Here is a 57,671-nt window from a genome sequence, read left to right on the forward strand (position 1 = left end):
TTTACACGCAAGAATCTGCAGTTCCTTCTTTTCCGTTTTGTTCATGAATTTTCCTCCTGTTATTAATGGTTGGCCAGTTTATAGATTGCATAGACATCCTCACCGTCGAGCTCTTTAAAGCCGCCGATGGTGCGTTCCCCGTGAAAAACACAGCTGTCCGCCAGCTGACGGAGGACATCGTCGCTTTGCACGCCGATTCCCAGTTCCGTAAAACAGGTCGGCATTTGGAGCGAAGCAAAATAGGAGACCGTTTGGGCAATCGCTGCTTTTACGGTTTCCTCGGTACTGCTCTTTTGGATTCCCCAGACCTTGTCCGCGAAACGCACAAAGCGTTCCGGTTTCTCGCGCCAGCAATATTCGGCCCACGAGCCCCATACGGCGGAAAGGCTTGCGCCGTGCGCCACGTCAAAACGGGCGCTCAGTTCGTGGCCGAGCTGATGGGGCGCAAAATCCGTTACGGCGCCAAGGCCGGTCAGCCCGTTGTGCGAAAGGCTTCCGCACCACATCAGTTCGCTCATCGCGTCGTAATCATGCGAATCCCTGTGTGCAATTTTTCCGTTCTTTATTACAACCCGCAGAAGGGATTCCGCGATTTCATCGGTAATCTCGTTCCCCTCCGTCAGTGTAAAATAGCGGTCGAGCGTATGCATCATGATGTCTACGATACCGCAGGAAACCTGAAAAGGAGGAAGCGAATAGGTCAGCTCCGGATTCATAATGGCAAATTTGGGGCGGTTGAACGGGGTGTTCAGCCCTCTTTTTACGCCGAGCTCCGAGTTGGTGAGCACGGCGGAATCGCTGGTTTCGCTTCCGGCTGCGGAAATTGTAAGGATTGCGCCGACGGGCATGGTTTTCGTAAGTTCCTTTTCATGCGTCCAGAAAAGCCAGAAATCCGTATCCGGGTTTGCCACGCCGTGTGCGACGGCCTTCGCCGTATCGATTACGCTTCCGCCGCCGACTCCAAGGAAAAAGTCCGCGCCGAACTCTTTGGCTTTGGCAACCGCGTCGCGTGCAAAGGATACGCGCGGATTCGGGCTGACTCCCCCAACCGTCCGAAAGGGAAGGCCCGCTTTCTGAAGCGTCTGTTCCACTCTCGCGATCAGGCCGCTTTTTACCGCGCTTCCGCCGCCGTAAAGAACCATCACACGTGTGCCGCCGTGTTTTTGAATTTCATCCGCGGCCTGAAGTTCGGCGTCTTTTCCGAAGATCACTTCCGTAGGCGAATAAAATGTAAAACTCTTCATCTGCTCCATCCTTTCATTACAATCGCTGTTATCATTTTACACGATTTTCAAAATGTGTCAAATATTTGACGCCGCTTGCGGCCGCGTTGCTTTTTCGAAAGAAATATTCTTCTGTTTACAGATTAGCATGATGCAAAAGAAGGAAATTATAACGCGGCGGCAAAGACAAATTTCGAAAGACAGCCGCCCGATAAACCTGCGTTTAAAGGGCGGCTGCAAACGATTCATTCCCTTGGATTTGTAAAGGCTTCCGTCTCTGACTGCCGATACACTGCGCACTGCCTTTTTAATGGACCCAGATAATGGATAAAACTGCAATCAGAATTCCCAGCGCCATGCCGGCTGCAACCTCAACGGGCGTGTGGCCGAGCGATTCGTTCAGTCCCGTAACCATATTTTTAAAATATTCGTCGCCGTCGGGCAGCGCACACCGGTTCTTTTTCAAATATTCCTGCATGGAATTGATGGCCTTCGCCTGTTCCCCCGCCGCGCGGCGAACGCCCATAGCGTCGTACATGACAATAACGGCAAGGGTAAACGCGAAGGAAAAATAAGGAGAGGAAAGACCGTATTTGTGGGCGGTGCCGACCGCTACGGAACAAACCAGCGCGGAGTGCGCGCTCGGCATTCCTCCCGCACCGGAGAGGGTTTTGAAATTGATCCGCTTATTGCGGAAAATAAAAATCAAGGATTTAATCGCCTGAGCGGCAATCCAAGAAGCAATGCCAATTGTGATTAAATAATTAAAAGTAAGAATTTTATAGATCATCGAATCCCATCTTTCCCCTTTTATGCCGGGCGGCGAATTCACAATTCATTCAAAAGTGTATTCCATTATACCATTTTCGCAGTTATAAAGCAAAACGATTTTGCATCTTTTCTCATTATTTATGAACAAAAGGAGCATATCAGCGATTTTGATATGCTCCCACCCTATTTATCTTCTTAATCTTCATTGTAATCCGCCGGATTAATCCCCCTGTGCGGCACGGGTGTAGAGAAAACGATCTGCGTCTGGGTATGGCCGTACTGCTGCAGCTGCCCTACAAAGGTATCCAGCTCCACCGTGCTGGGAAAGGCAACCTTAATCAGCATGGAATAGTTTCCCGTAATGCAGTTGCATTCGATTACATTGGGGCATTGCTGAATAAACGGGTTAAATACCACCTTTTCACTGGGGGCGACCTCCAGGTTAATAAAGGCAACGATATGATATCCCAGTTTCACGTAATCGACGGAAGCGGTGTATCCCGTTACAACTTTCAGCTTTTCCAGCCGTTCCAGCCGCGCCGAAACCGCCGGTGCTGATAAAAACACCTCCTGCGCCAGCTTTTTGACCGATATTCTTGCATTGGACTGCAGCAGTTCAATTAATTTTCTGTCGATTTTATCTAACATCCTCATATCCCCCCGCAGCGGTAACAGCCGTCTCTCCTCATCAGCCGGCCGAACCAAGCTTATTTAAAATGTTCCGGACGGCTGCCACTTTCTTTTCATCCGTACGGAAGACCGCATATTCGCTCATAACCGGAAGCCCCATGCTCACGTCCGGTTTCCGGTAGGTCATGGCACTGTCCAGCGTGACCTTGCCCGACATATGGAAGGCCTGCGCCCCGGTCGCTTTGGCAAGTTCTTCGACATTTTCCGCGCCGACGCCGCCGCCGACCAAAATATCGATTTTCCCGTCCGCTTCTTTCACCAGGCGGCTGAGCAAATCCCTGCCTTCATAGCTCGCGTTCTTCTGCCCGGAGGTCAGGATGGTGCGCACGCCAAGCTGTTCGGCGTCATGGAGGGCTTGGAACGGGTCATTGCAAACATCAAACGCGCGGTGGAGGGTGACGTTCTTATCCCCGGCCGCCTCCATCAGGATTTTCATCCGTTCCCTGTCCAGACTTCCGTCCGGCTTCAGAATGCCGATGACCACGCCGTCCGCTCCGTTTTCACAGAACATTCGCACGTCTTTCCGGATGATCTCAAATTCTTCGTCCGTGTAGCAGAAGTCGCCGAAGCGCGGACGTATTAAAACGTTTACCGGAATGGAGACTTTTTTCCGCACCGCTGAAAACAAATGAATATCCGGCGTGGTTCCCCCGATGATTAAATTGCCGCACAATTCCAAACGGTCGGCCCCGCCCGCCTGCGCGGCGGCCGCGGATTCCACCGAATCGACACAGCATTCCAGCAAATACTTTTTCACGGTTTTCCCCATCCCTTATTCATTTTCCCTTCGGCGTACCGATTGACATCACTCTGCCTCCCGCCGATGGCAGGAGGCAGTTTCTGTTTTCTTTGTTATGTATGCTATTTTAACCCGCAATTGTGAAATCGTCAACCCCGGATGTTCGGCTGGGTCATTGCCGCCGGATTCAGGATGCTGTCCAGATTCTGTTTTGACAGGAGACCTTTCTCCAAAACAATGTCTTCTACGTTTTTGCCGGTTTTCAGCGCAAGCTTGGCAATTTCCGCGGATTTCCGGTAACCGATGTAGGGGCACAGCGCGGTTGCAATGCCGACGCTCTGGCCGAGCAGCTCTTTGCAGCGGTTTTCGTTTGCGGTAATTCCGGACACACAGTTGTCCACAAACGTTTTCACCGCGTTTTCCAGCGTGGTCATGGATTCAAACAAATTGTAGAAAAGAACCGGCTCAAACGCATTGAGCTCCATTTGCCCGGCTTCGGCGGCCATGGTTACGGCGAGGTCGTTCCCGATAATGTTGAACGCCACCTGCGACACGACCTCGGGGATCACCGGGTTTACCTTGCCCGGCATAATGGAAGAACCGTTCTGCTTTGCCGGCAGGCTGATTTCCGCAATGCCGGTCTTCGGGCCGCTGGAAAGCAGGCGCAGGTCGTTCGCCATTTTGGAAAGGTTCACCGCGCAGGTTTTCAGCGCGTTGGAAACCGCAACGAATCCGTCCAGATTCTGCGTGGCGTCGATCAGGTCGTCCGCCTGTTTGATATCAATTTTGCTGAGCTTTCCGAGGTTTTCAACGATATGCACCAGATAGGACGGGCTGACATTGATCGCCGTACCGACGGCGGTGCCGCCCATGTTCACGGCGCGGATTTCCCCTTCGGCTTTTTCCAGCCGCTTAATGTCGCGGTCAACAACCGACGCATAAGCGTGAAACGACTGGCCGAGGCGGATGGGAACCGCGTCCTGAAGCTGGGTGCGTCCCATTTTAATAATCCCGTCGAATTCGACTCCTTTTTGCTTTAAAGCGTCGCGCAGCCGTTTCATCTGGGCGATAGTCTTCGGCATCAGCATGAGCGCCGTCAGTTTTCCGGCGGTGGGGAACACGTCGTTGGTCGACTGCGACATATTGACGTGATCATTCGGATGAACCATGGTGTAGTCGCCCTTTTTTCCGCCCAGAATCTCGATAGCGCGGTTTGCAATGACTTCGTTGGCGTTCATATTCGCCGAAGTGCCGGCGCCGCCCTGAATCGGGTCGACGATAAACTGGTCGTGCCATTTCCCCGCGAGGACTTCGTCGCAGGCCGCCACAATGGCGTCCGCTTTCGTTCTATCGAGCGTACCCGCTTCGCAGTTGGTTATTGCGGCCGCTTTTTTGATTTCCGCCAGACTGTTTATAAAATAATCGTTCATTCTTAAACCGGTAATGGGAAAATTTTGCTTTGCCCTTAACGTCTGAACGCCGTAATAGGCGTCCTCCGGTATTTCCATGCTTCCAATCGAATCGCTCTCGACTCTTGTTTTCATACTTTTTCTCCTCCAGACCCTTTCCGAAACACATCGTTTCTTTCACTCTCTAGAGAATAGCACCCGAAAATTCACACGTAAAGAGACGCCGGGAAAAGGAAAATTAAATATGAAAACAAAAGACTGAAAGTTAATAAAAATAAGTTTTGCGGGAAGATACTTATTTTTCGGCAGGATTTACTTATCCTGATATTCCTGCTCGCAGTAAATGCAGCGGTAGCGCTGCGTTCCGTCTTCGGTAAGCCGGAACACATGGTTGATTTCTTCTTCGATGCTGGTGATGCAGCGGGGATTTTTGCATTTGATCACATTGGTCAGGGTTTTGGGAAGGTAAAGCTGTTTCTTTTCAATAATCTGCCCGTTATCGATAATATTGACGGTAATATTGTGATCGATAAAGCCCAAAACGTCGAGATCAATATCGGTGGTTCCTTCGATTTTAATGATATCCTTTTTCCCGAGCTTGTTGCTCTTTGCGTTTTTAATCACCGCAACGCAGCAGTCCATTTGGGACAGTCCCAGCAAATCATAGATTTTCATACTGCTTCCGGCACGGATATGGTCCAGCACAATTCCTTTATTCAGGCTGTCAATATTAAGCATGTTCTACCTCCAAAAGCGTCATCATCAACGCCATTCTGACGTATACACCGTTTTGAACCTGGTCGAAATAGGCGGCGCGCGGGTCGTCGTCCACTTCCAGCGCGATTTCGTTTACACGCGGCAGCGGATGCAGAACCGCCATATCCGGCTTCGCATTTTGCATTTTGTCCATTGTAAGAATATAGCTGTCTTTCAGGCGGATGTAATCTTCCTCATTGAAGAAGCGTTCCTTCTGTACCCTTGTCATGTAAAGAATGTCAAGCTGCGAAATCACGTCTTCAATATTCTCGACTTCTTCGAAAGGGATATTCTTCGCCTTGAGCACATTGTCGATAATGTAGTCCGGCACCCGCAGCTCCTCCGGGGAAATCAGCACGAAGCGAACGCCCTCGTATCTTGACAATGCCGTAATTAAAGAATGAACCGTCCGGCCAAATTTTAAATCGCCGCACAGTCCAATCGTTAAATGATCCAGTCTGTGCTTCTTCACACGAATGGTCATTAAATCTGTCAATGTCTGGGTCGGATGCTGGTGCCCGCCGTCGCCGGCGTTGATGACCGGAATTTTGGAATACTGGGAAGCCCGCAGCGGAGCGCCCTCTTTGGGATGACGGATTGCGCAAATGTCGGCGTAGCAGGAAACGGCGCGAATGGTATCGGCAACGCTTTCCCCTTTTGCGGCGGAACTGCTGTTTGCAGAAGAAAAGCCTAATACACTGCCCCCCATGTTCAGCATTGCGGATTCAAAGCTTAAACGGGTGCGTGTACTAGGCTCATAAAATAAGGTTGCCAATTTTTTTCCTGAACAAACCTGTGAATACCTCTTTGGATTTCCTGCGATATCATCGGCTAAATCCAACAGCTTGTCAATCTCCTGTACGGATAGATCGAGCGGATCAATCAGATGTCTCATTTTTACCTCCATCATCATAAAAATGCATCCGGTTGCCCGAAAAGAAGCACACCCTGAAAAACTCAAAGTGTGCTGTTCGTTCGTCGTAAAGCCGGATAAATTTTTGTTTTCTAGTATACGCTTCCTGTGCCTTTCTGTCTATTGCTATAAGTCATAAAATATGATTCTTAATCAGTGGTAATGCTTGTCTAGGGTAACAGACGCCCAGCAAAGCACCGGATAACCATTGATAATATCATACTATTTCTTCCGGCATGGTTCAATACCTGACTGCTTATCGCGTATAGAGTATGCTTACTTAAGATCGTTTTTAATACATCCGGACTTTTTATTTTTTATAGAGGGCCGCGCCGGAAGATTTTATTCCTCCGGCGCGGTCAGATTGGGGTTATTGACTTCAGTGGTATGGAAACAAAATACATGGTGTTGTAAATTGTATCTAGAGATTTTCACGGCAGAAATCGCTGATGGTCTTTACATGCTGTTCTTCGTTTTTTCCGGAAACCGCCAGTTCAATGGCGTCTCCTTCTTTTACATTCAAAGCCATGATCGCAAAAAGCTTTTTTGCGTTCGCGCTCTTTCCGCCGCAGGTAATGATGACTTCGGAATCAAGCCCCTGCGCGCATTTCGCCAGAAGCCCTGCCGGCCTTGCATGCAGGCCGTCGGCAGCCGTAATCGTATATTGAAAATTTTTCATCTTATTTTCCTCTTGTCATTCTGATGAATTCTTATGCTTTTTCATATTGAATAACTACGGTTTCTCCCGCTTTTGTTCCCCCTGTCTTCGGGAACAGATTCTTCATGTTTTCCAGGTTGGTTACAATACAGGGGGAGGCTATACTGTAACCATTCCCCTTTATGAATTCAAGATCAACGTCCATCAACTTCTGCCCTGCCTGAACATGATCCCCTTGTTTTACGTGGCAGGTAAATCCTTTTCCATTCAGTTCAACGGTATTAATACCCAAATGGATTAAAATATCCGCTCCGTCATCTCCCTCAATGCATAAGGCATGGTACGAATGCGCAATGTTGACCACCGTGCCGTCCGCCGGTGCGATCACTTCCCCGCTTTCCGGCAGAATCGTCACCCCGTCTCCAAGAACTTTCCCGGAAAAGACGCTGTCGGGCGTTTCCTCAATGGGAATGGCCTTCCCGGTCAGCGGCGCCAGAATTTCGTACTTCTTTTTTTTTCTAAATAATCCCATAGGAACCTCCAGTGATAAAATTCCGCACGAATACGTTTATTCGACGGAAACTGTCGGAGGGGAGCCGTCTTCCGGCCGAAGCCGGAAGACTTTCCTCACCGTCTCAATTCAAGGGCAGCCGGAATCCTAAAACGGCCGCCAACTTATTATTTTATTAATTTCTTCATTGCGTCAACGAGAAGCTCCGCTTTCGTACCCACAATGACCTGTGTTACCTGATTTCCGGCTTTCAGAAGCCCCGAAGCGCCAAGAGACTTAAATGCGCCTTCGTCCAGCTCCTTATTGCTCTTCAGCACCAGACGGATTCTTGTAATACAGGAATCGATTTCCTTAATATTTTCGGAACCGCCGAGCGCATCCAGGTACTGTTTCGCTAAGGTATCAAAGCCCTGATCCGCAACCAGTTTGGAGAAATCAGCCGTTTCGTTGTCATCTTCGCGGCCGGGTGTCTTCAGGTTGAACTTCTTGATAAAGAAGACGAACAGGAAGAAATAGATAACCGCAAATACAAGGCCGACCGGAATAATCATCCACCCGTTATGCGCAATCTTCCAGTTGAGCAGATAGTCCGTCAAGCCTGCGGAGAAGGCAAAGCTGTCATGAATATTCAGCGCGCTGCATACAACAAGGGATACACCCATTAATACCGCATGGATTAAGTACAGAACCGGAGCAAGGAACATAAACATGAATTCGATAGGCTCTGTAATACCCGTTAAGAAAGCCGTAAAAGCAACGGAGAAAAGAGCGCCGCCGACGATTGTCCTGTTTTCCTTCTTCGCGCATACGTACATGGCTAAAGCAGCCGCGGGAAGAGCAAACATCATAATCGGGAAGAATCCTGCTGTGAAATGGCCGCCGGTTGGGTCGCCGGCAAGGAAACGGAAAATATCGCCGTGAGATACCGTACCGTCAGGGGCTGTATACGTACCGAACTGGAACCAGATCGGGGTATTGATGACGTGGTGCAGGCCCAACGGAATGAGCAGACGGTTGAGGAATCCGTAAAAGAATTCTCCGACGCCTCTGCTTGTCAGCATCCAGTTCGCCGTGGCGTCAAGGCCTCTCTGAATGGTCGGCCAAATGAGGCCCAGAACGGCGCCTGTTGCAAGGGACATGCCGCCGGAAACAATCGGAACAAATCTTCTGCCGCCGAAGAACCCTAGCCAATCCGGCAGTTTCGTATCTTTAAATCGGTTATAGAGCAGTCCGGCAATAATACCGGCAATGATGCCGCCGAAGACGGACATATTAATTTTGGCCAAGTCTTTCGGCATTCCGCCCTGCGGTACGAACATCGTATGTACTTGCAGCGCATAATTAACCGCCTGGCTGGATTCTGTAAGAACATAATAGCAGATTGCGCCGGCTAAACCCGCCGCGCCGTGATTGTCTTTTGCCAAACCGACCGCAATACCGATTGCAAACAGCATGGGCAGATTGTCGAACAGGACTCCGCCTGAATTTTGAATAAACGGAATATTGAGCAAGTCCGGCTGCCCGAATCGTAAAAGTAACCCTGCAATTGGAAGTGTCGCGATTGGTAACATCAATGATTTACCAAGCTTTTGAAATGCCGCTAAAACCTTTTGCATTGTTTTTCCCCCTAAAATATATATTTTTAATCGAGCTCCCCCGATCAGGTGACAAGTTGCCTGAGCTTCTCTATATCCTCCGCTATATAGGCAATTGCATCTTCGCAAAGACATACATTCATTTCTTTTTCAATCACCTCCGCTACTTTTGCTGCCGCCATATAGGAATCGATCATACTGAGCTTCACCTGCTGGCTTAATTTCATAACGATTGGACTTTCATTCGCGGCCGAAGTAACAAGGCAGTGGATGGAAAGCAAAAAACTTTTTGCGGGCGCGTGCGCCTTATCCAGTTTTTTCCCGATCATCACACCGACCATATCCAGAATTTCGCTGTATACCCTTGTGCTTTTCATGGCCATTCGGACATGTTTGTTTTTGCGCGCCGAGTAAAGATGAAGCGCAATAAAACCCGTTTCGCCGGTGCCGATTTCAACGCCGGTCCGCTCTTTTATGATCTCCGCGGCGATTTGCGCGATTTCGTATTCTTTACTGTAAAGGATGGAAATTTCCCCGATAAACGGATTGTCGATCGGCAAACCCATTTGCAGGCATTCAATCGCAAATGTGATATGATCCAGCAGCGCGCCGTACAAATTTTCATTTTGAATTCCAAGCTTCTTTTCCGCAATTTCGACAATCTCGCGCGTGATCTGTTCCACTTTCGCTTCTTCCAGACTTAGCTGCCTGAGCTTATTTTCATTTCCACTGCTGTCCAGTATGTAAAACATCTTCTGTTCCGCCGTATCTTCGTCAACAGCTTCTCCGGGCCTTTTTCCAAAGCCAATTCCTTTGCTCATCAGGACAATCTGGCTGCCATCCAGCTTTTGAGCAAGAACCGCATTGTTGTTCAATGCCTTAATCACTTTCAAGCACATTTCAGCCTCCGCACCTCTCAATTTTTTCTAGCTTTCAAATTTCGACGATTCGGCCTCAAATCTCCCCCCTTGAAGGCGTAAAAAAAGGCATAAGCAGTCATACCTCCCCAAACCGGGAGTTCTGAAAGCTTATGCCTGATCGAATCAGTTACATACTTTAATTTTCCTCTATTATAATATAGTTACTATGCTATTGTCAATATGATACGAAAAATTTTTCTTTTAAATATTTTTTTTATAAAAAAGAAGCTTTATTCTAAAAAAAATTCAGCTAAATGTTCCCCGGCACTCCTTGGCGCGGCAGGATTCGGCCTTCTTTGCAAATCGTTCAAAACGAATCCGGTTTGCACAGTTCCCGATAAGAATGGATATAGCAATCCGCTTCCCGCATAATCGTTTCTTTTTCGTATTCCGAATAGAAATCGTAAACCCCGCAGGCAGAAAAGCCGCCCGCTTTCGCCCCGCGGATTCCGGGGGAGATATCCTCGAACACCACGCATTCCTCCGGTTTCAGCCCGAGCCGCTGTGCCGCGAGCAGGTAGATATCCGGAAAGCCCTTTCCGCGCGTAACCTCGCTTAAATCGGCAAAGGCGTCGAATAAATCCAATACGCCGTTATTTTGGAGCGCTGGGCGGTACAGTTCCTTCGTCTGCGCGGTTGCCACCGCCAGCTTTACCCCCCGGCTTTTCAGCTGGCGAAGGTAGGTTTCGGCGTACGGTTTCAGCCGGATCTCCGACTCGTAGGCTTCTTTCGAAAGCGCAATCCAATCCCCAATCACTTCCTCCGCTGTTTCGGTCAGGGAAAAGCGGGAGATGGTATAAGCCGCCGCGGCGGGGTAGCCCATGGGGGTTACCTTCTCGACATAGTCCGCCGGAAGCGCGATTCCTCTTTTGGAAAGGAACCGCTCGTCGATTTTCGCCCAGATTCCCATGGAATCCAGCAGGGTACCGTCCAGATCAAAGATTGCGCCGTTTTTATCTCTCATTTGCTTTTCCCCTTAAATATTTTCAAAAGTTCGCGGGCGGCTTCGCGGATGTCCGGCTGGGCGATGACCGCGGAAACAACCGCCAGGCCGTCGATGCCAATCTTACAGAAAGCGGGCGCGGTTTTCCGGTTAATCCCCCCGATCACGACGATCGGCAAGCTCACCGCGTCCCGGATTTTCAAGAGTTCGTCCATGGAAACAATTTTCGCGTCCGTTTTCGTGCCCGTGGCATACATGGCGCCGACCCCGAGATAATCCGCGCCGTCTTTTTCGGCCTGAACCGCTTCCTCCAGACTGGAAGCGGAAACCCCGATGATTTTATCCCCGCCCAAAATCCCGCGCAGAACCCCGCAGGGCAGGTCGCTCTGGCCGACGTGCACGCCGTCGGCTCCGACGGCAAGCGCGATATCCGGCCGGTCGTTGATGATAAGCGGAATATCGTAGCGGTCGGTCACGGCTTTTACGGAACGGGCAGTTTCGTAAAAATCGCGCGAGGAACAATCCTTTTCCCGAAGCTGAACCAGCGTGCAGCCGCCGAGAATCGCCTGTTCCACCGCTTCCTCCACGGTCGGAACGGACATCAGGCTCCGGTCCGTGCAAAGGTACAGGGAATAATCGATTTTACGCTTCATCCAGCTTCCCCCTCGCTTTCATAACCGCAGAATCCAAATGGCTCAGCGCGTCGAGAATCGCAATATGGAAGCTGCCGGTGCCAAGCCGCCCCGCTTTTTCATAGGCGATTTCCCCCGCGATTCCCATGGAGGCAACGCCCGCAGCAGCCGCAACAAACGCGTCCCGGTTCGCACCCGCGTAAGCGCCGACCAGTGCGGTCGTCATGCAGCCTGTGCCGGTCACCTTGCTGAGCATCGGGTGTCCGTTGCGGATTTTTGCAATCCGCTTTCCGTCGGAGATTACATCCACCGCGCCGGTAATCGCGGCGGTACAGCCAAATTTTTCGGCGACCGCTTTTGCCACGGCAGCCGCATCCCGGTTTCCGTCGGCGGCAGAAGCGTCCACGCCCCTCGTGGTCACGTCCAGCCCGGCGACAAAGGAAACCTCCGAAATATTGCCGCGCAGGACGGTGATTTTCACCTGCTCAAGGATTTCCTTCACGGTATCGTTGCGCAGTTTGGAAGCGCCCGCGCCGACCGGGTCGAACACAACCGGGATACCGCATTCGTTGGCCCTTTTCCCGGCCGCGATCATGGAGGAAATCGTGCGCCGGTTCAGCGTGCCGATATTCAGGACAAGGGCGGAGGAAATGGCGGCGATATCACCCGCTTCCAAAAGATCGTCCGCCATAATCGGCGAAGCGCCGATGGCAAGCAGCGCATTCGCGCAGTCGTTTACGGTAACGTAGTTTGTAATATTATGCACCAGCGGAGCGGTTTTACGAAGTTCCGCGTTCGCCTGTGAAACCTCTTTTGTAATTGCGTTCATATTTCTCGTCCCCCTTATTTTTCAGAGCAGAACTCTACCTTTTTGCCCTCCAGAATTAAGTTTGTCGTGCGTACGGCGCACATTTTGCCGCACATGGAGCAGGTGTGCCGGTCGGCCGGGGGCGTGCTTTCAAAGTACCGTTTCGCCTTTTCGCCGTCGATCGCAAGCCGGAACATTTCGTCCCAGTCCATTTTGTGGCGGGCAAGCGCCATTTTATCGTCCAAATCGCGGGCATGGGGAATGCCCTTTGCAATATCTGCGGCGTGCGCGGCAATCTTGCTGGCGACGATGCCCTCTTTCACGTCGTCCAGGTCGGGCAGGCGCAGATGCTCCGCGGGCGTAACGTAGCAGAGAAAGTCCGCCCCGCTGGCCGCCGCGATTGCGCCTCCGATTGCGGAAGTAATGTGGTCGTAGCCGGGCGCGATATCGGTAACCAGAGGGCCGAGCACATAGAACGGGGCGTTGTGGCAGATGCGCTTTTGCAGCTTCATATTCGCCGCGATTTCATCCATTGCCATATGGCCGGGGCCTTCCACCAGAACCTGCACGTCCTTCTCCCACGCGCGCCGCGTGAGGTTCCCGATTTCGATCAGCTCGCTGATCTGGCCAGCGTCGGAGCTGTCGTTCAGGCAGCCGGGGCGCAGCGCGTCGCCAAGGCTGATGGTAACGTCGTGCTCACGCAGGATTTCCAGCACCTCGTCGTAATATTCAAAGAACGGGTTTTCGTTGCCCGTCATTTCCATCCAAGCAAACAAAAGGGAGCCGCCGCGGGAAACGATATTCATCTTGCGCCCTTCCCGGCGGAACGCTTCCACCGCGCGGCGGTTGATTCCCGCGTGAATCGTCATGAAGTCCACGCCTTCCTCGGCGTGCGCTTCCACTACCCTCAGAAAATCCTTTGCGGAGATTTCCAGCAGGTCCTTGTCCAGATAGCCGATCGCGTCGTACATGGGAACCGTTCCGATCATTGCCGGGGATTTTGCGATCAGTTCGCGGCGGAAGGTGTTGGTTTTGCCGTAATTGCTCAAATCCATGATCGCTTCTGCACCGAAGCGCAGAGCCATCTCCACCTTCCGCATTTCCACATCGTAGTTTTTGCAATCGCCGGAGATTCCGAGGTTTACGTTGATTTTCGTCTTCAGCCCCGTGCCGATTCCTTCCGCGCAAAGCGCGGTATGGTGGATATTCGCCGGAATCGCCGCCTGGCCGCAGGCGACCAATTCCCGCAGTTTTTCCGGCTCTATGTACTCCTTCTTCGCTACGGTTTCCATCTCTTTTGTTAGGATTCCCTTTTTGGCCGCTTCCATCTGCGTTTTATAATTCCGCATTGCGTAATCCTCCTTTTTGATACAGGGTATAAAAATGATTGGTGGGGCCGTGCCCTTTTCCAATGGGCAGAGCGTGGCGGATGGCGGTCGTTACATACTCCTTCGCCGCTTTTACGGCGTCAGCCGTTCCCATCCCGTTTGCCAGATTCGCCGCGATGGCGGACGACAGCGTACAGCCCGTTCCATGGGTATTTTTGGTTTGAATCCGCTCCGCTGTAAACGCAGAAAATTCCTTGCCGTCATACAGGATATCCACCGCATCACCCGAAAGATGCCCGCCTTTTATCAGCACGTTTTGCGTACCCATTTTCAACAGCAAAGCTGCGGCCTGCTTCATCTCTTCCGCAGTTTCGATTTTCATTCCGGTCAGGGCTTCGGCTTCCGGTATATTCGGCGTAATCAGAAATGCCCGCGGCAGCATTTCCTTTTTTAACGTTTCCAGCGCCTCCGGGTGCATCAGCGCGCACCCGCCTTTCGCCACCATCACCGGGTCGAGCACCACGCCGCGCGGGCGGTACTGCAAAAGCTTGTCCGCCACCGTTTTCATCTGCTCTTTATTGGACAGCATCCCGATTTTCACGCCGTCGACCCGGATATCTTCAAAGACGGCGTCGATCTGGTCGGCAATGCTCTTCGGCGGGATATCTTTAATGGAAATCACGCGGCAGGTATTTTCCGCGACAACGGATACGATCACGCTCATTCCGTAGACGCCGTGCGCGGCAAAGGTTTTTAAATCCGCCTGAATCCCCGCGCCGCCGCTGCAGTCCGAGCCTGCAATGGTTAATACATTCTTGATAGTAATTCCTCCTTAGAACAAATCATCACGGAAAGACCGGAGGAGAGAATCGTCTCGGCAAGGCTTTTGAAAATAAAAAAATGCCCGCCGTCACGGCGAGCATACGATAGCGATATCTCTAAATCAAAGCTCCCTACGACAGTGTTAACTGACAGGTTCAAAGGGTCAGGTTTTACCTTCTCAACTCGGATGAGTCCCCCCGTGTTCTTATTCAATTTACTGTTATCATATACTTTTTTTCATGCGCTGTCAATTCGCTTTGCCTGTAGATTTCTTCCGTTATATCCCTTATTCCCCCTGAGCGCATTCCATCTTCTTTTTCAGCAGCGCACACAATTTCTGCCCGCCGCCTTTGCCTCGTACATCAGGTTGTCCGCCTTTTGTATCAAGGAATCCACCGTATCCCCGGCGTTATATTCCACCACTCCGAAGCTGGCCGTAACGCTGTCCACCCCTGTAAGAATCATCTTGCTGATGCTTTCCCGCAATTCCTCCACCAAAGCCATCGCATTGTTCACCGTTGTACCCTGCATCAAGATGACGAATTCTTCCCCGCCCCAGCGCGCCAGGCAATCCGCCTTGCGAATCCTGTTTTTGATTACGTATGTCAAATTTTTAAGGACCTGATCGCCGACGTTATGCCCGTAACGGTCGTTGATGCGCTTGAAATGGTCCACATCCAGCATGGTAAGGGAAAACGTCCCCCGGTTCCGCCGCCGGATAAGCTCGATTTCTTCCTCCAGCTTCCGGATAAAAAAACGCCTGTTGTATACATTGGTGAGATAATCCGTTAAAGATAAAGAACGCAGTTCTTCTTCCATCTGCTTTTTTTCAGTGATATCGTCAATAATGACCTGAGCGCCCGTTACTTTTCCTTTGTCGCTCCTTGGTTTCACATGCAGCCTCAGGAATACTTTTTTGCCCCATTTCGATTCATAATTCATCTCGAAGATACCCAGTTCATTATTCTGCATGCATTCATCCAGTCTATTGGATAAGCCGTATTGAACCAGAAGAGGGAATGTTCTTAAATTAATCTTTTTTGTTTCCTCAATCCCCGGCGAACCCAGGATTTCCAGGGTTTTGGGATTTACATAAAGAATGTTGCATTCTTCGTCACACAATATGATTCCAATCGGCGCATTTTCCGCCAATTCAAAATATTGTTTCCGGCTGTTGATCAGTTCTTCCTGCGCCCGTTTGCGTTCACTGATGTCATGGATGATTGCGATGCAGTGCAAATCATCCATGATCTTCAGGAACGACATGGAAACCTCTATATTCAGTTCGTGCCCGTTCTTATGTTTCGCTTTTACCTCAATGGTTTTTCCTTTTGCATTTTTTGCCCCGGCCAACCGAAAGAACTCGAAACTGTTTTGAAAAGTGTGTTCATCCATCCCGACCAGCCTGTGCAGATTCTTTCCCAGGATTTCTTCCCGTGTATAACCGAAGATTTGTTCCGCCGCATGGTTCCACAGCGTTACGTTTCCCTGACTGTTCAGGATAACGATCGCATCCTGCGCCGAATTAATAATGGCGTCCAGCATGGATTCCTTTTTCGTAAGCTGGTCTTTCATCGCGCTGCGTTCCGTCAGATCAACGGCCAGCGCCAGAAATAATTTTTTCCCTCCGTAATTCAGAAGCTGCAAATTCATTTCCACCGGATAAAGGGAGCCGTTTTTTCGCCGGTATACGGCATTATGGAAAATCTGCTGCTGTTCGCCGCTGCTTAACCGATTCAGAACTTTTTGAAAACAGTCCCGATCAAATTCCGGCTTAATATCGAGGAGGGTCATCGTATGCAGCTCTTCTCTTGTATATCCGATGTTTTTCACAGCAGCACGGTTTACAGCGGAAAATTTTAAGGTTTCCGCGTCAAAAATATAAATCTCATTCACAAAATTTTCGAAAATCCGGTTAAACAGAATCGTTTGGGTATTTGCTTCGTGAAGATTTAAAGTCATTTCCACGGTGGACAGCAATAAGGCCTTGTCCATTCCCTTTATGACAAACCCGTATGCCCTGACTTCTTTCATTTTGTCAATGATGTCTTGGGACGTATTCCCTGTGAAAAAAATGACCGGTATATCCCTGTATTTTATGATTCTGCGCGCGGCTTCTATTCCGTTCATTTCGCCGGCCAATTCAATATCCATAAGAATTAAATCGATCGGCATACTGCAGGCTTTCTGCACCGCTTCTTCTCCTGCCGCAACGGTTTCTGTTTCATATCCGTTCGCATTCAGAAACTCCGACACCATCTTAGAAGTCAGAAGGCTGTCGTCCACCAGTAATATTTTTTTGCTTCTCAGTCCGTTTTCAATATGCATTTTACTACCTCCCAATCACCTGTTTTACCCCCAAAAGCCGTAAAATCCCCGATATCATCCAAATTCCCATCGAAAAAGCAGGGCAAAAACTGCCGCCGTAATCATTGTTTATAGAGATTATTGCGGTATTCGTTGGGTGACATTTGCTTGATCTTTTTAAAGACCCGTGAAAAATGATTGACATCGTTGAAGCCCAGCGCATCTGAAATTTCGTAAATCTTTAAAGAAGGGTTTTGCCGCAGCAGCTCTTCCGCTTTCTTAATCCGGGTTTCGTTCAGCAGGTCACAGAAACTTTTATTCGTATATTTGTTCAGCAGCTTGCTGAGATACCACTGGCTCACATAGGCTTTTTCCGCAAGCTCCGTAAGCGTTAATTTATCTGCATAATGAAGTTCTATGTATTTTAAAGCGCCCCGCACAATAAAGTTGTTTGCCGGGCTTGTACCCTGTAATTCTTCCGCCGGTTTCTCTCCTGATTCCGGCATCCCTTTCTGCTGCCTTCGCAGATTTTCCGTCATGACCTGGAGCGCTTCCTCCAACTCATCCATTTTTGAAGGCTTCAGCAAAAACCGCGTTACGCCGATTTGAATCGCCCGCGTCGCATATTCAAAGTCCCGGTATCCCGTGAGGACGGTAATCTGCATGTTGGGGAACTCGCCTTTCAGCCCGGCCAGCATGGTGAGCCCGTCCATATTCGGCATTTTGATATCTGTAAACAGAATATCCGGATTGTTTGCCCGAATCACTTCTGCACCGGATTTTGCTTCCGATGCGGCGGCGACGACCCGGCAGTCATATTGCGCCCAATCGACCACCTTTTTAAGCCCTTCCACAATCATTTCTTCATCATCAATAAGAATTACTTTAAACATCTTGAATGCCTCCGAATCATCATACTGGAATTATAGCACAGAACGCAGAAAAAGCGGGTATATTTTTTCATGTTTATAAAAAATACACCCGTTTTATACAAAATCTATGAATGCAAACAGGGGATATCCTTAACCCTTCACCGCCCCGTCCGTCCTCCCTTTGACCCTCCTGTTCCTAACGATTCTCCGCTTTCCTGAATGCAAAATACGGTATGCGTCCAATTCTATATTCCTTTCCTATTTTCGTCAATAATAACATTATACCTCAAAAAAGCAGCCGCAATTTGCAGCTGCCTTTTTGAGGAGTGATTATGAAAGAGAAAGGAATTGTTTTAAAACATCGCTGGTTTCCCGCGCAGCCTCGAGGGTAGGCATTTCGCAAAAAATTCGCAGCAGTGGTTCTGTACCGGAAAAGCGTGCAATAATCCAGCCTTTATTTTTAAAGTAAACCTTACAGCCGTCCATATACGATACCTTTTCGATTTCGTACGGAAATTCCGGCAGCCGTTTATCCTGGAGCAGGATTTCGGTTATTTTATCTTTTACTTCCTGTGAAAACCGGAAGTCGCATTCCTCCATTTCGCAGCTCCCGTACCGATCGGTAATTTCGCTGTAGATCTCCGACAGCCTGCGGCCTGTGGTTGCAATCATTTCCACAAGCAGCGAAGCCGCATAAATGCCGTCCTTGCCTTGAATATGCCCGCGCACGGTCAGTCCGCCGGAGGATTCCCCGCCGATAATCGCATTGGTTTCCGCCATTTTTGAAGAAACATATTTAAATCCTACCGGAACTTCATAGCAGGTTTCTCCGAAATCCTCGGCAATACGGTCGAGCAGATGGGTTGTGGCAATGTTTCGCACCGCCGCTCCGTGCCATCCTTTAAACTTCATCAGGTAATAATAGAGCATGACCAGTATTTTGTTCGGGTGCAAAAACTCTGCCCGGTCATTAATTACGCCCAGCCTGTCGGCATCGCCGTCGGTTGCGATTCCAATGTCGCAGTGATGCTCCTCCACATAATTCATCAGCCCGGCAAGTGTTTTGCTGTTCGGCGCGGGGAGCCTGCCCCCGAACAGCGCGTCGTGCCGCTCATGGATGATATCCACATTGCATCGCGCCGTAAGCAGAATGGTTTGCAGTGCCGTTTTACTGACCCCGTACATCGGGTCCAGTACAATTTTGAGGTTGCGGCTTCGAATCGCGTCCATGTTAATGGAACGGATGATACTGTCAATATATTGATTCATCGGATCAATCATCTGAATCATGCCGTTTCTTACGCCGTCTTCAAACGGTATCCGCTTTATTTCAGCCGGGTCTATATTTTTTATGTACTGTTCCAATTCCCCTGTTAACCCTTCGTCGGCGTCACGCCCGCCCTCCATAAAAACCTTAATCCCGTTGTAAATGGCAGGATTATGGCTGGCGGTTACCGCCATGCCGTAAGGCAGCCCGTAATATTGCACCGTAAACATAATTAACGGAGTAGGCGATTCCCGGTCGATCAGGCGGCAAAGGATTCCCTCCCCCGCCATAACCTCCGCGGCCCATTGGGCCGCTTCTTTTGACAGGAACCGCCGGTCATATCCGATTACGAATCCGCTTGCCGCTTTCTCTTCGTCTTTTAGCTTTCCGGCAATGGCGGCCGTTAAAAGCTGGACATTTGCTTTGGTAAATTCGTCACCGATGACTGCGCGCCATCCGCCTGTTCCAAATTGAATCATATCTTCATCCCACTTTTCTCCGTACAAAAAACCGCTCTGCACGGCGAGCGTTCTGTCCGTTTATCCCATAACCACATGAACCCGGTGCTGTGTTCCGGTTTTCTGCACCGGAATGCCGTCGGAAACGATTTTTCCGTCCAGTTCCATGGTTTTAACGCCCTTGCTGACACCGCACGGATTCTCAACATGAATCTGATAGGCGGCGCCGCGCCAGACGCGGGTAACATCAAAACTGCCCCAAGCCTTTGGAATGCACGGGTCAACGATCAGACGGTCGAAATCCGGTCTTATGCCGAGAAGGTATCTCGTTGCGGCAAAATACGCCCAGCCGCCCGAGCCCGTCATAAACGGATGCCTTGCCCGCCCGAAAGCAGTATGGTCTTTTCCCATGACAAACTGGCAGTAAGAGTAGGGTTCCGACTGCCGAACTTCGATTTCATCATTTTGGTTATAGGGCAGCAGGGCATTGTAAAATTTCATCGCCCTGTCTCCCCGCCCAAGTGCCGCCTCGGCACACCATGCCCACGGATTCGGATGACTGAAAATCGAACCGTTTTCCTTAACGCCCGGATAAACCCGCGTGACAAACCCGATTTCGTCATCATCCTTTGTATAAGACGGCGCATTGAGCATCAATCCGTATTTTGTATAGAGGTATTTGTCGACGGAATCCATCGCCTTAACCGCACGGTCCCGGTCAGCCACACCGGAAAAAACCGCCCAGGTGTTGGACTCCATATGTACCTTGCCTTCTTCATCGTTATGCGTACCGATTTTCCTGCCGCCGGCGGTAATCCCACGGATATACCACTCGCCGTCCCACAGGTTATCGTTGCAGGCCTTTTTCACCTTTGCAGCCATCTTTTCATAGGTCTCCACTTCCTCGATTTTTCCGATAAAGCGGGACAAATCAAGGAAATGCTGAATTGCCCAATAGTGCAGGAAGGAGACCATGGCGCTTTCTCCGCCGCCTAAATTCAGGCAGTCATTCCAATCGGCGCGAAGCCCTTTGCAGATTCCCGTGGCGCCAACCTGTCTGTCGGAAAAATCAAGAATCCGCATCATATGCTCATAGACCGTACCTTCTCCGCCGTCGGCATAGGTAACCGTTTCATCCAGAAGGGAAACTTCCCCTGTTTCCTTAACGTATTCGCTGATCGCGGCAACCAGCCACAGGGCGTCGTCCGAGCAGGCGTCCTTGATTCCGTGAACCTTTTCTTCCATGCTGAGCGTGGGAATCACCGTCGGGGATTTGAAGCTTTGCTGTTTTCCCTGAAGGGCGGGGTCGAACCACTCCGGCTGAAACAGGTGCAGCCCGTAGCCCTGCTGTGTGAGGCCGCGGCAAAGTTCAATAATGCGCTGCCTGCACTTTTCCGGATTGGAGGATGCAATGGTCATCGCGTCCTGGGAAGTGTCGCGGAATCCCAGGCCGGTTCTGCCGCCCACTTCAATAAACGAAGCGAACCGTGAAAATAGAATGTTTACTTCGGACTGATATAAATTCCAGATATTTAACGAAGTGTTCATTCCCGGATTCGGGGTGCTTACCTGAAGCTTGCTAAGCTTTTCATCCCAGAAAGCCGCGAGGTCGGAAAACGCTCTGTCCACATTCGCCGGATCCGAATATTTTTTTCGCACGGGGACGGCTGCTTCGCGTTTTCCGTCGCCCAAAAGAAAGGCAAGCCGAATATCCTGCCCCGGCTGCAAAACGAGTTTCTTTTGCAGGGCGGCGCAGTGGTTGCCTGTTTTTTCAAAACTGCCGCTGCATTCTCCTTTTTCCACCGCAATCGGATTCCTTTCGTCGCGGTAAGCGCCCAAAAAGCGATCGCGCAGGCAGTCGAATCCGTCGGGTGCAAAGCTCGCGGTAAACCACTGGTAGCCAAATTCTTCATAATAAAGGTCGTATTCAATGATCCCGTCGGCATAACTGGAACCGGATGCATACAGGCTCATCTGAAAATTCTGATTGTCCATATCGATTTGGTGGAACGAAAACTCAAGGTAAGAGTAAACGCTGAGACGGCGCGGCCGGGTTCCGTTGTTTTTCAGGACCACATCCCATAATTCGACCGGCTCGTTCAGGGGAATGAAAACCGTCTGGCAGGCGGAAATCTCATTATAATCACAGCTGTATTTCGAGTAGGACAGCCCATGCCTGCATTCATATTTCGCTTTGGTCAAATCCTTTGCGACAGGCTGCCACGAAATGCTCCAATACTCGCCGGTGTCGTCGTCGCGCAGATACACATAATGGCCGGGACGGCTGATCGGCGCATTCGGACGGAAGCGCGTAATGCGGTGGTACTGCGGAGATTTATAAAAGACATAACCGTCCGCGGTTTGGCTAAGAATGGCGCACATATCGTTTACACCGATATAATTTGTCCAGGGAACCGGTGTGTTTACGTGATCAATGACATATTCTCTATTTTCATCGTCAAAATAGCCGTATCTCATTCTCCCAATTCTCCTTCGGTTTCTATTCTGAATAAATTATAGAACAGATCCGAAATCGAATAAATAACAGATGTTGTACTTAATTGTATATTCTTGTGTAGCTTCATAAAGAGCCGGAACAAGTGCTTCCGTGCATGCCGATTATCCGCCGGAGCGTGCCGCCAACCGGAATGCCTTGAAGCCCAAAAAGGGTATAAAAAAACGGGGTATCTTCCTTTGAAAATACACCCGCTGTTTTTTGGGAAAACCGCTCGTAAGTTGATGACTACCGTTTCAAATTAAGGATATGAAAGAATCATCGTTTACTATATTCTTGTGCCAGCATATCCAAATCCTCCATAAAATGACGCGTCAGATTAGGACGTCTCCTTACCGCCAGCGGATGATAGGAGACAATGCATGGATATCCCAGTACTTCATGCCATGACCCTCTCAGATTCTTTACATGGGCCTCCTGATCGCCAAACATCGCCTGAACAACGGTGTCCCCCAGACAAACGATGAATTTCGGCTGCATCGTTTGTATTTGCTGAATAAGAAACGGTTTGCTGAAAGCCCTGACTTCTTCTTTGTTATACCGACTACGGGGCCTGCACTTTAAAAGATAAGTTAAATAGACATCACCCGGCGCCAAATTGACTCGATGCAAAGCGGTCTGCAACGTTTGCCTTGTTCCGCAGACATACTCTTTGCCATCCACGTCTTCGCGGGCACCGGGATTATCTAAAATGATAACAATAGGCGCATTGGGATTTCCTTCTCCCCAAATGACACGCGATTTTTCCGTGCATATTTCACATTGTTTATAACCGGCGGCTTCTTTCGGCCATTGATCTTCCGGCCAAATCACAGGTTCAAAGCTTGAGTCCATAACAACTACTCCAAATATCATAAAAATCTTTTTATCTTATAATATCCGCAGTAATCGATTGAATATTCTTTTTGTAATAATCACTCTAAGCCGATTCTCCGGCGGCTGATTGAAAAAGTCACCGTCTGCGAGGACAAATTCACGGTGGAATTCAAGTCCGGCGTGACGGTGGATGTAAATGTTTTTCTGCTCCGCATCTATTTTCCGTTTTACAGAATACTTAAAGGTATCTGCGAACTTTTTTACAATAGCTCCTATACTCTTCGCCGTAGATTTTTTTCAAAGAATCTTCTTCACGAAGAACCTGCCTATTCAATAACCATAGCCCTGCTATTAGATATAGGAACAGGATAGAATTCGGAAAGATGAAGAATATCCCGATTAATACCAATCCGAAGGCTATATAAAGTGGGTTGCGGCTAATTGCAAAAGCTCCGGAAGTTACCAACGGACCGGGATGGTCTTTATCGATACCGACTCTAAGACTCATTCCAAAGGAAATCAAAGCGGATAGGAAAAGGAATAGCCCCAATATACATAATCCTGCCCCGACCCAACGAATCATTTCATTATGAAATAGTGCAAATCCCAACTTTGGTAAATTGAAAGCATTGGCAAGTATAAGATAAAAATACAGTAACCCAAAGGGAGGAATCAGAAAATCTTTTTTATCCGTTTCCCCAAATTTCAGAGCTTTTATCCCTTTTCTACGCATGAACAAGATGCGGGATAGGACCATTATCACAAGCAAGATGATTGTTATGACTGCAAAATATCCCTGTATAATGATCCCCTCTTTATTTTATAGAATTCAGGCGTCTGCAAAACACAGCAACGCGCGTAAACACGCATTCATAGGACCCGTCCGTCAGCTTTTCGGGGCAGGCGCTTTTACGATTATTAACTCTAAAGTTTCCTCATGCAGGTTTTTCACATTCATTTTGGTTTGATAGGGGATTTTCAGCAGAGTGCCGGCCTCGTATTCATGCACCTCCTGATCATTCAAGCCGATCGAAAGCTTCCCGCGAACAACGGTCATATAAACATTCGAGTTGGCAAAGTGTTCCGGCATCCCCTCTTTTTTGTTAAACACCATGTGCAGATAGTGCAGATTATCATCGAAAATAACCTTCTCGACAGCCTTTTCATTCCCTTTTGACAATTTAAATATCTGCTCAACCATAAATGATGCCTCCTTATTTTTCAATTTACATTCATTATATATGGAATAACAGCCCCTGTATGTTGCAATTGCAACATATTAAACAGCTATTCAAGGGCTAAATATCATTTATAATTCTAATTAATATTAACATCTAACCTGAACACGCGCCAAACTATGACATCTGGTCTGCTTTGTCACGATAAAATATGGCCCTTTGGACTTATTCCCGCGAACAGTAAAAAGCATGATTTTCAAGGCACCAATTTTAACCATGAAACCTCGGAAATGGCTTATTTACTGGGCTTTTCACACACTCACTTCTCCACCCTCGACATCAATACCACTGTCTCAACGGTATTACCAAAGTCCCACAAAGCTCCAGACAGCTACATTAATATAACCGTAGACTTTGGCAATGGGGATGGAATGATACCTATCGACACTATTCATAATAGACTTACCCTTAATAATATAGCTCAAAGGGCAGAGGCATACAAGCCAAAACCACGAACTACTTACAAAATGCTTCAAGAATATATTCTCGAAAAATATAGCTTCAAAGTCCATACCGCATACATTGCTGAAGTAAAACGTGGCTTAGGTTTGCCAATGTACGATGCTCCTAATGCAGTTGAAACACTAAAACAGCCAAGGAAGCACCCCACTCCTATTCAAGTAGATGCTATCAAAGATGCACTAACTTATTTTGAAGTAATACAAAACTAAATATGGATATGAAAATTGCTTCTTAATTTTATAAGGGGCAATTTTTATATATACAAGCCAATTTTAAGTTGCCTATTTTTATGACCAAAATCGAAAGGAGGAACAGACAGTTGAACGCAAAGACAATCGCCATCACCAACCAAAAAGGCGGTGTTGGTAAAACCACCACCTGTGCAAACTTAGGTGTGGGATTGGCACTTGAGGGTATTGTCATTCCGTTTGGTGCCAAGATTGAAGGCAATACCGACATCAAGAATTATGGCGAGTATTTGTATGAAAACGCTGGTGAAAGCATTCTGGCTTGGATCATTGAAGGTGCAAAGAAAGTAATCGCACTCGACTACCAGATTCCAGTTCCCGACTGTGTGGCGAAAGCCATCAATGAATACCGCAGTCAGAATGACTGGTTCGGGCATTTTCTTGAATATAAATGTGAAGCCGGCCCTTCATTTAAGGAAAGCTCCGCGGCCCTGTACCAAGCGTACCGGAACTATTCTCTCGACTGTAACGAATATGTTCGCAGCACTGCGGATTTCTATTTTGCTCTGGAGAAGGCTGGATTTGAACGGCTGACGCTGAATCGAAAACGCTATTTTAAGGGTCTTCGCATTCGTGAGGATACCGGCGCCGAGGAGGATTTTCTGAAATGAATGGCACCGATGACAAGGTGTATCAACCTCTCTACACAGACTTTTCTATAGGCCATAAAAAATCATATAAGAAAAAGTTCGTGCAGCTACCTTGATACACCTTGTAAAAGTCCGAAAAATCAACGTTTAGAAAGGGTTTGTAGATATGCAGTTTTACACTTGGATGAAACACAATTTCTTAACTGACGATTCCCCGAAAGGCAATCTGGCACGTGACATAAAGGATGATGGTTTTTATTTTCCGAAAGCTGGCAGACATGACAAGGTAAAAAAATATCTCATTTGTAGAAATGCCAGTGACAAATGTCTGAAAACGTTCGAGGAATGTTGGAAGGAGTATACGGAATGCGAGAAAAAGATATTGAAAACAAATTAACGCTGGCAGTTAAAAAGGCAGGCGGCATCGCCCTGAAGTTCGTGTCTCCAGGTTTTGCGGGAATGCCAGACCGCATCGTCTTATTATCTGACGGCCTTATCGCCTTTGCGGAACTGAAGGCACCCGGAAAGAAGCCGCGCCCGCTCCAGTTGGCAAGGCACCGGCTGCTTCGGTCGTTGGGTTTTAAAGTATATGTGATCGACAGCGTAAAGCAGATTGGAAGGATGCTGGATGAACTTCAAGCCACATGATTATCAGAAATATGCTATAGACTATATCGAAACGCATCCTATCGCCGCAGTTCTCCTCGATATGGGCCTTGGCAAAACTGTAATCAGTCTGACGGCCATCAAAGACCTGTTGTTCGACAGTTTTGAAGTTCACCGGGTTCTCGTCGTCGCACCGCTCCGCGTCGCCCGCGATACCTGGCCTTCCGAAATCAGAAAATGGTCGCACCTCAAAGAACTGACCTATTCTGTTGCAGTAGGAAATGTAAAGGAACGCAGAATCGCCCTAATGCAGAATGCCGATATCACCATCATAAACCGTGAAAATCTCGGATGGTTGATTGACGAGTCCGGATTCCCATTTGACTTTGATATGGTCATTCTTGACGAGCTCTCTTCCTTCAAAAATCATCGGTCAAAGCGCTTCCGTTCCATGATGAAAGTAAGGCCCAATGTAAAACGTATCGTAGGACTCACCGGTACCCCTTCATCAAATGGCCTTATGGATCTCTGGGCGGAGTTCCGCCTTCTGGATATGGGCCAGCGCCTCGGACGGTTCATTACCCAGTACCGCACGAATTACTTCATGCCGGATAAGCGAAATGGTGAGATCATCTATTCCTATAAGCCGCTGCCGGGCGCGGAGGACACCATCTACCGGGAAATTTCGGATATCACGATTTCCATGAAGTCGACGGATCACCTAAAAATGCCAAAGCTCATCAGCAGCGAATATGAAGTCCGCCTGTCCGATGAGGAACAGAAACGGTACGACAGCCTAAAGAAGAATCTGGTTCTGCAGCTTCCGGCCGGCGACATCACAGCCGCCAATGCCGCGTCCCTCTCCGGAAAGCTGTGTCAGATGGCCAACGGTGCCGTTTACTCTGACACCGGAATCGTTGTTCACATTCATGACCGAAAGCTGGACGCACTGGAGGACCTGATCGAAGCGGCAAACGGGAAGCCTGTGCTGGTGGCCTACTGGTTCAAGCATGACTTCGCCAGAATATCCGAGCGGCTGCACAAACTCCACATCCCGTCCTCCTGCCTTAATACTTCCGACAGCATCCGCAGATGGAACAACGGCGAACTTCCCGTGGCCCTCGTGCATCCCGCTTCTGCCGGGCATGGGCTGAACCTGCAAAGCGGCGGCTCAACGCTCATCTGGTTCGGGCTGACATGGTCGCTGGAGCTCTACCAGCAGACAAACGCCCGTCTCTGGAGACAGGGCCAAACCGCAAGCACTGTGGTGATTCAGCACATCATCACAAAGGGAACCATTGATGGTCGCATTCTGAAAGCCCTCTCGCATAAGAACCACACACAGGCAGCCCTGATCAACGCCGTGAAGGCGGACCTGAAAATCAGAGACAACTTTTGACAATCCGTGCCAATCCGAGTGAAACTTTCAATTCATCTTTACGGAGGTACGGTTATGCAGATAGCATGGAAATACCTGAATAAAAGGGCTGCCGCCTTGGATGCCCTCAAGGACTACGGCAGCATGCAATTCATTCTGGAACACACGCCCGACAACATCCGAGCGGAGCATGAAAAGATAGAAAGCGTCCGCAGTCCCAGTTTTGATAGGATGCCGCACGCCTATAACCCGCAGGCCTGTGAGGAACGCATTTTAAACGGCATCGAGGAAATCGACGTGCTGAAAGAGCGGTACTGGCAGGCGCTGGAGTACATGGCGTGGTTCCAGCCAGCGTGGGAAAATCTGACCGAGGGTGAGCGGTATGTGCTGAAAGCGTTTTACCTTTCCAACGGAACAGATGAACCCGTTGGCACAGTCTGTGAGCACTTCAGCATAGAGCGTTCCTCCGCCTACAACAAAAAGAACCGCGCGCTGAAGCATCTGGCGCTGCTGCTGTACGGAAAGCAGTAAAGTGAGTAAAATCGTGGACGACTTTCCCGTTTGAGTGTGCTATACTAATAGCATAGAGAACTGAAAAGGTGAAAGCCATCGAGGAGAAATCCCCGGTGGCTTTTTTGATACCCGTGAGGAAGTGAATGAATGCCGTATAAACCAAAACGTCCGTGCCGTTACCCCGGGTGCCCGCGTCTAACTGACGGTACCTACTGCGAAGAACACGTGAAGCTTGTGCGGCGGCACTACGAACAGTTTACCCGAGGTTACTCCACCAGCAAGCGCTACGGCAGAGCGTGGAAGAAAATCCGTGACCGTTACGTCCGCAAGCATCCGCTCTGTGAGCAGTGTTTGAAGGAAGGACGCTAACCGAGGAACTGCTTTACGACAACGCCTTCAATCTGGAGAACTACATCATTGACCAGTTCGGCAAAGCGTTCGGCAATGCCGAAGAGGACGCTTTCCTGAACGGCAGCGGAACCGGAAAGCCGACCGGCATCTTTGCGGACAAAGGCGGCGGTGTAACGGCTGTAACCTTAAGTGGTACAAAGCTCGCGACGGATGATATTCTCACCCTGATTTATGCCTTGAAGCGCCCGTACCGCAAGAACGCCTGCTTTATTCTGAATGACTCCACCCTCGCGGCAATCCGCAAACTCAAGGACAACAACCAGGCCTACATCTGGCAGCCGTCCTATCAGGCTGGCGAACCGGACAGGCTCTGCGGATATCCGGTGCGCACTTCCGCTTATGCGCCTGCTCTTGAAGCCGGAAAAGCCGCGATCGCCTTCGGTGATTTCAGCTACTACAACATCGGTGACAGAGGAACCAGAAGTTTTCAGGAACTCCGCGAGCTCTTTGCCGGTAACGGAATGATTGGCTATGTGGCGAAGGAACGTGTCGACGGCAAGCTCGTGCTGCCGGAAGCCGTCCAGATTCTGAAAGCCGGAGCGAGCACATAAGGGCGGTAATTCATTATGCTGATTACACTGGATGAAGCAAAGCTTTATCTGCATATTGACTCTACAGATGAGGATTCCATGATAACGGGATTTATAGAAACAGCGGAGAAACTATGTATGAACATCGCACGTGTAGACGAAACGGGGCTTCTTGCTTCAAAAGAAACCGCTCGGATTGCGGAGCTTTACGCGGTGGCCTATCTGTACGAAAACCGGGAAAACGCGGATTTCAAGGAGCTGACTTCCATGCTCCGTGCCATCCTTTTTGGCATCCGCAAAGACACGTTTTAGGAGCGCCTGCCATGAGATACAAAATGCACATCAGTGAACTGCGGACCTTAATCCGCATTCAAAGGAAAGTGGTCACCGGCACAGGTATTCACAAAACGACCGACTGGATTGACCTTGGAAACCTGCTTCCCACTGACCCGCCCCGTTATCTGCGGTGCAAATGGTATCCTTTGGGCGGAACCGAAGCGTGGATTGCCCAGTCCGTCCAGGTGATTGACGCGGCGAATGTTGTTTTGCGGTATAATCCGCTGATTACCGCTTCCTGCAGGCTGATCCGTGGCAACATTGTTTACACAATCATCGACCCGATGGACCCGGACCAGCACCGCGAATGGATAGTTTTTAAAGTCAAGGCTTCTTTAAGCGTTTGATCCTTTCAGAAAGCTTTTGAGCGGTCGTCCATACGGGCGGCCGCTTTTTTCATGCACAAATTCAAGGAGGCGTGTCTTATGAAAGAATTCTGGAATTCCATACAATTTGTGTTTGCTGCCATCGGCGGGTGGCTCGGCTATTTTCTCGGTGGCTGCGACGGCCTGCTCTATGCGCTGCTCATCTTCGTCATCTGTGACTACATCACCGGCGTCCTGTGCGCAATTTCAGACAAGAAGCTCTCATCCGAGATCGGTTTCAGGGGAATCTGCCGGAAGGTGCTGATTTTTCTGCTGGTCGGAATCGGAAACGTAATTGACGTGCAAGTTCTCGGCCAGCCGGGCGTGCTCCGGACGGCAATCATCTTCTTTTATCTCTCGAACGAAGGCCTATCCCTGACAGAGAATGCGGCGCACCTCGGGCTTCCGATACCGGAAAAGCTTAAGGCCGTGCTGGAGCAGTTGCATGACCGTGATGAAAAAGGAAAGGAGGACAAGTAACGTGGCTGTCAAAGAGATTGACGGATTGGTATGGTAGGGGTCTATTGATTTCAACAAGGGTAAAGGCAAATCCCAGTAAAATAACATATTGCACAGCATTTATCTTGCCTGCGAGTGTTCCCTCATCGGAATGCCCGCAGGCTTTTTTTATTTTCTTTCGCTCAAGTCGTTCCTCCATCTCCAGTGAAAAGTGGAGGTGGATAACCGATGGCGGAAGAAGCAAAAACGAATAATACCGGATTCTTTACACCGGAAAAGCTGCAGGGTGACTTCGATTACTACCGCGCTCAGAAAATTGCAGAAGCCATGCTCGCAAACGGTCTGATTTCACAGGCTGAATTCAACAAATTAACGGACATCAATCGCAGAACTTTCTCCCCTCTGTACGTGGAAATCATGCCGAAAATTGCTTGATACTTCTGGCATTCAGAGTGATAGATAGACGTACCAAGAGGAGGTAGGTCCATGAAAAAGGTCACGAAAATTGAGGAAAACAAAAAGGCCAATTTCAATGGTAAGAAGCTTCGCGTAGCCGCTTATTGCCGTGTTTCGACCGATTCTGATGAACAGGCAGAAAGCCTGAAGGCCCAGAAGGAGCACTATGAAATTTACATCAAGTCGCGTGATGACTGGGAGTTCGCTGGGCTTTATTATGATGAAGGTATCACTGGCACAAAGAAAGAGAAGCGTCCGCAGCTACGGAAAATGATGGCCGACTGCAAAGCTGGAAAGATCAATTTCATTTTAACCAAATCCATCAGTCGTTTTTCCCGGAATACGGCTGACTGTCTTGAATTGACGCGAAAACTTCTTACACTGAATATTCCCGTTTACTTTGAAAAGGAAGACATCAACACCGGGGCAATGGAAAGCGAACTGTTCCTTTCTATCCTGTCCAGTATGGCTCAAAACGAATCTGTTTCCATTTCGCAAAATAGCAAATGGTCGGTTCAGAAACGATTTGAAAACGGGACCTTCAAAATCAGTTACCCACCCTACGGCTATGACTGGGACGGAGAAAAGATGGTTATCAATCCCGCTCAGGCCCAAGTTGTAAAACAGATTTTTTCTGAAACGCTGTCCGGAAAAAGCAGCCCTGCCATTGCAAAGAAACTCAATGTCGGGCATATTCCCAGCAGGAGAAGCGGGCATTGGACCAGTACGACTGTCCGCGACATGTTGACAAACGAAAAATACACCGGCGATTGCCTATTTCAAAAGACATATACCGATTCCCAGTTTAACCGGCGTCACAATTGCGGTGAGAAAAACCGGTACTTATTACAGAACCATCATGAGGCAATCATCAGCCATGAAGACTTCAACGCGGCGGCGGCACTCATTCGTGAACGCGCCGCTGAAAAAGGCGTAGAAAAGGGAAACCGCAAATACCAGAATCATTACCCTTTTTCCGGGAAGATTCTCTGCGGCGAATGCGGCAGCACATTTAAAAGAAGAATTCACACCTGCTGCGATTCCAAATATGCTGCATGGTGCTGCAAAACGCACATTGAGGACAAGAGCAAGTGCTCGATGAAGTTCATCAGAGAGGATGCGATTCAGCTTGCCTTTGTCACAATGATAAACAAGCTGGTCTTTGCGCACCGTTTCATTCTGAAGCCCTATGTTGATACCATCAAAAGCTCATCTGCCGACGATGCGGTTCGCCGCGTCCAGAAAATTCAGACGCTCTTGCTGCAGAATGCCGAACAGCGTGAAACGCTACAGAAACTCATGGCACAAGGATACCTCGATAAAATCCTTTACAGCAAAGAAAAGAATGAACTCCTGATGCAGGCCAATGACCTCCGGGCGGAAGCTGATTCCCTGAATAACCGAAAAAGTGAAGGCATCCACACGGTTACAGAAGCGACCGCCCTTCTCCATTTTACGGAAAAAGGCGTCATGCTGGATGATTTTGACGGGGTGCTTTTTGAAAAATTCGTTAACCGCATTCTTGTAAAATCTAGAAATGAACTCTGCTTTGAGATGAAATGCGGTCTGACGCTGACAGAAAGGATTTGAGGCCATGGGACATACACCATTCGGATACCGGATTGAAAACGGAATTGCCGTCGTTGACAAAGAGAATGCCCAGAAAATACGAAAGCTTTACGCCAGTTATCTTTCCGGACTTTCCCTTGCCGGGGCCGCCAAAGAAGCCGGTATCGAAATGTACCACTGCTCTGCAAAACGCATCCTGAGAAACCGGCATTACCTCGGCGATGACTTCTATCCGGCCATTATCGATGCAGATACATTCCGGAAAGCAGAGGAAGAGTTGGAAAGCCGTGCTGAGAAGCTCGGCCGGAAGAACAGGAGAAAGGAAACAGTTCCACAGGCACCGCCGACGAGGTTTTCCGTAAAACCTGCAGAAAAGCATTTTAACGACCCGGTTCTGCAGGCGGAATACCTCTATGGGCGGATTGAAAGCGAGGCAGATTCATGGGAAAAGTCATGCTCATTCCTGCAAAAAGGCAGGTCGGGAACAATGAGAGAAATGAAGAAAATCCAAGGCTGAAAGTTGCAGCCTACTGCCGGGTTAGTACGGACAGTGATGAACAGGCGACAAGCTACGACGCACAGGTCAAACACTACACGGAATACATTCAGAAGAATCCGGAATGGGAGTTCGCAGGCATCTACGCCGACGACGGCATCTCCGGCACGAACACCAAGAAGCGGAATGAATTCAACCGGATGATTGACGACTGCATGGCTGGAAACATCGATATGATTATCACAAAATCCATCAGCCGGTTTGCCCGAAACACGCTGGACTGCCTGAAATACATCCGGCAGCTCAAGGACAAGAACATCCCGGTCTACTTTGAAAAGGAATCCATCAATACATTGGATGCAAAAGGTGAAGTCTTGCTGACAATCATGGCCAGCCTTGCCCAGCAGGAAAGTCAGAGCCTTTCGCAAAACGTAAAGCTCGGCCTGCAGTACCGCTACCAGCAGGGAAAAGTGCAGGTCAATCACAACCGATTTCTCGGTTATACCAAAGACGAGAACGGCCATCTCATCATTGACCCGGAACAGGCAGAGATTGTAAAGAGAATTTACCGCGAATACCTCGAAGGCTCCAGCATGGACAAGATTGCTATCGGGCTTGAGGCAGATGGCATCCTCACCGGAGCCGGAAATACAAAATGGCACACCAGCACCATTAACAAGATTCTCCGCAACGAAAAGTACATGGGTGACGCCCTGCTTCAAAAGACTTATACGGTCGACTTTCTTACCAAGAAGCGAATCAAGAATAACGGCACGGTTCCGCAGTACTATGTGGAAGCCGACCATGAAGCCATTATCCCGAAGGACATTTTTATGCAGGTACAGGAAGAACTGGTCCGCCGCCGCGTGGTGTATGTCAGCCCTTCCGGCAGAAAAAGGAATTTCTCCTGCAGCCACCCGTTCGCGCAGATGATCTACTGCGGGGAATGTGGGGAGCTTTACCGCCGGATTCACTGGTGCAACCGGGGCAAAAAATCCATTGTCTGGCGCTGCATCAGCCGGTTGGAGTCCACTTCGGCAAAAGAGCCCTGCCGCAACCGCACGGTGAATGAAACCGTATTGCAGGATGCTTCCGTAAAAGCAATAAATCAGGTTCTTGAAGATAAAGACCACTTCACAAACGCCCTGCAGCAGAATATCGCCGCTGCCGTACGGCAAACAGATACCCTTTCGCCAGAGGGGATTCAGAAACGGCTGGAAGAACTGCAAATAGAGCTCATCAAAAGAGCAAACAATCAGGACGATTACAAGGCCATCACAGATGAGATATTCCGGCTCCGGGCACAGAAAAAGCAGTCTGAATCCGAAAACACGCTTCGAAATGAAACCTTAAGCCGCATCCGCGAGTTGCAGAAATTCATCGCCGCTCAGCCGACCGAACTCACTGAATTTGACGAGACTCTGGTCAAGCGGCTGATTCAGAAAATCACCGTCTACGCGGACAAGTTTACGGTGGAATTCAAGTCCGGTGTAAGCGTGAATATAAAAGAATAAGAGTAAGCTGTCTTGATAGGCAATTTACCTTACAGGTTGAACAGCTTTTTCATCTCTTCTTCAAGCGTTCCGTTCTTTGCATAATCCAGCGTGTCGCATAGCTTAATATTGTGCTTATCGATATGGATCTCATCACTGAATCCAAGAATGTACCTTAGGCAAATCCGGTAGATGATTTCTGTCGGTGCACAACCATATACCTGTTTTGCAAAGATATGATTCAATCTTTCCGCATTATCAGGATACAAAACTTTCATACGGTTGCTTTGGTATAGGCGGGTAACAATCTCTGTGATATACATACCCGATTTCATATAAAGGTCAGCAAACGTATTGTTCGGATCATCGAAGCACCCGGGATTCTCCTGCTCCAGGCGATCAACCATGTTCTTGACCACACGTTTTGGCGTGAAAATTTGGTTTGTTTTCTGTGGCGGAATATAATCAAAGATGTCACCTTTGCTGGTCTCATTAAAGTAATCGGCCAGTTTGGCGCGTTTCTTCATAAATTCCAGAACTGCATCATTAAAGACAACTTCATCAAACAGGTGGCCGTCAAAATGTTTCTTGTGTTCCTCGTCTCGAATTCCGTTTCCATTCTCATTCTTTTGGTAGTAGTCGCCGCCATCGCGAAGCATACGGAACTCATCAAGTGTCACACCTTTACCGGTCTGCGGATTAACAGTCACTTCCCAGAATACATCTGCTGGTACGAGTGAATCGAAATTTGCCAGTGTCGTATTTTCATCACCATAGGCCATAAGAAATGCAGGTATGGCACGGGAAAAACCACGCAGGTGATCCCTCACGCTGCCTTCAATAGAATCTTTCTTATTATTAAGTTTTTCCGTCTCTACTGTTTTGACGATGGTTTCCGCTGCCTTCTTGACGGTTTCATTACTGTGGAGCTTTTGGTATATGCTGTTTACCATGCTATTATATTCTTTAATGCTTCGTTTCTTATATTCTTCAGCAAGCTTTGAGATTTCCGACATGGGAGCGCCTGATTTTTGTGCATCGGCGATTTTGTCTTTACGTTCTTTGACAAGTTGGTGATTGCGGATAGCGTAATCACCGTATTCATGGTTGACTACAGTGTCCGTGGTATCCTGAATTTTCCGCTCCATCTGATTCTGTGTAGATTTTTTCAGGTCATGGCCATACTGCGTTTTTGCTGAGTCTATAAGCGTATTGGCTATAGGCTTGGAAAATTTTTCGCGAAGTTCCTTCAGTTCATCCTTCTTTGGATCCTTTGTCATCTCAACCTGTTTGGTGATGTCCTCAACTGCAGCTGCCAGCTTTTGATCGACATCCCCATATACTTTGTCTCCGAAAAGCTCGCTTGCCGTGCCGATAACCTGTTCCTTCGGGACTTCCACGTTACCTTTTTCATTAAGATTTAGCTTATCAGCTGTCCCTTCGTCAACCTCGACAGGCGCCAGCGTCTTGGGTTCCTCAATTGCCTGCATGCCATTGATAAGATCGATGATCTCTTTCGGTGCTCCGAAAATGCCGGAAATGTTGGCAAAAAGGAAGTTGGACATGAAACCGCGCTCTACGACTTCCTTAGCATGGATGTGCCGCGGAATCGTGAGAACAGACTCGGCATCCAGTTCTATCATAGATCCCTGGTCATCCTCGCCATAAACAGGGAAAAAATTTAGAAGCTCACGGACATGCTTCTTACGCTGGTCGAAGTCTCCTTTGTCGCCCGCTGTTTCAGGAATCAGGTCATTGGCGAACTTTTCAAATATCGTCAGTGTACGCGCCGGATCAAAGTCAAAGACATAAGCGTTCTGTTTTCTGTAAGAGTTGCCCTGTGCATCATGAAACAGGCACGGATTTTGAGCGCGGAAAGCGGCCTGCATGTACAGTGCCGGGCTTGCCATGTTCGAAAGCATGAGAACTGCCGTCCACTCCGGAATCGTGACACCGGTTGTGAGTTGGCCGACAGACAGAGTAATGGTCTTATCGTATTCTTTGATGGCCTTGGTAACACGGTCGAATGCCTTCTCGTTTTCATCATCGTCATCCAGCCTGCCGTCGCCCGCTGCAAGAATAATGTGATAATCCTTAAACACGGGATGAAGCTCCAGCTTCTTTGCCAAAGCCCTTGCACTTGCGACCCGATTCAGCAGCCAGAACGTATGTTTCAGCTCATTTCGCAGCTCTGGTGTGGAAAACGGGAACTTTTCCTGACGTGTCAGTGCATCGAGGAACTTGTCCACATCCGCGTCATGGATAAACTTGCCCGATTCGTTCGTTTCAAAAAAATCATTCAGCGTGAATGCATATTCCTTAACACCTTTATCTGCCAGATCAATGCCTCGTTTTACCTTGTCGCGGACGATATCCGACATCTTATATGTAAACAGGCTGAGCTGCGGAAGGTTTTCATACGGGTTCTCGATTTCGCTGGAATCATTCCAATCACGCTTCTTCTTCTGCTCGTCTGCATACGTCCAGTTAAAGATCGCATCCTCCGCAAATTTGTCGTTTGCCAATGCCTTAAACGGCGTACCGGAAAGATGCAAGGTCCATTTGCGCTTAATATGACGAAAGGCGGTATATGTCCTGTCGGTATAAACGCCTTCATGCGCCTCATCTACAATCATAATGTCCCAGTTAAGGCCTTTTTCATTTATTTCTGGCAGCTTGTCGTGATCCCCGCCTAAATAGAGGGAGCCTTTCAAGTCCTGCAGGCTCACAAATTCAATGCAGCCTTTAATTTGGCTATTTTGATCCGGCGCCTTGTCAAAATACTCCTGAGGGCTCAGCACATATTTTTTATCTTTAATGCCGTCCACCCTGCTGACAAAGAGATACCCCGACTGCGGGCCGAAAAACGTCTCATAGTCCGAATACCACGAGTTTGCAATCGCCGGGCGGTTTGTCACAATCAGAATATTCGTCGCATGAAGTCTTTTGCACAGATCATAAGCCGAAAGCGTCTTGCCAAAACGCGGTTTTGCATTCCATAAAAATTCGCCGTTGAGGTGGGACTTAAAGTAAGCAAGCGCCTTCTCGACCGCTTTGTTCTGCTCATCGCGGAGCTTATATGGAATGACTGCGTCCGCGTCATGGTCGGAAACAACGCCGTGATTCTGGGTGAAATCGACAAAATCGCCTTTTGCGGTATTTGGCGCAATGCGGAACCACTCCGTGCCTTCCTCACGATTGACGCCAAGCTTCTTCAGATAAGCGTGAAAGTCCTTATCGGTAAAGGTTCCGAATGGTTCCGTCATATATGCTGCGCGCAGGTGCCACCATGTTTTATGCGGCACGCCGACGGTATGCGTCTGCTCTTTGATGCGGGTTTCCACATCCCGCTCCGTAAAGCCGATCTTTGTCCAACCGTCATGCACAGGTACTCCCGGCGTCGTATACGCATAGCATTGGGGAACAACCGGATAAGCTGTTTTGATCTTTATGCCCGCCATCACGCCATCTCCTTGACATGTGATTCGATGAAGGCTATCTCCTTTTCATCAAGCCCATACTTGCGATACAGCTGTAAATCGATTTCATGAACGGATTTTGACCAGTCAATATCGGAATTTGAAGTGAAATCTTGAAGAGGTACATATTCCCATTTTGATGGAGTTAAATCTTGTGTAATCTTAACTATGCCCAACATCGCACGCAAAAATTTTGTTTTAATGTATTTCATCAAATTGTTTGCTTCATCCAAAGTGTCGCACAAACCGATTCCCACAAAAGACTCTGTGGCTCCAACACCGGGTTCGCATATTTCCGGTAAAGTAAGCACTTCTCCGAATTCTCCGGTGCCATTTGCTTTTGGAATGAATAACTTATATTTATCCAGATTTGGAACATTATTTACATAATCTCTTCGAATATATTTATAAGTTCTTTCGTTGTTTTGCCTTCCTAAAATGCTAACATATTCATTCTCATCCTCGGGTTTAGATGTAAAAAACACTTGGGGCAACTTATCAAATGCATTTGATTTAATATCGTAGGCATGCCCATTACTAAGCTGACTTGCAGCTTTTGGAAAATCATCATGTAGTTTTTGTGTGTAATGATAGGCAAAGCTCGTAACCACAATATTCATAATAGATTTGAATCCATTGGCTTGCCTAACTTTAGAAAGAATCATGTTTAGCTCTTTATAGGGAGTAAAATGCTCAATTGGGCCAAATTTCCGCCTTGTATCATGATAAGTAATTGCTACACCACCTTTTATATCTGTGTTTTGAAATACTTTGCTACTGTCCTCTTCATAACTTAAAACTTTAAGATTTGGATCTGACAGCATTTTTTCATTCCAAGCCTTTGGCGTTTTTCCTGCATCAAATAAAAAACGTGCGGGTGTAATTAACTCCACTGAATCCGCCACTTGATATACCGCATCCATAAAATTATTGTAGACAGGTTTATCTGATGTGTTTTGCAAAGTTTCTTGATATGGTGGATTTCCAATCACAAAATCGAAAAGTTTATGTCCCATAGAATTTCTCTCCTTTAACTTGTTAAAAAGATTGGAGTTATCTCTTCGCCAGTCGTATATTTTGCATGGTATAGCTTCTGGCTCATCATTGGCCAGATCGGCCATTCCCGGGATGAAATCTGCCAGTGTCATCTGAGGGTACTCTTCATATGGCTTTCCGAGCGGGACAGTGTCTTTCAGGCCGTCCATCTGCCAGATGTTCCATACAATTTTATTTGCCACTGTCTGAAGCAGCTTCCCGTCAGGGTTCTTGTCCCACCGTTCCTGATAGTAGTCGATAAATGTCAGGAGCAAATTGATTCGGGCTATCAAGAGATTGTCGCCCTGATACTCGTACCCGTAGGTCGCCTCGAATGCCCGGATTGCCCATTTGACCCACTCGTCGTAATCCGCAGCATTTTCATTCACAATGCGGAGCTTCCGGTCGAGCTGCCCAGTCCGACGCTTTGGCGGTACGATCAGCTGCCCGGTTGACACATCATAGCGGGATACAAGATAAGGCGCCTCTCCACAGGTAATTTCCAGTCGCCGCGAATCCACATACTGTTTCCAGTTTTTTCTTTTTGGAAACGCAATCAGTTCGTCAGCAACCGTCCATGTGTGGTCATCATTTTCTGCATTAAATATATCTTTCCTGCCGAACCATTCCTCATCACAGTAATTGTTCATCAGGTTGCATAGCCATGCCGGGGTGAAAACCTCGGCCTTTTTTCGTGTGCGTTCCTGCTGCGCTTCCTGAGATTTCTGGATGCGGGGCTTGATGATGTCCGCATGCTGCAAGAGAAGGCTGCGGCTTATCGGCTCCTTATCTGTGAAGCCATGTCCAAGTTTCTCATAGGTATCGGTTGCCCAGATAATATTTTTCTTTGTTGATTTATCCTTAAGAAGCAAATCCAAAAGAGAGGCCACCGGACCGCTCTGAATGTCTATAAGTTTTTCCACAAACGGATTTTCCCTCCTTTAAGCCTGTTCATTATCTTCCGTATTGCTTTCTTCTGATGCGCCGCCGGATCTGATCCATTTGTCAATTTCGGACAATTTGAATTTCCAAAGCCTGCCGACCTTATAGGCAGGCATATTACGCTTATTGATCCATTGCAGGATGCTTTCGCGTCCAACTCCGGCAAGGTTGTTGCTGATTTCCAGCCGCCCATCATCCAGATAATGAATGAGACGCGGCCACTGTTCCACAAGATAGTGCAGTGCCTGGCCGAGGGCGGACTTCGGCGCCGCGTTTCTCGTCTTTACCCATGCCAGGATGGCGTCCAGAATCGGTTTTGCCTGACTCTGCCGCTGCTTTTTCCGCTCCTCTGGCGACAGTTCCGCGATCCTGTTTTCTATTTCAAAAAGCCTGCTGCAGTACAGCAGCCCGATTCCAGCGGAAGATGTTTTCTGCTGGGACTTTGGCAAAGCTTTTACTGCCTTGTCAAATTTCCGCCGCGCATGAGCCCAGCAGCCGACCAGCGTAACATTTTCCAGCTTTCCGTAGGCCTGGTAACCGTCCGTATGCAGATATCCGCGGAAACCCTTCAAAAACGAAATTGGATTATCTGCTTTTCGATCCGGCTGGTATTGATTCAGCCGGAAGCATCTCCATCGGAATGCCACCTCTTGTGGCTCGTTCTCCACTGTCAGCAGTCTAGCTGATTTATCATCAGTAATAGATTTTACTGCAGATGAGGGAGCTTTCTCATTTTTCTTTCTTGACCTATAAATAAATACTGCGCAGATAATCATAGCTGCTACAATACATATTCCGGCTACTACGTACTCCACAGCTGAGCCCTCCCCTTTTTACTATTCCAAAAAAGAAATGATAAATTTCGCGACTGCATTTCCTGACATCTATCCTCGACACGCAGCATCAAAAAACATCTAATCCACTGCCTCAAAGGCTAACATCTAATCTGGCAACTCAACTATGTGACAGAATTCTGGAACAGCTTCAGAAGCGCTCCGTAGATAAGTTTCCACAAAGCAACTTGCTCCAGTCAGCAGAATTAGTCATCAACCCCGTAAGCGCCCTGAAATCAAAGGCTTTTCAGCCGTTACTTTTTTACCCTTGACATCAATACGCACGTCTCAACGTGATTCGTATGCGGGAACATATCTACCGGCTGAATGGCTTCCACGCGGTAGCCGCATTTCGTCAGGTACAGCAGGTCGCGCTCCTGTGTCTCCGGGTTGCAGGAGATGTAGACGATTTTTTTAGGGGCGAGCGTTACGAGCGAGGACAAAAAGGTTTCGTCGCTGCCGGCGCGCGGCGGGTCCATAAAGACAACGTCTGCGGTTTCCTTTTCCCTCGCCATTTCCAGCATGAATTCTCCCGCGTCCGCGCAGGTAAAGTAGGCATTTTGAATTTTGTTGCGCTTCGCGTTTACAATCGCGTCGCGGACGGCGTCCTTATTGACTTCCACCCCGATGACGCGCCCCGCCTGCCGGCTGGCGATCAGCCCGATGGTTCCGATTCCGCAGTAAGCGTCGATGACGGTTTCTTTTCCGGTAAGCTGCGCGAGTTCCATGGCTTTGCCATAAAGAACCTCCGTCTGCACCGGATTGATCTGGTAAAAGGATTTGGCGGAAATACGGAACACACAGCCGCAAAGGGTATCTTCGATGGTTCCCGGCCCATACAGGACTTTTTCGTTTTCACCCAAAACCAGACTGGTATAATGATTATTTACATTTAAAAGGATGGTTGTAATTTCAGGATGCTTCTTTAAAAGCGCCTTGACAAAATTGTTTTTTGAGGGGAATACCGGCGTTCCCGCGACAAGAACAACCATGATCTGTCCGCTGGAAAATCCGCGCTTCACGAGCACATGGCGCAGGAACCCGCGGCCGGTCGCCTCGTCGTATGGCTGGAGCTTAAAACCGGGCATCAGGTTCCGTATGGTGACGATAATCTCATCCGCTTTTTTATCCTCCGTCATGCAGCTGCTGACCGGTACGATCCGATGCGTACTGGACTGATACACGCCCGAAATGATCTTTCCCTTTCTGTCCGCGCCAAACGCCGCCTGTACTTTGTTGCGGTAATGGTACGGATTTTTCATGCCCAAAATCGGGCTGACCTTATGGAATTTCCCGAGCAGCTTTTCCACCCGGTTCTGTTTCCATTGGAGCTGCCGGGGATACGTCATATTCTGAAGCTGGCAGCCGCCGCATTTATGATAAAGCGGACAGGCGTCCGAATTTACGGCCCGCTCTTCTTTTGCTGTTTTTTCCGTTTTCTCTGTCACTGTGTTAACTCCTATCGTTTTTCTATCCGCTTTGCGGATTTCTTCTTCTCTATTATTGGTCAAAATTCTTTCTGTATCAAATTCAGCATTACCGAAACCGTAAAAGTCCGGCTGTCATGCTGTATGGAGCAGGTACCGTGGTATTTTTCGGCGACCTTCTGCACGTTGGAAAGCCCAATGCCGCAGATTCTTTCCCCGTTCTTAACGGAACGGTACGTTTCGTTTTCTTTTCGCACATAGCCGTTGTAGGTATTGGCTATTTTCAGAAACAGGCAGTCCGCTTTCACCCTCGCGTCGATCGACAGCTCTTTTACCGCCGCCGGATTCTTGATCCTTTCGAACGCTTCCACTGCGTTGTCCAGAAGATTTCCGAACAGGATACATAAATCCACGTTTTCAATGGGAAGCGACGGCGGCAGGAAAATGGACACCGAAGGGGATACGCCCATCTCTTCTATTTTCGCCAATTTCTGGGCCACGATAATGTCAATTATGACATTTCCGCTCTTATAAGGCAATTTTGTATTGCAGACGTCCTGATACACGGAAGAAAGATAGCGTTCCGCTTCCTCGCACTGCCCCAGTTTCAGCATGGAGGAAACGCAGCGCATATGGTTTTTAATATCATGGCGTATCGCGATGACTTCCCGCTGGGAGGCTTCCAGCTTCGTATAATAACTTTTCTGCATTTTCAGCATCTGCCGGAACATCGCGTTTTTTTCGCTGGTTTCATCGATCACAACGGTCTTGTCCAGAAGATAAAAAAGCGCCAGCGCCATACAGATGAGCAGAATTCCGGCGTCCCCGTACAGCAGGAGGGTCTTTCGATTCAGACTGTGATAAAAAAGCTGGGTCGCAATATAGAGCAGGCCCGTCGGCGCCAAAAATACGAAAGCCGTATAAGGGATGTTTTTATTTTCCAGCCGCAGCTTGCGAAACCTCAGAATCACCGCTACAAAGAGCAGGAAGAAAAAGCAGGCCCCAATCTGCGTTTCCGCCCCCAACACCAGCTGGGACGGCAGCGGCGGCGGCGTTTGGTTTTCCAGCCCGCCCATGATAAAATAAACAGCGAATAACTTTCCGGCGTAATTCAGAATCACAAACAGAAACGACGTCAGCGCTTTCACCTGGAGATTCTCTTCAAAATAGATAACCGCCAGAATAAAAGTAAAGATCAGATAATAAGGCGCGGTTGAAAACAGCGGGCAATTGAGGCTGTACGAGATGAACTGAAAAATAAAATAGGACAAAAGGCCGAGCAGATTGTAGGCCAGGGTCACCTGCTTCTTCATCGTCAGGAACGCGGCGTAAAGGCGGTTCAGGATGATGGTTTCCGCCAGAGAAAGCATACATTCGGTTACAAGGAGGTTCGGATTCATTTAAAACTGCGCCTCCGTATACTCCAAAAAGCTCCGGCGAAAATCCTTTGCCTTATGCTTGCTTAAGGGAACCTGATTGCCGTCCTTCATCGTAATGACATCTTTATACACATTGCGGACATTTTCAAAATTAATGACAAAGCTCTTGTGTGCCCGAAAGAAATGGTACGGAATCATCTGCTCCGCGATTTCACTGATTTTTCCGGAAAATTCATACCGCTTCTCCGCGGTAACCAGCGTAATGGTTCTTACCTGCGATTCAAAATAGCAGATATCCTGAATCGGAACCTTGGTAACGCCGCTGTCGCCGGTGAACGTAAAGTATTTTTCATTCATTTGTTCCGAGCGGTTCAGCACCTGCCGCACTTCATTTAAAAAATCCTCCTTGTCCACCGGCTTCAGAAGATAGCGCCGGGCGTTTACCTTATACCCGTCCACCGCGAACTTTTCCGTTGCGGTTACAATCAGAATCGGCACCGTTTCGTCGTATCGGCGGATTCCCTCCGCGGTTTCGATCCCGTTGATCGGTTTCATGAACATATCCAGAATCAGCAAATCGAACCGGTGCCCCCGTTTATGTAAATCAATCAGTTCTTCTCCATTCTTCAAAACCGTCGTTTCAATGGGCAAACGCTCCTTTTTCAGCTCCGCCAAATAATCCGTTAAAATATCCAAGTCGTACTGACTATCGTCGCACAGCGCGATAAAAAACATTGCGGAGTCCTCCTTTTCCATGTTGTTTTTATTATAACAGTTGCGGAAAAAAGAGCAAGGCTTCCCACTCGATTTTGACACGAAAACTCCCTTTTTTCAAATTTATATAGATATTAAGCTTAAAAAATGGTATTACAAAAATATCATTTATAGATAATTTCACGAAATATTGCTGCAAAATGACGATTATAAACAGAATCTTCTGTGCAGCATTTAACCCGGATTCCCCTGTGCGGACAGACATGCGGGTTCCAAAAATCCGTTTGTTATACAAATTTTATCGAGGAGGATATTCTCATGTCAAACCATTCAGCGGAAAAAATACCTGCCGAAAACAATGGAAGCAATGGGATGAAAAAAACGCTTTCCCTGTGGAACTACTTCACCATCGGCTTCGGCGCGATCATCGGAACCGGGTGGGTTCTGCTGGTAGGCGACTGGATGATCATTGGAGGAGGCCCCACAGCGGCGATCATCGCGTTTGCGGTCGGCGCGGTGTTTCTTCTGCCGATCGGCGCGGTATTCGGCGAACTCACCGCGGCGATTCCGATTTCGGGCGGGATTGTGGAATATGTGGACCGAACCTACGGTTCGAAAGTTTCCTACTACACCGGCTGGCTTCTGGCGCTGGGAAACGGAATCCTTTGCCCGTGGGAGGCAATCGCGATTTCCACGCTGGTTTCCGAAAAATTCGGCGACTTCTTTCCCGTTCTCCGCAGCGTCAAGCTTTATACGATTCTCGGCGCGGACGTCTATCTGTTCCCGACCCTTATTTCGCTTTGCTTCGCGGTCTATGTGATCCGCCTGAATTTCAAAGGCGCGTCCTCGGCGGCAAAGCTCCAGGCTTTTTTAACCAAAGCGCTGCTGGCCGGCATGGTGCTGGCAATGGGAATCTCCCTTTTTAAGGGCGGCCCCCAGAATATCCAGCCGCTTTTCAGCAAGGTGACCGGCCCCGCGTCCAGCACCGAAGCAACCGGCCTTTTTGCGGGAATCGTCAGCGTGCTGGTAATGACCCCGTTCTTCTACGCCGGATTCGACACCATCCCTCAGCAGGCCGAAGAAGCCGCCGAAGGACTGGACTGGCATAAATTCGGCAGGATCATCAGCCTTGCGCTCCTTGCTTCCGGCGGATTTTACATCATCTGTATCTATTCCTTCGGTTCCATCATCCCTTGGACCGAATTTGTAAAAAGCTCCGTTCCGGCGCTGGCCTGCCTGAAAAACATCAACATTGTTCTGTATGTGGTTATGCTCTGCATCGCGACCATGGGCCCGATGGGTCCCATGAACTCGTTCTACGGCGCTACAACCCGTATTATGCTTGCCATGGGCCGGAAAGGCCAGCTTCCGGAAACCTTTTCCCGGCTCGACCCGAAAAAGGGAACCCCGATCACCGCGAATATCCTGATGTCCGTTCTGACGCTGGCGGGCCCCTTCCTCGGCAAAAAAATGCTTGTTCCGCTGACCAACGTTTCCGCACTGGCTTTCATCTTTTCCTGTACAATGGTCAGCTTCGCATGCCTGAAGATGCGCAGAACCGAACCCAATCTGAACCGCCCCTACAAAGTACCCGGCGGAAAAATCGGCATTGGCGCCGCCTGCGCGGCAGGCTCGATTATCATCGGGCTGCTGGTTGTCCCCGCAAGCCCCGCGGCTTTAAAGCCGGTGGAATGGGTCATCGTTTTCGGCTGGCTTGCCATCGGACTGCTGCTCAGCATCCTGTCCGGAAAGAAAAAGGCGAGGGCTTAATTTTCGTGTGTCATTCTTAACACAGAATCATGATATAGGAGGAATCAATTATGAGTAAAAAAACAGCGTTTACAGGCGGTCTTCTGATCGACGGCACCGGCAGGGAGGCGGTTAAAGATTCTCTGGTGCTGATTGACGGCAAAAAAATCGAGTACGCCGGCCCGAAGAAAGAGTTCGGCTCGGGCTATGAGGTTCGGGATATTACCGGAAAAACCATTATGCCGGGCCTGATCGACAGCCACCTGCACTTTTCCGGCAACCTGACGGACGACGACAGCGACTGGGTACTGGAAGACCCGATTCAAAAGACCGTCGTTGCCGTTCAGCAGGCGCATGAATGCCTGGAGCACGGCCTGACAACGGTTGGTGAAATCTCCCGTTCCGGCCTGCACATCCGCAACATGATTGAAGCGGGCGTTATGACCGGCCCCCGCGTAGTCGGCACCGGCCTTGGCTTTGCACGCACCTGCGGCCACGGCGACAGCCACCGGCTTCCCCTTTGGTACAACGAAGAATCCCATCCCTGGGCGGAGCGCGTGGACGGCCCCTGGGAACTGCGCAAAGCCGTTCGCAGGCGTCTTCGCGAAAACCCGGACGCGATTAAAATCTGGTCCACGGGCGGCGGCGTCTGGCGCTGGGATAAAAAGCTCGATCAGCACTACACTCTTGAGGAAATTCAGGCCGTTGTTGACGAATGCAACATGGTCGGCATTCCGGTATGGTCCCATGCCGAAGGCTACGGCGGCGCTCTGGATTCCGCCAAAGCGGGCGTACACCTGATTATCCACGGACAGGCCCTGAACGACGAATGCCTGGACATCATGGCGCAGAAAGGAATCTACTTCTGCCCGACGATTCAGTTCCTGAACGAATGGTTCAAGACCTATGCCCCGCCGTATATTCCGGAAGTCCACGACAAGTTCCCCGGGGACACGGTCGCCGAGAAAGAGCTGAACCGCGTGTACGCCAATCTGCGCAAAGCGAAAGCAAAGGGCATCGGCCTGACCATCGGTTCCGACTCCTTCTGCTCCAGCCTTACCCCTTACGGCACAACCGCGATCGGCGAAATGTACTCCTTCGTGGAAAAAGCACAGATTTCCGAAATGGATACCATTCTGGCGGCCACCAAAGTCGGCGCGGAAATGCTAAACGTCGGGGATGTCACCGGTACGCTGGAAGAGGGCAAATTCGCCGATCTGCTTGTTCTTAACGGAAATCCGCTGGAAAATATCCGCGCGATTCAGGTGGACAACATGCAGGTTATTATGAAGGAAGGCGCCGTGATTAAGGGCTAAGCACAGATTGAATTCATTTCAAATACCCCACATTTCCATAAGAGTAAATCTTTTTTCATAACACCGCAGGTTCCTTTCATTAAAAAAACAGGGCAGAAATCCGGTTCCTTTCTCCGGGTTCTGCCCTGTTTTCCTCTTTATGTAAAAACTAGTTGTCGCTGATGATGCCGTACTGAATCGCCCACTGGTATTTCTCGTAGGCGGAGAAAAGGGCAATCTGCGCCGCTTTTACCTTCACGGTTTCGGTATCGAACTGATCCTGCGCGCTGACGAAAGCAAGCCTGGAAATCAGCCCGGCGTCATACTGCTTTTTGGAAGCGTCGAAGCTCTTCTGCTCCACCGCCATTGCCTTCTGTTCCACGGTAAGAAGGTTGTTTTTGTCGTTTACGGCGTCGTACAGTTTCCGGAACGAAGCGGCAAAGCTTCCCTTCTCATCGTTGTAATCCGGATTTTTATAGGCGGAACCGGAGGTATCCCCGGAATAGTTTGCAAGGGCGTCCGCTAGGTCGTCGCTGAACTTGATTTTTCCGACGTCGTTCAGACGGGCAAACGGCAGGGAATGCATGTCAAGGGAGTGGTTATAGTCCCTTCCCAGCATGGTGTTGAAGCTGCGCCTGAGCGCGGCGAACTGGGTCTGCATGGTCTGGATACCGGCCTGAAGGGAATCGCCCTGCGCCTTGGTCTGTTCGAGCTGTAAATCGCTGATGTAGCCGCCGTCGTGCAGCTGCTGAATGTTGCTCAGGTTTTCATCGAAAACCGTCTGCTTCCGGCTCATCTCGTTGATCTGGTCGCGAAGGCTGTTGCAGGAGATAAACAGGGTTTTCGCGGCAATCACGGTCGCATCGTGCGGGTTGTCCTTGCCGCCCATGGACTGCTTAAGGATGCCGATGGACGCGCCGATCTCCGCAAGACCGGCCTTTACGAGGGTAAGCCGATTCGAAACCGACTGGTACTCCGGGCTTCCGGGCTGCAATGTACTTAACTGGTTTGTCAGCGTTGCGGCGTAAGCGCTGAGCGAGCCGGACGCGGACTGCAATTCGCCGACCGCGTCGGTGAAATTCACACAGTCCTCCACCAAATCCGCAATGTCGTCGTAGCTGACATTTTTAACGTCCCACGCATCCGCCGCGAAAGCCGCGGGGGCACAGACGCCGAGAAGCAGGCTGAACAGCAGAAGACAGGATAAAAAACGCTTTTTCATAAAAACTCCTCCTTTATCCGTTTGTATTCGATACGATGTGCAGATTCACACCGTCTTTCGCCTTATTGACGCCCTGAACGATGACTTCATCGCCGCTGCCAAGGCCTTTTACCTCCACATACGCGCCCTGCGTCTCCCCAACCGTTACCTCCACCTGCGCGGCTTTTCCGCTGCGCGCCGCAAAAACAATGGATTTTCCGTCGCGGTTCAGAACGGAACGGCTTGGGACCAGAACGGTTCCGGCGCTGCCGGTGTCGGAGAAATGCACGCTTGCCTGCATGCCGTCTTTCAGGTTCTGGGTGTTTGCAATGGAAAGTTTCACCGGGAACATCCCGCTTTGCGGGGATGCCATGGACGTGATTTCCGTAACCGTCCCGTCCACCTGCGCACCGGTCGCCGCAAGGAACACGGAAGCCTTTTGCCCGACGGAAAGCTTCCGGACCATGGATTCCGTCACGTTCACGGCCACTTCCATTACGGAGTTTCCGACGATCTGGAAGGCCGGAGCCTGCGGTGCGGCGAGGTCGCCCTCCTTCACGTTCACCGCGCCCACCGTTCCGTCCATCGGCGCTTTCACCGTGGAATCGCTGATGCGCTTCTGCGCGATCTGGACGGCCGCCGACGCGGAATCCACACCCGCTTTCGCCGCGGCTTCGTTCTCCGGATTAATCGCCTGCATGGTGAGATTATAGTTCACCTGCGCGGTATTGAAAGCGTTCTGCGCATTCTTTCTGCGGGTATCCGCCGCGTTCAGCGTATTTTGCGCGGCGGCCTTGGCGCTTTCCAATTGCGCGCCCGCGCTGTTCAGCGCATTCTGCGCATTTTTTAAATCGTACTGGCTTGCCGCTCCGGTAGACACCATCAGTTTTGTTTTTTCATAGTCGCTCTTTGCCCTGTCGTAAGCCGCCTGCGCCGGGGCAGTCAGCTGATTCTGGTCGTACTGCTTTTTTACCAGATTGTAATTGGCGGCGGAGTCGCGCACTTCATTCTGCGCGGCGGAAAACGCCTGGCTTGCCTGCTGCGCCGCCTGTTTGCTTCCCGCGGAACCGATTTTCTGCGCGTTCGCATTCGCGGTGTCGAGCCCCGCCTGCGCCTGCTTCAGCGCGAGCTGGGCATCGGAAGTATCGAGCTGCATCAGCACGTCGCCCGCTTTTACCGTTTGCCCCATTTTAACATTTACGGAAACCACTTTAGCGGAAACGGTGGAAATAACCGCCATGGATTTTGCCGAGTGGATCACGCCGTTGTAATCGGCGCTGGCCAGCGCGTCCGTGCTTTTCACCTTTGCGGTTGTTACGCTGAGCCGGTCGTCCTTTGAGCCGCACGCCGTCAGGAACGTGAGAAGCATCGCCGCGCATAGGATGATGGAAATTCCTTTTTTCATTGTTCTTTCCCTCCCTATCAATGCAGATGAATGGCAACTTCGCAGTTCATGCCGTACAGCAGGGGCAGTTCATCCGGGTTGTCGATGACGACTTTTACCGGAATCAGTTGTTTTACCTTGGTATAGTCCCCGCTGGTGGAAAAGCTGGTCAGGCCGTTTGTAAAATAAGTCTGCGTGGCGGTGTCGATTTCCGTAACCCTTCCGGAAAACACATGGTTCCCGTACGCGTCGATGGTGACGTCCACCTTCTGCCCCAGCGCCACTTTCGTAATTTCGGTTTCCTCGATATTCACGCCGATATACATATCGTCGGTGTCCGCGATGACGGCAAGCTGGGAAGCCGGGCCCGCGGGCTGGCCGGCAATGGCGTCGCTTTTCACCACCGTGCCGTTAATCGGGGAAGTGATGTTGGGCAGGGTTTCCTGCCTGCCGAGAACCTGATTTTTCACCACAAAGTCCCCCTTTGCAACGTCCCATTCCAGAAGCCTCGTTGCGGACGTTCCGGTTACGGTGTACATTTTTGCCGTTACCTTCGCATTGTCGGTTTTCAGAAGATTGGAGTTTACCGAAAAATAGTAGAATCCGCCAACGCCGCCGCCGATAACCAGGACGAAAAGCAGGATGATTCCTATTTTCTTGAACTTTTTCATATATGTACCTCTTTTCCTTCAATCTAAGATTGTCTGACGGGAAAAAGTTTTATCCTGTCTCGTCTTCGTCTCCGTTTTCAAACTGAGACTGATACAGGTCGGCGTAAAAGCCGCCTTTTGCAAGCAGTTCTTCGTGATTGCCCTGCTCCACGATATCCCCGTCCTTCATGACAAGAATCAAGTCCGCGCCGCGGATGGTGGACAGCCGGTGGGCAATAACAAAGCTGGTGCGGTTTTTCATCAGCGAATCCATTGCCTTCTGAATCATTACCTCGGTACGGGTGTCAACCGAGCTGGTCGCCTCGTCGAGAATCAGGATTTTCGGGTCGGACAGCACGGTTCGCGCAATGGTCAGGAGCTGTTTCTGCCCCTGTGAAATATTGCTTGCCTCTTCGTTCAAAATCATATGGTAACCGTCCGGCAGCGCGCGGATAAACTCGTCGCAGTGCGCCGCCTTTGCTGCCGCAATCACCTGTTCATCCGTTTTATCGAACGAGCCGTAGCGGATATTTTCCAGGATGCTCGCGTTATACAGCCAGGTGTCCTGAAGCACCATGCCGAACATGCTTCGCAGCCCTTCCCGGGTGTAATCCCGGATGGAATGCCCGTCGATCCGGATATCGCCGCTGTTCAGCTCGTAAAAACGCATGAGCACTTTAATAATGGTCGACTTGCCCGCGCCGGTCGGGCCGACGATGGCAATGGACTGCCCCGCGCGGATTTTGGAGGAAAAGTCATGGATGATGATTTTATCCTCGGTATAGCCGAACCGGACATGCTGAAATTCCACAATTCCCTGCACCGTTTCGGGGGAAACCGGCGTTTCGGTTTCGGGAGTCTGCTCCTCCTCCGCCAGAAACGCAAAGACGCGTTCCGCGGCGGCGGCGGTGGACTGAAGGGTGTTCATGATATTGGCGATCTGCGCAATCGGCTGGGTGAACTGGCGGACATACTGGACAAACGCCTGCACGTCGCCGACCGTAATGGCCTTTTTCACCGCAAGGTACCCGCCGAGGATACAGACAACCACGTAGCCCAGATTCCCCACAAACGTCATGATCGGCATCATCATACCGGTTAAAAACTGGGAAATCCACGCGGATTCAAACAATTTGCCGTTGTATTTCTTAAAAGTTTCCACCGCTTTCGCTTCGCCGTTGAAAACCTGAACCACGTTATGGCCGGAAAAGTTTTCCTCCACCTGCCCGTTGATATGGCCGAGATATTCCTGCTGCTGGCGGAACTGCTTCTGCGCGGGCTTCATAATCCCCCCCAGCAGAACCCCCGTAAGCGGAAGAATCAGGAACGTAACGAGCGTCATAATCCATGAGATGGACAGCATCATGACGAGTACGCCGAGAATCGTCGCGGCGGAAGTGATGAGCTGGGTGAGCGACTGGTTCAGCGTCTGCGAGATGGTATCGACGTCGTTGGTAACAAGGGAAAGCACTTCGCCGTGGGTACGCGAATCAAAATAGCGAAGCGGCATCCGGTTGATCTTCTCCGTTATGTCCTTGCGAAGCCGGTAGGTAATTTTCATGGATACGCCGGACATGATGTATCCCTGTACATAGGCAAACAAAGCGGATAAAAGGTAGAGTCCGATCAAAAGAAGGATGTGGCTCCCGATATATTTAAAATCCGTCAGCAGGCCGGTTCCCAGCGCGTAGGCGATCAGGCCTTCGAAGAGCTTGGTGGTTACCTTGCCCATCATCTTCGGCCCAAGGATGGAAAACGCGGAGGAAGCCGCGGCCAGAATGAAGACGGCGATAATCTGCGTATGGTATTCGTCGGCGTAATGAAAAAGCTTCAACATGGTCCGGTTAAAATCCTTCGCTTTTTCACCCGAACCGCCCATATGGCCGGGGCCGAATCCGCCCATATGGCGGGGAGCCTGTTTTTTTTCACTCATGCAAGCTCCTCCTTACTAAGCTGGGACAGTGCGATTTCCCGGTATACTTCGCAGTTCTCCATCAGCTCCCTGTGAGTTCCCTTCCCCGCAATCCGGCCGTTGTCCAGAACGATAATCTGGTCGGCGTACATAATGCTGGAAATACGCTGCGCGACAATCAAAGTGGTCGCCCAGCCGGTTTTCTCGTGCAGCGCCGCGCGGAGCTTTGCGTCGGTCTTAAAGTCGAGCGCGGAAAAGCTGTCGTCAAATATGTAAATCTGCGGCTTTTTCACCAGCGCGCGCGCAATGGAGAGCCGCTGTTTCTGCCCGCCGGAGACATTGGAGCCGCCCTGCGCGATTTCCGTTTCAAACCGGTCGGGCTTGGTTTCAATAAATTCCATGGCCTGCGCAATCTGCGCCGCCTCGGAAATTTCCTCCGGTGTGGCGGTTTCCGGGTCGGCATAGGCCAGGTTGCTCTGAATCGTGCCGGAAAACAGCATTCCCTTCTGCGGAACATATCCAATCTGCTTTCGCAGCAAGTGAAGGTCGAATTCGCGGATATCCACGCCGTCAAGGGTAACCCTTCCGCCCATCGGGTCGTAAAAACGCGGCAGCAGGTTTACCACCGTGGATTTTCCGGAACCGGTCGAGCCGATAAACGCCGTCGTCTGCCCCGGGGCGGCTGTAAAATCGATGTCGTGCAGGACGTCCTCCTCCGCGGCCGGATACCGGAAGGAAACATGCTCAAAGCGGACAAGGCCGCGGCACGGTTCCGGAGTTTTCGGGTTTTCCGGGTTCACAATGGACGGATTCGTTTCGAGCACGTCGGCAATTCGCTCGGCGGAAACCGACGCGCGGGGAATCATGATAAACATCATCGCCATCATCAGAAAGGCGAAAATAATCTGCATCACGTACTGCATAAAAGCCAGCATATCGCCCACCTGCAAATGCAGCGCGGAAACCTGCAAAGAGCCGACCCACACAACCAGCACGGTCGTCAGGTTCAGAATCAGCATCATGGTCGGCATCATAAACGACATGATGCGGTTAATGAACAGGTTCGTTTCCGTTAAATCCATATTTGCCCGGTCGAAGCGCCGCTCCTCAAAATTCTGGGTGCTGAACGCCCGGATCACCAGCATTCCCTCCAGATTTTCCCGTACGATCAGGTTCAGCCGGTCGATCAGGTTCTGCACCATGCGGAACTTGGGCAGTGCAACCACAAACATAAATAAAACCAAAAGCAAAAGACAAAATACCGTCAGCGCGATAATCCACGACATAGACCTGCTTTTGGAAAGCGCGTGAATCACGCCGCCGGTACCGAGAATCGGCGCGTAAAAAACCATGCGGATAACCATGACAATCAGCGTCTGAACCTGTGTAATATCGTTGGTGGTACGGGTGATCAAAGAAGAAGTCGAGAATTTGTCAAATTCCGCGTTCGAAAACGTTTCAATCTTCTCAAACAGATCCAAACGGAGCGTCTGGCACACACCTGCCGCCACACGCGCGGCAATAAGACTGACAAGAACACTGCAGGCCGCACTGATCAGCGCGATAATCAGCATCTTCCCGCCCGCGTTCAGGATAACGCCGGTATTTCCGGAGGCGATGCCGTTATTAATAATATCCGACATATAATCCGGTAAGGAAAGGTCGCAGTAGGCCTGGCCGAACAAAAGCGCGATCGCCAGCAAAACATGTGCGACGTACGGCGTGCAGTATTTCATGAGTCTTGTCATGAGGTCATCACCTCCTATAAAGCCAAATTTTCTATATAGTACTACGGTACCATAATAATTACAACTGGTATAATAATGATAAAACACAGTTGCAATTCAATAAATTTAGTGAGAATTGCCCTTGATTTATTTTGGCGATCTTTGGTACTATATTGTAATAATAGAAGCTTTAAATTGGTTCAAAACAGAAAGGAGAATGCAAAATGCCGGAAGGGAACGAAAACGATACAAAAAGGTTAATCCGAGAAACCGCTACGCGCCTTTTCCGCGAAAAATCCTTTGAAGCCGTTACCCTCAGCGACATTTGCAAAGCCAGCGGAATCAACAAACATACTTTTTATTACTACTACAAATCAAAGGACGAACTGCTGAAAAAATTCTACTGCTTTCCATGGAGCCTTACCGCCGCCGAGGCGACGGCCATTTTGACTTCCGACAACTGCGTCGACCAGATCTGGCTGATTATTGATAAATATATTGACTACACGAAAACAACCGGGGTACACATCATCCGGCAGATCCTGATTAAGAATCTGACGCATGACGTGGGCACCTTCCATATCAGCGACGAAATGCGGGAAATCTCCAAACTGGAAATCAGCATTATTAAAAAAGGGCAGCAGAACGGCCAGTTCCACAATACGTCCGACCCAAGGGTCCTGGTTGTGCTTCTGCATCAGGTGCTTCACTCCATGGGCCTGATGTGGGCCATTTTTCACGGAGAATTCGATCTGAGCAAGAGCGCCCGTTTCCTGCTCGAAAACCTGCTGGACGTGGACGCTTCCTACCGGATGACGAATGAAAAAGATCTGGATACCTTTATGGATTTATTCAAAGGAATGATTCAGACAAATCAAACGCATCATTCCTCCGACAGCGATACAACCAAACACAGCAAATCCTGACCGCCGGCAAAGACGCAACCCAAAAGGCTGCCTGTTTTACTTTCGTAAAGCAGACAGCCTTTTATCTTTTAAGACACCCTATTCTGTTTGTGCATTTCCGGTTCCCCGTTTTCCGTAAAAAGGAATCTTCTTTGACCGTTTAAAAAAACCATTTTTCCCTCAATTAAACTTTCTGCATGAGACCTTTTCGGTATTTTCGAAAATATTATAATAAGGTTTTGCGAAGCTCCGCTCCGGTTTTGGGGGACAAGTACGCCGGGGGAATGTCAAACACCGTTTTACAGCCGCTTTGCCCTTCGTGATGAAGCCGGTATGCGGCTCTTGCATAAGCCACGATAACAGAAGCCGTAAACTCCGGATTGGAATCCAGCTTCAGGTTATATTCTATAATATGGGTATGCTCTTCCTTGCGCCCGGTTTTTCCGCATCTTATAACGAAACCGCCGTGCGGGATTCCGCTGTAATTTTTCTTCAATTCCTCTTCCGTAATGAAATGGACGGTTGTGTCGTAATCTGCAAAATAGTTGGGCATATTCTTTATTTCGCTCTCGATTTTTGCTTTGTCCGCTCCTTCCTCGGCTACAACAAAGCATTCGCGGGTATGCTTTTCGCGCGCGGAAAGCGTTGGCATTTCCCCGCTGCGAACCGCGGAAATCGCACTTTCGACTGGGATCGTGTACTGTATGGCATCCTTAACACCCTCTATTCTGCGGATCGCGTCGGAATGCCCCTGACTTACGCCCTTGCCCCAAAAGGTATCGTCTTTTCCGTTCGGCAGAATCGCGTTGGCATACAGCCTGTTCAGCGAGAACATGCCGGGGTCCCAGCCAACCGAGATAATGCCGAGTTTGCCGCTTTTCCTGGCGGCGGAGTCTACCTCATCAAAATGCTGAGAAATTCCGGCATGCGTATCAAAACTATCGATAATATTAAACATTTCCGCGTATTTCGGAGACTGTTCGGGCAGGTCTGTTGCGCTTCCCCCGCAGAGAATCATTACGTCGATCTCATCTTTCATTTTCTCCGCTTCCTCCGCAGGAAAAACCTTTGCTGTCCCGGTTAATACTTTCAAATCTTTTGGGTTGCGCCGGGTAAAGACTGCCGCAAGCTCCATATCCGGATTTTGCTGAATCGCATATTCAACGCCGCGCCCCAAATTTCCATAGCCCATAATTCCGATTCGAATACTCATTTTATAGCTCCTTTGTAAAAATCACGTCCGGTTCCCGCGCCCTTCTTTGGTTCTCCGAAAGCCACGGCAACCTTTTATTCTGTAAAAAATTTACGAATGTATTCCTGTTTCCTTCTCAGGATGGAGACCGCTTTGCCAATTCTATAATAATACACTTGTATTTCGGTTTGGAAAAGCCCTTTTTAGAAAGTATTCCGAACATGAACGCTATCGGCCATAAAAAAACAAGCCGCATAAAATTGTATAGCTTGTGTATAGCTTGTCTCGGCGAGTTTTGGCAATTAAAAAATAGCCGTCCGATAGACGGCTATTTTTTAAATTCTAACTTCGCGCGGCAAAGCGTATTCCTATGCTTTGAGAATAGATAAATACCGGATATTCGCTCATATCCTTAGCGATGTGTCACTTTCCGATTGAATACTGTTATCCAATAAGCTAGTAGCAAGAAGAAGATATCAGTTCATTTTTCTCTTGCCCCTCCTGATGAAACTTGGAAAAATGATCGTTAAAAATTTTTGCTTTTCCTGATTTCTGATCCACTATCCCGGTTCAGCAAATTAAATAATAAATTATCTTAACCCTGTTTTTGCAAGCTTTCGGGCTCACGCCTCGGCTGTGTCAACTTTATAAATAGAATGTATATACATGGTGAAATTATTCCAATCGTTGCGCCACTAACATTCGTCATTGCACTTTGCACATAAATCTTTACTTTCTCCATCTCTTCAGCAGTTAGCTCAGTATATTCCTTGCCTGCATAGTAAACATTTCCGTAATAGGATGCATTCATTGCATATGCCGCAGCGGAAAGCAGAATTAAACCAATACAAATTAAAATGGGAATGGAAAGTATGGTAACTTTTTGAAAAACAATTCTGCGTTTACCGAATATTAAAAACAGCGAAGAAAATACAATCAGTATAAAGCAGATTTCAAACATTAGCATGATATAGTGATCTTCAAATAGTCCTTCTCTTATAGATTCGATTTGTAAAATATTTGCAAAGGCCTTATCCAAAATAAATCGGATTACCAACCCACAAGTAATGAAACCTAATCCTTTTCCAATTCCCCATGATAATCTTTTAAAATTTTCATTAACAGTCCATTGATATAAAAACACTAATCCCAATAAGTAAAGCCCATGAAAGAGAACCGCTTTCCATTCAATTGCGCCATTCCACGCCGCCTCAAAAGAAACTTGCGTTAAACCATCAAAAATATAATCTACCACACCATATGATATTACAAAAAAAATTATAATTAAAAATATATTTAATACTTTCTTTTTCATTTACTTATTACCCACTTTCGTAAGAGCTTTATTTAATATCTCGCTATAAATCGCAGGGACGGTAGAAGGTGTGCTCATTTTATCTGTAATATCTACTAGAGGCTCAAAGTTCAAACGGAAAAAGTCCGGCCTTCTTCCCAGAACTGCTTTATCTTTGCTAAACACAATAGGATTTTCTATTAATTCTCCCTTGGGGCTGATTGATAAATATGCATAATAAGGCGTATCCTGATGTTGCTTATCAATTGTGAATTGAACGTCAAAGATATCACGTTGATCTCTCTTTTTCTTTGTGAGTGCTTCATACATTTCTCCAAAGCCATTAGAATATGCTACCTGATTAACAGCAGAACCGGCATTTGCAATATATATACTGTTGGGTATATTGCAATCTACGTTATTAAATTTATTTCTATTCGTATAAGAACC

At 49.1% G+C, this 57,671-nt stretch carries 51 protein-coding genes, 4 pseudogenes and 1 riboswitch (1 of these 56 running past the window's edge); of the genes and pseudogenes, 18 read left to right on the forward strand and 37 right to left on the reverse strand.

Translation table 11 applies throughout. The features are described from left to right. Positions 1 to 62: 62 nt before the first annotated feature. The 23 genes from OUY18_RS04675 to OUY18_RS04785 form a co-directional block, all read right to left on the reverse strand. On the reverse strand, positions 63 to 1,244 hold the full coding sequence (locus OUY18_RS04675; RefSeq protein WP_268057571.1) for an iron-containing alcohol dehydrogenase: 1,182 nt from the start codon (positions 1,242 to 1,244) through the stop codon (positions 63 to 65). 286 nt (positions 1,245 to 1,530) lie between these two features. Further along, positions 1,531 to 2,013 carry a divergent PAP2 family protein gene (locus OUY18_RS04680; protein ID WP_268057572.1) on the reverse strand — a complete coding sequence of 161 codons (483 nt, stop codon included), beginning with the start codon at positions 2,011 to 2,013 and terminating at the stop codon, positions 1,531 to 1,533. Positions 2,014 to 2,189: 176 nt separating this feature from the next. Continuing rightward, positions 2,190 to 2,642, reverse strand: coding sequence for an Lrp/AsnC family transcriptional regulator (locus tag OUY18_RS04685; protein ID WP_268057573.1), 453 nt, complete (start codon positions 2,640 to 2,642; stop codon positions 2,190 to 2,192). 40 nt (positions 2,643 to 2,682) lie between these two features. After that, complete coding sequence (locus OUY18_RS04690; RefSeq protein WP_268057574.1) at positions 2,683 to 3,441, reverse strand: copper homeostasis protein CutC; 759 nt, start codon at positions 3,439 to 3,441, stop codon at positions 2,683 to 2,685. 131 nt (positions 3,442 to 3,572) lie between these two features. Continuing rightward, positions 3,573 to 4,967 carry an aspartate ammonia-lyase gene (locus tag OUY18_RS04695; RefSeq protein ID WP_268057575.1) on the reverse strand — a complete coding sequence of 465 codons (1,395 nt, stop codon included), beginning with the start codon at positions 4,965 to 4,967 and terminating at the stop codon, positions 3,573 to 3,575. 177 nt (positions 4,968 to 5,144) lie between these two features. Continuing rightward, positions 5,145 to 5,570 (reverse strand): aspartate carbamoyltransferase regulatory subunit, encoded by a 426-nt coding sequence (locus OUY18_RS04700; protein ID WP_268057576.1) that lies wholly within the window; start codon positions 5,568 to 5,570, stop codon positions 5,145 to 5,147. Continuing rightward, complete coding sequence (pyrB, locus tag OUY18_RS04705) at positions 5,563 to 6,483, reverse strand: aspartate carbamoyltransferase (protein WP_268057577.1); 921 nt, start codon at positions 6,481 to 6,483, stop codon at positions 5,563 to 5,565. Before pyrB ends, OUY18_RS04700 begins: the two co-directional genes overlap by 8 nt. 439 nt (positions 6,484 to 6,922) lie before the next feature. Then, positions 6,923 to 7,180 (reverse strand): HPr family phosphocarrier protein, encoded by a 258-nt coding sequence (locus OUY18_RS04710; RefSeq protein ID WP_268057578.1) that lies wholly within the window; start codon positions 7,178 to 7,180, stop codon positions 6,923 to 6,925. 31 nt (positions 7,181 to 7,211) lie between these two features. Continuing rightward, positions 7,212 to 7,691, reverse strand: a complete 480-nt coding sequence (locus OUY18_RS04715) for a PTS sugar transporter subunit IIA (protein ID WP_268057579.1) — start codon at positions 7,689 to 7,691, stop codon at positions 7,212 to 7,214. A 146-nt stretch (positions 7,692 to 7,837) separates the two neighbouring features. Next, positions 7,838 to 9,286 (reverse strand): N-acetylglucosamine-specific PTS transporter subunit IIBC, encoded by a 1,449-nt coding sequence (nagE, locus tag OUY18_RS04720; RefSeq protein WP_268057580.1) that lies wholly within the window; start codon positions 9,284 to 9,286, stop codon positions 7,838 to 7,840. A 44-nt stretch (positions 9,287 to 9,330) separates the two neighbouring features. Then, positions 9,331 to 10,164, reverse strand: a complete 834-nt coding sequence (locus OUY18_RS04725; protein WP_268057581.1) for a PRD domain-containing protein — start codon at positions 10,162 to 10,164, stop codon at positions 9,331 to 9,333. A 328-nt stretch (positions 10,165 to 10,492) separates the two neighbouring features. Beyond that, positions 10,493 to 11,149: an HAD family hydrolase gene (locus OUY18_RS04730; protein WP_268057582.1), complete on the reverse strand. Its 657-nt coding sequence runs from the start codon at positions 11,147 to 11,149 to the stop codon at positions 10,493 to 10,495. Next, on the reverse strand, positions 11,146 to 11,781 hold the full coding sequence (gene thiE / locus OUY18_RS04735) for a thiamine phosphate synthase (RefSeq protein WP_268057583.1): 636 nt from the start codon (positions 11,779 to 11,781) through the stop codon (positions 11,146 to 11,148). Before thiE ends, OUY18_RS04730 begins: the two co-directional genes overlap by 4 nt. After that, complete coding sequence (gene thiM, locus OUY18_RS04740) at positions 11,771 to 12,589, reverse strand: hydroxyethylthiazole kinase (protein ID WP_268057584.1); 819 nt, start codon at positions 12,587 to 12,589, stop codon at positions 11,771 to 11,773. Before thiM ends, thiE begins: the two co-directional genes overlap by 11 nt. Before the next feature lie 14 nt (positions 12,590 to 12,603). Beyond that, a complete protein-coding gene (gene thiC, locus OUY18_RS04745) occupies positions 12,604 to 13,917 on the reverse strand; it encodes a phosphomethylpyrimidine synthase ThiC (protein WP_268057585.1) in 1,314 nt (437 codons plus the stop codon). Further along, entirely contained in the window at positions 13,904 to 14,716 is an 813-nt protein-coding gene (gene thiD / locus OUY18_RS04750; RefSeq protein ID WP_268057780.1) for a bifunctional hydroxymethylpyrimidine kinase/phosphomethylpyrimidine kinase, read from the reverse strand. The genes thiC and thiD overlap by 14 nt, the downstream gene beginning before the upstream one ends. Positions 14,717 to 14,829: 113 nt before the next feature. Next, positions 14,830 to 14,927: riboswitch (TPP riboswitch) on the reverse strand. Between the two features lie 109 nt (positions 14,928 to 15,036). Beyond that, positions 15,037 to 17,046, reverse strand: a complete 2,010-nt coding sequence (locus OUY18_RS04755) for a PAS domain S-box protein (protein WP_268057586.1) — start codon at positions 17,044 to 17,046, stop codon at positions 15,037 to 15,039. A 101-nt stretch (positions 17,047 to 17,147) separates the two neighbouring features. After that, a complete protein-coding gene (locus OUY18_RS04760; protein WP_268057587.1) occupies positions 17,148 to 17,918 on the reverse strand; it encodes a response regulator transcription factor in 771 nt (256 codons plus the stop codon). 309 nt (positions 17,919 to 18,227) lie between these two features. After that, positions 18,228 to 19,643 carry a phosphoglucomutase/phosphomannomutase family protein gene (locus OUY18_RS04765; RefSeq protein WP_268057588.1) on the reverse strand — a complete coding sequence of 472 codons (1,416 nt, stop codon included), beginning with the start codon at positions 19,641 to 19,643 and terminating at the stop codon, positions 18,228 to 18,230. Between the two features lie 60 nt (positions 19,644 to 19,703). Continuing rightward, complete coding sequence (locus tag OUY18_RS04770) at positions 19,704 to 22,100, reverse strand: GH36-type glycosyl hydrolase domain-containing protein (RefSeq protein WP_268057589.1); 2,397 nt, start codon at positions 22,098 to 22,100, stop codon at positions 19,704 to 19,706. 295 nt (positions 22,101 to 22,395) lie between these two features. After that, positions 22,396 to 22,971: a uracil-DNA glycosylase gene (locus tag OUY18_RS04775; RefSeq protein WP_268057590.1), complete on the reverse strand. Its 576-nt coding sequence runs from the start codon at positions 22,969 to 22,971 to the stop codon at positions 22,396 to 22,398. A gap of 220 nt (positions 22,972 to 23,191) precedes the next feature. Continuing rightward, complete coding sequence (locus OUY18_RS04780) at positions 23,192 to 23,710, reverse strand: isoprenylcysteine carboxylmethyltransferase family protein (protein ID WP_326492979.1); 519 nt, start codon at positions 23,708 to 23,710, stop codon at positions 23,192 to 23,194. A gap of 129 nt (positions 23,711 to 23,839) precedes the next feature. Next, positions 23,840 to 24,154 (reverse strand): cupin domain-containing protein, encoded by a 315-nt coding sequence (locus OUY18_RS04785; RefSeq protein ID WP_268057591.1) that lies wholly within the window; start codon positions 24,152 to 24,154, stop codon positions 23,840 to 23,842. 156 nt (positions 24,155 to 24,310) lie between these two features. On the opposite strand from OUY18_RS04785, the gene OUY18_RS04790 reads away from it, so the two are divergent. From OUY18_RS04790 to OUY18_RS04855, 15 genes and pseudogenes are all read left to right on the forward strand, one after another. Beyond that, entirely contained in the window at positions 24,311 to 24,862 is a 552-nt protein-coding gene (locus OUY18_RS04790; RefSeq protein ID WP_419196116.1) for a hypothetical protein, read from the forward strand. Positions 24,863 to 24,942: 80 nt separating this feature from the next. Further along, a pseudogene (locus tag OUY18_RS04795) lies at positions 24,943 to 25,068 on the forward strand (ParA family protein); the annotation flags it as partial. Positions 25,069 to 25,675: 607 nt separating this feature from the next. Further along, the gene (locus OUY18_RS13865) at positions 25,676 to 25,888 is read left to right on the forward strand and encodes a YozE family protein (protein ID WP_419196120.1); all 213 of its coding nucleotides are present in this window, start codon (positions 25,676 to 25,678) and stop codon (positions 25,886 to 25,888) included. Then, positions 25,858 to 26,139, forward strand: a complete 282-nt coding sequence (locus OUY18_RS04800) for a VRR-NUC domain-containing protein (protein ID WP_268057592.1) — start codon at positions 25,858 to 25,860, stop codon at positions 26,137 to 26,139. Before OUY18_RS13865 ends, OUY18_RS04800 begins: the two co-directional genes overlap by 31 nt. After that, positions 26,120 to 27,496: a DEAD/DEAH box helicase gene (locus OUY18_RS04805; RefSeq protein WP_268057593.1), complete on the forward strand. Its 1,377-nt coding sequence runs from the start codon at positions 26,120 to 26,122 to the stop codon at positions 27,494 to 27,496. The genes OUY18_RS04800 and OUY18_RS04805 overlap by 20 nt, the downstream gene beginning before the upstream one ends. A 54-nt stretch (positions 27,497 to 27,550) precedes the next feature. Then, the gene (locus OUY18_RS04810; RefSeq protein WP_268057594.1) at positions 27,551 to 28,006 is read left to right on the forward strand and encodes a hypothetical protein; all 456 of its coding nucleotides are present in this window, start codon (positions 27,551 to 27,553) and stop codon (positions 28,004 to 28,006) included. 129 nt (positions 28,007 to 28,135) lie between these two features. Continuing rightward, positions 28,136 to 28,354 (forward strand): annotated as a pseudogene (locus OUY18_RS04815) (HNH endonuclease); the annotation flags it as partial. Then, positions 28,354 to 28,950: pseudogene (locus OUY18_RS04820) on the forward strand (phage major capsid protein); the annotation flags it as partial. The pseudogenes OUY18_RS04815 and OUY18_RS04820, both read left to right, overlap by 1 nt. A gap of 15 nt (positions 28,951 to 28,965) precedes the next feature. After that, positions 28,966 to 29,241, forward strand: coding sequence for a head-tail connector protein (locus OUY18_RS04825; RefSeq protein ID WP_174192689.1), 276 nt, complete (start codon positions 28,966 to 28,968; stop codon positions 29,239 to 29,241). A gap of 11 nt (positions 29,242 to 29,252) precedes the next feature. Continuing rightward, positions 29,253 to 29,612: a head-tail adaptor protein gene (locus OUY18_RS04830; RefSeq protein WP_268057596.1), complete on the forward strand. Its 360-nt coding sequence runs from the start codon at positions 29,253 to 29,255 to the stop codon at positions 29,610 to 29,612. Positions 29,613 to 29,690: 78 nt separating this feature from the next. Beyond that, a complete protein-coding gene (locus tag OUY18_RS04835) occupies positions 29,691 to 30,110 on the forward strand; it encodes a phage holin family protein (protein ID WP_268057598.1) in 420 nt (139 codons plus the stop codon). Between the two features lie 207 nt (positions 30,111 to 30,317). Further along, complete coding sequence (locus OUY18_RS04840) at positions 30,318 to 30,524, forward strand: SHOCT domain-containing protein (RefSeq protein WP_268057599.1); 207 nt, start codon at positions 30,318 to 30,320, stop codon at positions 30,522 to 30,524. A gap of 51 nt (positions 30,525 to 30,575) precedes the next feature. Then, positions 30,576 to 32,135 (forward strand): recombinase family protein, encoded by a 1,560-nt coding sequence (locus OUY18_RS04845; protein ID WP_268057600.1) that lies wholly within the window; start codon positions 30,576 to 30,578, stop codon positions 32,133 to 32,135. 4 nt (positions 32,136 to 32,139) lie between these two features. Next, a pseudogene (locus OUY18_RS04850) lies at positions 32,140 to 32,547 on the forward strand (integrase); the annotation flags it as partial. 8 nt (positions 32,548 to 32,555) lie between these two features. Then, positions 32,556 to 34,124, forward strand: coding sequence for a recombinase family protein (locus tag OUY18_RS04855; RefSeq protein ID WP_268057601.1), 1,569 nt, complete (start codon positions 32,556 to 32,558; stop codon positions 34,122 to 34,124). A 29-nt stretch (positions 34,125 to 34,153) separates the two neighbouring features. On the opposite strand, the gene OUY18_RS04860 is transcribed toward OUY18_RS04855, so the two are convergent. From OUY18_RS04860 to OUY18_RS04885, 6 genes are all read right to left on the reverse strand, one after another. Next, positions 34,154 to 37,564, reverse strand: a complete 3,411-nt coding sequence (locus tag OUY18_RS04860) for a DEAD/DEAH box helicase family protein (protein ID WP_268057602.1) — start codon at positions 37,562 to 37,564, stop codon at positions 34,154 to 34,156. Further along, positions 37,564 to 39,540 carry an Eco57I restriction-modification methylase domain-containing protein gene (locus OUY18_RS04865; protein ID WP_268057604.1) on the reverse strand — a complete coding sequence of 659 codons (1,977 nt, stop codon included), beginning with the start codon at positions 39,538 to 39,540 and terminating at the stop codon, positions 37,564 to 37,566. Before OUY18_RS04865 ends, OUY18_RS04860 begins: the two co-directional genes overlap by 1 nt. A gap of 18 nt (positions 39,541 to 39,558) precedes the next feature. Further along, on the reverse strand, positions 39,559 to 40,206 hold the full coding sequence (locus OUY18_RS04870) for an IS66 family transposase (RefSeq protein WP_268057606.1): 648 nt from the start codon (positions 40,204 to 40,206) through the stop codon (positions 39,559 to 39,561). A gap of 440 nt (positions 40,207 to 40,646) precedes the next feature. Continuing rightward, complete coding sequence (gene rlmD / locus OUY18_RS04875) at positions 40,647 to 41,840, reverse strand: 23S rRNA (uracil(1939)-C(5))-methyltransferase RlmD (protein ID WP_326492977.1); 1,194 nt, start codon at positions 41,838 to 41,840, stop codon at positions 40,647 to 40,649. A gap of 59 nt (positions 41,841 to 41,899) precedes the next feature. Continuing rightward, positions 41,900 to 43,219, reverse strand: coding sequence for a GHKL domain-containing protein (locus OUY18_RS04880; protein WP_268057611.1), 1,320 nt, complete (start codon positions 43,217 to 43,219; stop codon positions 41,900 to 41,902). Next, entirely contained in the window at positions 43,220 to 43,933 is a 714-nt protein-coding gene (locus OUY18_RS04885) for a LytR/AlgR family response regulator transcription factor (RefSeq protein ID WP_268057612.1), read from the reverse strand. Positions 43,934 to 44,230: 297 nt separating this feature from the next. Here OUY18_RS04885 and OUY18_RS04890 point away from each other — a divergent pair, with 297 nt between their 5' ends. Together OUY18_RS04890 and OUY18_RS04895 are read left to right on the forward strand one after the other, a co-directional pair. Continuing rightward, the gene (locus tag OUY18_RS04890; protein ID WP_268057613.1) at positions 44,231 to 45,682 is read left to right on the forward strand and encodes an APC family permease; all 1,452 of its coding nucleotides are present in this window, start codon (positions 44,231 to 44,233) and stop codon (positions 45,680 to 45,682) included. Between the two features lie 50 nt (positions 45,683 to 45,732). Further along, positions 45,733 to 46,977: a metal-dependent hydrolase family protein gene (locus OUY18_RS04895; RefSeq protein ID WP_268057614.1), complete on the forward strand. Its 1,245-nt coding sequence runs from the start codon at positions 45,733 to 45,735 to the stop codon at positions 46,975 to 46,977. A gap of 148 nt (positions 46,978 to 47,125) precedes the next feature. Here the strand turns inward: OUY18_RS04895 and OUY18_RS04900 are convergent, their stop codons facing one another. Genes OUY18_RS04900 through OUY18_RS04920 form a run of 5 tightly spaced genes read right to left on the reverse strand, consistent with a single transcriptional unit; the run spans position 47,126 to position 53,851 of the window. Beyond that, entirely contained in the window at positions 47,126 to 48,178 is a 1,053-nt protein-coding gene (locus tag OUY18_RS04900; RefSeq protein WP_268057615.1) for a hypothetical protein, read from the reverse strand. Between the two features lie 13 nt (positions 48,179 to 48,191). After that, the gene (locus OUY18_RS04905) at positions 48,192 to 49,562 is read right to left on the reverse strand and encodes an efflux RND transporter periplasmic adaptor subunit (protein ID WP_268057616.1); all 1,371 of its coding nucleotides are present in this window, start codon (positions 49,560 to 49,562) and stop codon (positions 48,192 to 48,194) included. 17 nt (positions 49,563 to 49,579) lie between these two features. Then, the gene (locus tag OUY18_RS04910; protein ID WP_268057617.1) at positions 49,580 to 50,212 is read right to left on the reverse strand and encodes an HlyD family secretion protein; all 633 of its coding nucleotides are present in this window, start codon (positions 50,210 to 50,212) and stop codon (positions 49,580 to 49,582) included. A 49-nt stretch (positions 50,213 to 50,261) separates the two neighbouring features. Further along, entirely contained in the window at positions 50,262 to 52,124 is a 1,863-nt protein-coding gene (locus OUY18_RS04915) for an ABC transporter ATP-binding protein (RefSeq protein WP_268057618.1), read from the reverse strand. Next, entirely contained in the window at positions 52,121 to 53,851 is a 1,731-nt protein-coding gene (locus OUY18_RS04920) for an ABC transporter ATP-binding protein (RefSeq protein WP_268057619.1), read from the reverse strand. Before OUY18_RS04920 ends, OUY18_RS04915 begins: the two co-directional genes overlap by 4 nt. Positions 53,852 to 54,054: 203 nt before the next feature. On the opposite strand from OUY18_RS04920, the gene OUY18_RS04925 reads away from it, so the two are divergent. Beyond that, positions 54,055 to 54,756 carry a TetR/AcrR family transcriptional regulator gene (locus OUY18_RS04925; RefSeq protein WP_268057620.1) on the forward strand — a complete coding sequence of 234 codons (702 nt, stop codon included), beginning with the start codon at positions 54,055 to 54,057 and terminating at the stop codon, positions 54,754 to 54,756. 205 nt (positions 54,757 to 54,961) lie between these two features. Here the strand turns inward: OUY18_RS04925 and OUY18_RS04930 are convergent, their stop codons facing one another. The 3 genes from OUY18_RS04930 to OUY18_RS04940 all read right to left on the reverse strand — a co-directional run. Further along, positions 54,962 to 55,948 carry a diaminopimelate dehydrogenase gene (locus tag OUY18_RS04930; RefSeq protein ID WP_268057621.1) on the reverse strand — a complete coding sequence of 329 codons (987 nt, stop codon included), beginning with the start codon at positions 55,946 to 55,948 and terminating at the stop codon, positions 54,962 to 54,964. Positions 55,949 to 56,522: 574 nt separating this feature from the next. Continuing rightward, positions 56,523 to 57,242 carry a hypothetical protein gene (locus OUY18_RS04935; RefSeq protein ID WP_268057622.1) on the reverse strand — a complete coding sequence of 240 codons (720 nt, stop codon included), beginning with the start codon at positions 57,240 to 57,242 and terminating at the stop codon, positions 56,523 to 56,525. Beyond that, positions 57,243 to 57,671, reverse strand: partial view of a hypothetical protein gene (locus OUY18_RS04940; protein ID WP_268057623.1) — the end only. Its footprint extends 918 nt past the window's final position; the window shows 429 of its 1,347 coding nt (coding positions 919-1,347); its start codon lies off the right edge, out of view — the gene reads right to left on this strand; it ends in the stop codon at positions 57,243 to 57,245.

Source organism: Caproiciproducens galactitolivorans (genome assembly GCF_026672255.1).
Classification (GTDB): Bacteria; Bacillota; Clostridia; order Oscillospirales; family Acutalibacteraceae; genus Caproiciproducens; species Caproiciproducens galactitolivorans_A.

Bases quoted from the DNA above. Each gene is read 5' to 3' on its own strand.
- OUY18_RS04675 (WP_268057571.1), bottom strand. From the start codon at position 1,244: ATGAAGAGTTTTACATTTTATTCGCCTACGGAAGTGATCTTCGGAAAA.
- OUY18_RS04680 (WP_268057572.1), bottom strand. From the start codon at position 2,013: ATGATCTATAAAATTCTTACTTTTAATTATTTAATCACAATTGGCATT.
- OUY18_RS04685 (WP_268057573.1), bottom strand. From the start codon at position 2,642: ATGTTAGATAAAATCGACAGAAAATTAATTGAACTGCTGCAGTCCAAT.
- OUY18_RS04695 (WP_268057575.1), bottom strand. From the start codon at position 4,967: ATGAAAACAAGAGTCGAGAGCGATTCGATTGGAAGCATGGAAATACCG.
- OUY18_RS04700 (WP_268057576.1), bottom strand. From the start codon at position 5,570: ATGCTTAATATTGACAGCCTGAATAAAGGAATTGTGCTGGACCATATC.
- pyrB (WP_268057577.1), bottom strand. From the start codon at position 6,483: ATGAGACATCTGATTGATCCGCTCGATCTATCCGTACAGGAGATTGAC.
- OUY18_RS04710 (WP_268057578.1), bottom strand. From the start codon at position 7,180: ATGAAAAATTTTCAATATACGATTACGGCTGCCGACGGCCTGCATGCA.
- OUY18_RS04715 (WP_268057579.1), bottom strand. From the start codon at position 7,691: ATGGGATTATTTAGAAAAAAAAAGAAGTACGAAATTCTGGCGCCGCTG.
- nagE (WP_268057580.1), bottom strand. From the start codon at position 9,286: ATGCAAAAGGTTTTAGCGGCATTTCAAAAGCTTGGTAAATCATTGATG.
- OUY18_RS04725 (WP_268057581.1), bottom strand. From the start codon at position 10,164: ATGTGCTTGAAAGTGATTAAGGCATTGAACAACAATGCGGTTCTTGCT.
- OUY18_RS04730 (WP_268057582.1), bottom strand. From the start codon at position 11,149: ATGAGAGATAAAAACGGCGCAATCTTTGATCTGGACGGTACCCTGCTG.
- thiE (WP_268057583.1), bottom strand. From the start codon at position 11,781: ATGAAGCGTAAAATCGATTATTCCCTGTACCTTTGCACGGACCGGAGC.
- thiM (WP_268057584.1), bottom strand. From the start codon at position 12,589: ATGAACGCAATTACAAAAGAGGTTTCACAGGCGAACGCGGAACTTCGT.
- thiC (WP_268057585.1), bottom strand. From the start codon at position 13,917: ATGCGGAATTATAAAACGCAGATGGAAGCGGCCAAAAAGGGAATCCTA.
- OUY18_RS04755 (WP_268057586.1), bottom strand. From the start codon at position 17,046: ATGCATATTGAAAACGGACTGAGAAGCAAAAAAATATTACTGGTGGAC.
- OUY18_RS04760 (WP_268057587.1), bottom strand. From the start codon at position 17,918: ATGTTTAAAGTAATTCTTATTGATGATGAAGAAATGATTGTGGAAGGG.
- OUY18_RS04765 (WP_268057588.1), bottom strand. From the start codon at position 19,643: ATGATTCAATTTGGAACAGGCGGATGGCGCGCAGTCATCGGTGACGAA.
- OUY18_RS04770 (WP_268057589.1), bottom strand. From the start codon at position 22,100: ATGAGATACGGCTATTTTGACGATGAAAATAGAGAATATGTCATTGAT.
- OUY18_RS04775 (WP_268057590.1), bottom strand. From the start codon at position 22,971: ATGGACTCAAGCTTTGAACCTGTGATTTGGCCGGAAGATCAATGGCCG.
- OUY18_RS04780 (WP_326492979.1), bottom strand. From the start codon at position 23,710: ATGGTCCTATCCCGCATCTTGTTCATGCGTAGAAAAGGGATAAAAGCT.
- OUY18_RS04785 (WP_268057591.1), bottom strand. From the start codon at position 24,154: ATGGTTGAGCAGATATTTAAATTGTCAAAAGGGAATGAAAAGGCTGTC.
- OUY18_RS04790 (WP_419196116.1), top strand. From the start codon at position 24,311: ATGACATCTGGTCTGCTTTGTCACGATAAAATATGGCCCTTTGGACTT.
- OUY18_RS13865 (WP_419196120.1), top strand. From the start codon at position 25,676: ATGAAACACAATTTCTTAACTGACGATTCCCCGAAAGGCAATCTGGCA.
- OUY18_RS04800 (WP_268057592.1), top strand. From the start codon at position 25,858: ATGCGAGAAAAAGATATTGAAAACAAATTAACGCTGGCAGTTAAAAAG.
- OUY18_RS04805 (WP_268057593.1), top strand. From the start codon at position 26,120: ATGAACTTCAAGCCACATGATTATCAGAAATATGCTATAGACTATATC.
- OUY18_RS04810 (WP_268057594.1), top strand. From the start codon at position 27,551: ATGCAGATAGCATGGAAATACCTGAATAAAAGGGCTGCCGCCTTGGAT.
- OUY18_RS04825 (WP_174192689.1), top strand. From the start codon at position 28,966: ATGCTGATTACACTGGATGAAGCAAAGCTTTATCTGCATATTGACTCT.
- OUY18_RS04830 (WP_268057596.1), top strand. From the start codon at position 29,253: ATGAGATACAAAATGCACATCAGTGAACTGCGGACCTTAATCCGCATT.
- OUY18_RS04835 (WP_268057598.1), top strand. From the start codon at position 29,691: ATGAAAGAATTCTGGAATTCCATACAATTTGTGTTTGCTGCCATCGGC.
- OUY18_RS04840 (WP_268057599.1), top strand. From the start codon at position 30,318: ATGGCGGAAGAAGCAAAAACGAATAATACCGGATTCTTTACACCGGAA.
- OUY18_RS04845 (WP_268057600.1), top strand. From the start codon at position 30,576: ATGAAAAAGGTCACGAAAATTGAGGAAAACAAAAAGGCCAATTTCAAT.
- OUY18_RS04855 (WP_268057601.1), top strand. From the start codon at position 32,556: ATGGGAAAAGTCATGCTCATTCCTGCAAAAAGGCAGGTCGGGAACAAT.
- OUY18_RS04860 (WP_268057602.1), bottom strand. From the start codon at position 37,564: ATGGCGGGCATAAAGATCAAAACAGCTTATCCGGTTGTTCCCCAATGC.
- OUY18_RS04880 (WP_268057611.1), bottom strand. From the start codon at position 43,219: ATGAATCCGAACCTCCTTGTAACCGAATGTATGCTTTCTCTGGCGGAA.
- OUY18_RS04885 (WP_268057612.1), bottom strand. From the start codon at position 43,933: ATGTTTTTTATCGCGCTGTGCGACGATAGTCAGTACGACTTGGATATT.
- OUY18_RS04890 (WP_268057613.1), top strand. From the start codon at position 44,231: ATGTCAAACCATTCAGCGGAAAAAATACCTGCCGAAAACAATGGAAGC.
- OUY18_RS04895 (WP_268057614.1), top strand. From the start codon at position 45,733: ATGAGTAAAAAAACAGCGTTTACAGGCGGTCTTCTGATCGACGGCACC.
- OUY18_RS04900 (WP_268057615.1), bottom strand. From the start codon at position 48,178: ATGAAAAAGCGTTTTTTATCCTGTCTTCTGCTGTTCAGCCTGCTTCTC.
- OUY18_RS04905 (WP_268057616.1), bottom strand. From the start codon at position 49,562: ATGAAAAAAGGAATTTCCATCATCCTATGCGCGGCGATGCTTCTCACG.
- OUY18_RS04910 (WP_268057617.1), bottom strand. From the start codon at position 50,212: ATGAAAAAGTTCAAGAAAATAGGAATCATCCTGCTTTTCGTCCTGGTT.
- OUY18_RS04915 (WP_268057618.1), bottom strand. From the start codon at position 52,124: ATGAGTGAAAAAAAACAGGCTCCCCGCCATATGGGCGGATTCGGCCCC.
- OUY18_RS04920 (WP_268057619.1), bottom strand. From the start codon at position 53,851: ATGACAAGACTCATGAAATACTGCACGCCGTACGTCGCACATGTTTTG.
- OUY18_RS04925 (WP_268057620.1), top strand. From the start codon at position 54,055: ATGCCGGAAGGGAACGAAAACGATACAAAAAGGTTAATCCGAGAAACC.
- OUY18_RS04930 (WP_268057621.1), bottom strand. From the start codon at position 55,948: ATGAGTATTCGAATCGGAATTATGGGCTATGGAAATTTGGGGCGCGGC.
- OUY18_RS04935 (WP_268057622.1), bottom strand. From the start codon at position 57,242: ATGAAAAAGAAAGTATTAAATATATTTTTAATTATAATTTTTTTTGTA.